General features: G+C 63.5%; 50 protein-coding genes and 5 pseudogenes (1 of these 55 only partly in view). 25 read left to right on the top strand and 30 right to left on the bottom strand.

Translation table 11 applies throughout. The features are described from left to right. Window positions 1-127: 127 nt before the first annotated feature. Together istA and istB are read left to right on the top strand one after the other, a co-directional pair. A complete protein-coding gene (gene istA, locus QK291_RS13720) occupies window positions 128-1,372 on the top strand; it encodes an IS21 family transposase (RefSeq protein ID WP_282382804.1) in 1,245 nt (414 codons plus the stop codon). Beyond that, window positions 1,369-2,127: an IS21-like element helper ATPase IstB gene (istB, locus tag QK291_RS13715; protein WP_282382802.1), complete on the top strand. Its 759-nt coding sequence runs from the start codon at window positions 1,369-1,371 to the stop codon at window positions 2,125-2,127. Before istA ends, istB begins: the two co-directional genes overlap by 4 nt. A 34-nt stretch (window positions 2,128-2,161) precedes the next feature. Here istB and QK291_RS13710 read toward each other — a convergent pair whose 3' ends face one another. Then, window positions 2,162-2,677 (bottom strand): transposase family protein, encoded by a 516-nt coding sequence (locus tag QK291_RS13710; RefSeq protein WP_282382799.1) that lies wholly within the window; start codon window positions 2,675-2,677, stop codon window positions 2,162-2,164. Between the two features lie 150 nt (window positions 2,678-2,827). On the opposite strand from QK291_RS13710, the pseudogene QK291_RS13705 reads away from it, so the two are divergent. Further along, window positions 2,828-2,995 (top strand): annotated as a pseudogene (locus QK291_RS13705) (IS30 family transposase); the annotation flags it as partial. Window positions 2,996-3,147: 152 nt separating this feature from the next. On the opposite strand, the gene QK291_RS13700 reads toward QK291_RS13705, so the two are convergent. From QK291_RS13700 to QK291_RS13675, 6 genes are read right to left on the bottom strand one after another with little or no spacing between them, the layout of a single operon-like run. Beyond that, window positions 3,148-4,437, bottom strand: a complete 1,290-nt coding sequence (locus QK291_RS13700; protein WP_282382796.1) for an O-antigen ligase family protein — start codon at window positions 4,435-4,437, stop codon at window positions 3,148-3,150. Window positions 4,438-4,494: 57 nt separating this feature from the next. Then, on the bottom strand, window positions 4,495-5,379 hold the full coding sequence (locus QK291_RS13695) for a polysaccharide pyruvyl transferase family protein (RefSeq protein ID WP_282382794.1): 885 nt from the start codon (window positions 5,377-5,379) through the stop codon (window positions 4,495-4,497). Further along, window positions 5,379-6,863, bottom strand: a complete 1,485-nt coding sequence (locus QK291_RS13690; RefSeq protein ID WP_282382793.1) for a lipopolysaccharide biosynthesis protein — start codon at window positions 6,861-6,863, stop codon at window positions 5,379-5,381. Before QK291_RS13690 ends, QK291_RS13695 begins: the two co-directional genes overlap by 1 nt. A gap of 49 nt (window positions 6,864-6,912) precedes the next feature. Next, complete coding sequence (locus tag QK291_RS13685; RefSeq protein ID WP_282382791.1) at window positions 6,913-8,088, bottom strand: glycosyltransferase; 1,176 nt, start codon at window positions 8,086-8,088, stop codon at window positions 6,913-6,915. Further along, the gene (locus QK291_RS13680) at window positions 8,085-8,918 is read right to left on the bottom strand and encodes a glycosyltransferase family 2 protein (RefSeq protein ID WP_282382788.1); all 834 of its coding nucleotides are present in this window, start codon (window positions 8,916-8,918) and stop codon (window positions 8,085-8,087) included. Before QK291_RS13680 ends, QK291_RS13685 begins: the two co-directional genes overlap by 4 nt. 1 nt (window position 8,919) lies before the next feature. Then, on the bottom strand, window positions 8,920-10,134 hold the full coding sequence (locus QK291_RS13675; protein WP_282382785.1) for a glycosyltransferase family 4 protein: 1,215 nt from the start codon (window positions 10,132-10,134) through the stop codon (window positions 8,920-8,922). A gap of 240 nt (window positions 10,135-10,374) precedes the next feature. On the opposite strand from QK291_RS13675, the gene QK291_RS13670 reads away from it, so the two are divergent. The 4 genes from QK291_RS13670 to QK291_RS13655 all read left to right on the top strand — a co-directional run bounded on the left by QK291_RS13670 (window position 10,375) and on the right by QK291_RS13655 (window position 15,087). Beyond that, window positions 10,375-11,817: a sugar transferase gene (locus QK291_RS13670; RefSeq protein ID WP_282382782.1), complete on the top strand. Its 1,443-nt coding sequence runs from the start codon at window positions 10,375-10,377 to the stop codon at window positions 11,815-11,817. A 208-nt stretch (window positions 11,818-12,025) separates the two neighbouring features. Then, entirely contained in the window at window positions 12,026-13,792 is a 1,767-nt protein-coding gene (locus QK291_RS13665) for a DUF4012 domain-containing protein (RefSeq protein ID WP_282382780.1), read from the top strand. Window positions 13,793-13,968: 176 nt separating this feature from the next. Next, the gene (locus tag QK291_RS13660) at window positions 13,969-14,565 is read left to right on the top strand and encodes an LPXTG cell wall anchor domain-containing protein (RefSeq protein WP_282382777.1); all 597 of its coding nucleotides are present in this window, start codon (window positions 13,969-13,971) and stop codon (window positions 14,563-14,565) included. Between the two features lie 87 nt (window positions 14,566-14,652). Continuing rightward, complete coding sequence (locus QK291_RS13655) at window positions 14,653-15,087, top strand: VanZ family protein (RefSeq protein WP_282382774.1); 435 nt, start codon at window positions 14,653-14,655, stop codon at window positions 15,085-15,087. 72 nt (window positions 15,088-15,159) lie between these two features. On the opposite strand, the gene QK291_RS13650 is transcribed toward QK291_RS13655, so the two are convergent. After that, window positions 15,160-16,544, bottom strand: a protein-coding gene (locus tag QK291_RS13650) for an IS3 family transposase (RefSeq protein WP_282382771.1) whose coding sequence is annotated in 2 segments (ribosomal slippage) — window positions 15,160-16,226 and window positions 16,226-16,544 — 1,386 coding nt in all. Because the reading frame shifts where the segments join, the coding sequence is not laid out codon by codon here. A gap of 350 nt (window positions 16,545-16,894) precedes the next feature. Between QK291_RS13650 and QK291_RS13645 the strand changes: the two genes are divergently transcribed. Continuing rightward, window positions 16,895-18,124, top strand: a complete 1,230-nt coding sequence (locus QK291_RS13645; protein WP_282382769.1) for an IS110 family transposase — start codon at window positions 16,895-16,897, stop codon at window positions 18,122-18,124. A 14-nt stretch (window positions 18,125-18,138) separates the two neighbouring features. On the opposite strand, the pseudogene galU reads toward QK291_RS13645, so the two are convergent. From galU to paaA, 7 genes and pseudogenes are all read right to left on the bottom strand, one after another. Beyond that, window positions 18,139-18,990, bottom strand: a pseudogene (gene galU, locus QK291_RS13640) (UTP--glucose-1-phosphate uridylyltransferase GalU). Between the two features lie 22 nt (window positions 18,991-19,012). Continuing rightward, on the bottom strand, window positions 19,013-19,792 hold the full coding sequence (locus QK291_RS13635; protein ID WP_282382767.1) for an enoyl-CoA hydratase/isomerase family protein: 780 nt from the start codon (window positions 19,790-19,792) through the stop codon (window positions 19,013-19,015). A 39-nt stretch (window positions 19,793-19,831) separates the two neighbouring features. Then, entirely contained in the window at window positions 19,832-21,064 is a 1,233-nt protein-coding gene (gene paaE / locus QK291_RS13630; RefSeq protein WP_282382765.1) for a 1,2-phenylacetyl-CoA epoxidase subunit PaaE, read from the bottom strand. Window positions 21,065-21,079: 15 nt separating this feature from the next. Further along, complete coding sequence (gene paaD, locus QK291_RS13625; RefSeq protein WP_282382812.1) at window positions 21,080-21,631, bottom strand: 1,2-phenylacetyl-CoA epoxidase subunit PaaD; 552 nt, start codon at window positions 21,629-21,631, stop codon at window positions 21,080-21,082. A gap of 11 nt (window positions 21,632-21,642) precedes the next feature. Next, window positions 21,643-22,587 (bottom strand): 1,2-phenylacetyl-CoA epoxidase subunit PaaC, encoded by a 945-nt coding sequence (paaC, locus tag QK291_RS13620; protein WP_282382762.1) that lies wholly within the window; start codon window positions 22,585-22,587, stop codon window positions 21,643-21,645. After that, entirely contained in the window at window positions 22,584-22,889 is a 306-nt protein-coding gene (gene paaB / locus QK291_RS13615) for a 1,2-phenylacetyl-CoA epoxidase subunit PaaB (RefSeq protein ID WP_024367847.1), read from the bottom strand. Before paaB ends, paaC begins: the two co-directional genes overlap by 4 nt. Continuing rightward, window positions 22,886-23,917 carry a 1,2-phenylacetyl-CoA epoxidase subunit PaaA gene (paaA, locus tag QK291_RS13610; protein ID WP_282382760.1) on the bottom strand — a complete coding sequence of 344 codons (1,032 nt, stop codon included), beginning with the start codon at window positions 23,915-23,917 and terminating at the stop codon, window positions 22,886-22,888. Before paaA ends, paaB begins: the two co-directional genes overlap by 4 nt. Before the next feature lie 131 nt (window positions 23,918-24,048). Here paaA and lepB point away from each other — a divergent pair, with 131 nt between their 5' ends. Continuing rightward, window positions 24,049-24,762, top strand: coding sequence for a signal peptidase I (gene lepB, locus QK291_RS13605; protein ID WP_282382758.1), 714 nt, complete (start codon window positions 24,049-24,051; stop codon window positions 24,760-24,762). 58 nt (window positions 24,763-24,820) lie between these two features. Here lepB and QK291_RS13600 read toward each other — a convergent pair whose 3' ends face one another. Beyond that, entirely contained in the window at window positions 24,821-26,287 is a 1,467-nt protein-coding gene (locus QK291_RS13600; RefSeq protein WP_282382756.1) for a polysaccharide biosynthesis tyrosine autokinase, read from the bottom strand. An 84-nt stretch (window positions 26,288-26,371) separates the two neighbouring features. Then, on the bottom strand, window positions 26,372-27,544 hold the full coding sequence (locus tag QK291_RS13595; RefSeq protein ID WP_282382753.1) for a hypothetical protein: 1,173 nt from the start codon (window positions 27,542-27,544) through the stop codon (window positions 26,372-26,374). Between the two features lie 983 nt (window positions 27,545-28,527). On the opposite strand from QK291_RS13595, the gene QK291_RS13590 reads away from it, so the two are divergent. The 3 genes from QK291_RS13590 (at window position 28,528) to QK291_RS13580 (ending at window position 32,551) form a co-directional block, all read left to right on the top strand. Next, complete coding sequence (locus tag QK291_RS13590; protein WP_282382750.1) at window positions 28,528-29,118, top strand: low molecular weight phosphatase family protein; 591 nt, start codon at window positions 28,528-28,530, stop codon at window positions 29,116-29,118. 59 nt (window positions 29,119-29,177) lie between these two features. Continuing rightward, on the top strand, window positions 29,178-30,260 hold the full coding sequence (locus QK291_RS13585) for an LCP family protein (protein ID WP_282382748.1): 1,083 nt from the start codon (window positions 29,178-29,180) through the stop codon (window positions 30,258-30,260). Window positions 30,261-30,334: 74 nt separating this feature from the next. Next, on the top strand, window positions 30,335-32,551 hold the full coding sequence (locus QK291_RS13580) for a S9 family peptidase (RefSeq protein WP_282382746.1): 2,217 nt from the start codon (window positions 30,335-30,337) through the stop codon (window positions 32,549-32,551). Window positions 32,552-32,673: 122 nt separating this feature from the next. On the opposite strand, the gene QK291_RS13575 is transcribed toward QK291_RS13580, so the two are convergent. Continuing rightward, window positions 32,674-32,820, bottom strand: a complete 147-nt coding sequence (locus QK291_RS13575) for a hypothetical protein (RefSeq protein WP_282382743.1) — start codon at window positions 32,818-32,820, stop codon at window positions 32,674-32,676. A gap of 97 nt (window positions 32,821-32,917) precedes the next feature. Between QK291_RS13575 and QK291_RS13570 the strand changes: the two genes are divergently transcribed. The 4 genes from QK291_RS13570 to QK291_RS13555 all read left to right on the top strand — a co-directional run bounded on the left by QK291_RS13570 (window position 32,918) and on the right by QK291_RS13555 (window position 34,742). Further along, window positions 32,918-33,184, top strand: coding sequence for a GlsB/YeaQ/YmgE family stress response membrane protein (locus QK291_RS13570; RefSeq protein ID WP_282382740.1), 267 nt, complete (start codon window positions 32,918-32,920; stop codon window positions 33,182-33,184). A 141-nt stretch (window positions 33,185-33,325) separates the two neighbouring features. Next, entirely contained in the window at window positions 33,326-33,586 is a 261-nt protein-coding gene (locus QK291_RS13565) for a hypothetical protein (protein ID WP_282382737.1), read from the top strand. Window positions 33,587-33,837: 251 nt separating this feature from the next. Further along, window positions 33,838-34,137: a hypothetical protein gene (locus QK291_RS13560; protein ID WP_348994577.1), complete on the top strand. Its 300-nt coding sequence runs from the start codon at window positions 33,838-33,840 to the stop codon at window positions 34,135-34,137. Then, on the top strand, window positions 34,113-34,742 hold the full coding sequence (locus tag QK291_RS13555; protein ID WP_282382735.1) for a hypothetical protein: 630 nt from the start codon (window positions 34,113-34,115) through the stop codon (window positions 34,740-34,742). The genes QK291_RS13560 and QK291_RS13555 overlap by 25 nt, the downstream gene beginning before the upstream one ends. A gap of 530 nt (window positions 34,743-35,272) precedes the next feature. On the opposite strand, the gene QK291_RS13550 is transcribed toward QK291_RS13555, so the two are convergent. Next, window positions 35,273-35,479: a hypothetical protein gene (locus QK291_RS13550; protein ID WP_282382732.1), complete on the bottom strand. Its 207-nt coding sequence runs from the start codon at window positions 35,477-35,479 to the stop codon at window positions 35,273-35,275. 501 nt (window positions 35,480-35,980) lie between these two features. On the opposite strand from QK291_RS13550, the gene QK291_RS13545 reads away from it, so the two are divergent. Further along, window positions 35,981-36,190 (top strand): hypothetical protein, encoded by a 210-nt coding sequence (locus QK291_RS13545; protein WP_282382729.1) that lies wholly within the window; start codon window positions 35,981-35,983, stop codon window positions 36,188-36,190. Between the two features lie 98 nt (window positions 36,191-36,288). Here QK291_RS13545 and QK291_RS13540 read toward each other — a convergent pair whose 3' ends face one another. The 5 genes and pseudogenes from QK291_RS13540 to QK291_RS13520 form a co-directional block, all read right to left on the bottom strand. Further along, complete coding sequence (locus tag QK291_RS13540; RefSeq protein ID WP_282382726.1) at window positions 36,289-36,879, bottom strand: sigma-70 family RNA polymerase sigma factor; 591 nt, start codon at window positions 36,877-36,879, stop codon at window positions 36,289-36,291. A 273-nt stretch (window positions 36,880-37,152) separates the two neighbouring features. Continuing rightward, on the bottom strand, window positions 37,153-37,404 hold the full coding sequence (locus QK291_RS13535; protein WP_282382724.1) for a hypothetical protein: 252 nt from the start codon (window positions 37,402-37,404) through the stop codon (window positions 37,153-37,155). Window positions 37,405-37,535: 131 nt separating this feature from the next. Beyond that, window positions 37,536-38,171 (bottom strand): TetR/AcrR family transcriptional regulator, encoded by a 636-nt coding sequence (locus QK291_RS13530; protein ID WP_282382721.1) that lies wholly within the window; start codon window positions 38,169-38,171, stop codon window positions 37,536-37,538. 1,244 nt (window positions 38,172-39,415) lie between these two features. Then, window positions 39,416-39,734, bottom strand: a pseudogene (locus tag QK291_RS13525) (DDE-type integrase/transposase/recombinase); the annotation flags it as partial. Window positions 39,735-39,799: 65 nt separating this feature from the next. Beyond that, window positions 39,800-42,160 carry an arylsulfatase gene (locus tag QK291_RS13520; protein WP_282382718.1) on the bottom strand — a complete coding sequence of 787 codons (2,361 nt, stop codon included), beginning with the start codon at window positions 42,158-42,160 and terminating at the stop codon, window positions 39,800-39,802. A gap of 270 nt (window positions 42,161-42,430) precedes the next feature. On the opposite strand from QK291_RS13520, the gene QK291_RS13515 reads away from it, so the two are divergent. Further along, window positions 42,431-43,420 carry a formylglycine-generating enzyme family protein gene (locus QK291_RS13515; RefSeq protein WP_282382716.1) on the top strand — a complete coding sequence of 330 codons (990 nt, stop codon included), beginning with the start codon at window positions 42,431-42,433 and terminating at the stop codon, window positions 43,418-43,420. Window positions 43,421-43,510: 90 nt separating this feature from the next. Here the strand turns inward: QK291_RS13515 and QK291_RS13510 are convergent, their stop codons facing one another. Continuing rightward, window positions 43,511-43,762 (bottom strand): helix-turn-helix domain-containing protein, encoded by a 252-nt coding sequence (locus QK291_RS13510; RefSeq protein ID WP_282382714.1) that lies wholly within the window; start codon window positions 43,760-43,762, stop codon window positions 43,511-43,513. Between the two features lie 218 nt (window positions 43,763-43,980). On the opposite strand from QK291_RS13510, the gene QK291_RS13505 reads away from it, so the two are divergent. From QK291_RS13505 to QK291_RS13485, 5 genes and pseudogenes are all read left to right on the top strand, one after another. Then, entirely contained in the window at window positions 43,981-44,211 is a 231-nt protein-coding gene (locus QK291_RS13505) for a PadR family transcriptional regulator (protein WP_282382712.1), read from the top strand. 150 nt (window positions 44,212-44,361) lie between these two features. Next, window positions 44,362-44,490 (top strand): annotated as a pseudogene (locus QK291_RS13500) (ATP-binding cassette domain-containing protein); the annotation flags it as partial. Window positions 44,491-44,579: 89 nt separating this feature from the next. Beyond that, on the top strand, window positions 44,580-45,350 hold the full coding sequence (locus QK291_RS13495; protein WP_282382709.1) for a hypothetical protein: 771 nt from the start codon (window positions 44,580-44,582) through the stop codon (window positions 45,348-45,350). Between the two features lie 253 nt (window positions 45,351-45,603). After that, window positions 45,604-46,257 (top strand): peptidoglycan-binding protein, encoded by a 654-nt coding sequence (locus QK291_RS13490; protein WP_282382707.1) that lies wholly within the window; start codon window positions 45,604-45,606, stop codon window positions 46,255-46,257. Window positions 46,258-46,403: 146 nt separating this feature from the next. Then, window positions 46,404-48,764: a hypothetical protein gene (locus QK291_RS13485; protein ID WP_348994576.1), complete on the top strand. Its 2,361-nt coding sequence runs from the start codon at window positions 46,404-46,406 to the stop codon at window positions 48,762-48,764. Window positions 48,765-48,938: 174 nt separating this feature from the next. On the opposite strand, the gene QK291_RS13480 is transcribed toward QK291_RS13485, so the two are convergent. From QK291_RS13480 to QK291_RS13465, 4 genes are all read right to left on the bottom strand, one after another. Then, entirely contained in the window at window positions 48,939-52,505 is a 3,567-nt protein-coding gene (locus tag QK291_RS13480) for a hypothetical protein (RefSeq protein ID WP_282382701.1), read from the bottom strand. 89 nt (window positions 52,506-52,594) lie between these two features. Beyond that, window positions 52,595-53,056, bottom strand: a complete 462-nt coding sequence (locus tag QK291_RS13475) for a hypothetical protein (protein ID WP_282382700.1) — start codon at window positions 53,054-53,056, stop codon at window positions 52,595-52,597. A 1,075-nt stretch (window positions 53,057-54,131) separates the two neighbouring features. After that, window positions 54,132-54,380 carry a CDGSH iron-sulfur domain-containing protein gene (locus QK291_RS13470; RefSeq protein ID WP_282382699.1) on the bottom strand — a complete coding sequence of 83 codons (249 nt, stop codon included), beginning with the start codon at window positions 54,378-54,380 and terminating at the stop codon, window positions 54,132-54,134. 41 nt (window positions 54,381-54,421) lie between these two features. Further along, window positions 54,422-55,492 (bottom strand): iron-containing redox enzyme family protein, encoded by a 1,071-nt coding sequence (locus tag QK291_RS13465; RefSeq protein ID WP_282382697.1) that lies wholly within the window; start codon window positions 55,490-55,492, stop codon window positions 54,422-54,424. Between the two features lie 335 nt (window positions 55,493-55,827). Here QK291_RS13465 and QK291_RS13460 point away from each other — a divergent pair, with 335 nt between their 5' ends. Continuing rightward, entirely contained in the window at window positions 55,828-56,031 is a 204-nt protein-coding gene (locus QK291_RS13460; RefSeq protein ID WP_282382696.1) for a hypothetical protein, read from the top strand. Continuing rightward, window positions 56,031-56,588 (top strand): DUF998 domain-containing protein, encoded by a 558-nt coding sequence (locus QK291_RS13455; protein WP_282382810.1) that lies wholly within the window; start codon window positions 56,031-56,033, stop codon window positions 56,586-56,588. Before QK291_RS13460 ends, QK291_RS13455 begins: the two co-directional genes overlap by 1 nt. Window positions 56,589-56,624: 36 nt before the next feature. Here QK291_RS13455 and QK291_RS13450 read toward each other — a convergent pair. After that, window positions 56,625-56,720, bottom strand: a pseudogene (locus QK291_RS13450) (hypothetical protein) (it continues 1,590 nt past the right edge of the window).

The following is a 56,720-nucleotide window of genomic DNA, read 5'->3' as shown; positions in this document are numbered from 1 at the left end:
ATGGTTGTCATCCACGGCTCGTACCGGGTCCAGGCCTTCGTGCCGGGGTCTTGGAAGAATGTTAACGCCAACCGAAAATAGGGCCAGGAACGCCAACTGAAAACAGGGCCACCGACCATTATGGAAGGTGATCAATTTGGATGATTGGGCGGAGATACGCCACCTGTTTTCGACGGGCAAGCACTCGAAGCGTGAGATCGGCAGGATCGTGGGGGTTTCCCGCGGAACGGTTGACCGGGCGCTGGAGTCGGACCGGGCGCCGAAGTATCAGCGGGCGGCCGGAGTGTCGAGTTTTGATGCGTTTGCTCCCAGGGTGCGGGAGCTGTTGGTAAAGACGCCGACGATGCCGGCCGCAACGCTCGCGGAGCGGGTGGGCTGGTCCGGTTCCGCGTCGCTGTTCCGGGCGAAGGTCGCCGCGATCCGGCCTGAATATGCGCCGCCGGACCCGGCTGACCGTCTGGTCCACGAGCCGGGGTTCCAGGTCCAGTGCGATCTCTGGTTCCCGCACGAGCCGCTGCCCGTCGGTGCAGGCCAGAACGACACGCCACCGGTGCTGGTGATGACTTCGGCGTTCTCGGGATTCATCCAGGCACGGATGCTGCCCTCAAGGACGACGCCGGACCTTTTGGGCGGGATGTGGACTCTGCTCCAGGACGCGCAGGCGGTTCCGTCGCGGCTGTTGTGGGACAACGAGTCCGGCATCGGCAGGCGCCGGCCCACCCAGCCGGTGGCCGCGTTCGCCGGGTCCCTCGGGTTGGAGATCAAGCTGCTGCCGCCGCGGGATCCGGAGTCCAAGGGCATGGTCGAGCGGATGAACAGGTTCTTCCGGCAACGCTTCATGCCGGGCCGGGAGTTCCGCTCACCAGCGGATTTCAACGGCCAGCTGGAGGACTGGCTGCCCAAGGCCAATCACCGGTACTCGCGGTCCCGTCACGGCCGTCCTGACGAGCTGATCGTGCTGGACCGGGAGAGGATGCGGGAACTGCCGCCGGTGAGCCCGGAGACCATGTTCCGCAACGCGGTGCGGCTGCCGCGGGATTACTACGTGCGGGTGTTCTCCAACGACTATTCCGTGGACCCGTCGTTCATTGGGCGGATCGTGGATGTCGTCGCTGATCTGGACACTGTCTGGGTCACCCATGACGGCGTCATCATCGCCACCCACGACCGGGCCTGGGCCCGGCATCTGGTGGTGACCGATCCGGCCCACGTGGCCCGCGCGGCGGTGATGCGCCGGGACTTCCGGACCCAGCGGGTGCGCCGTCCCGAACCGCCAGAATCTGTGGAGGTGCGGGATCTGGCCGCCTATGACGAGATCTTCGGCATCGACCTCGGCCAGCAGCCGAACCTGGTCCTGGAGACGGCGTCATGACCGGGACACCGTCACAGATCGAGTACTACGCCCGGGCTCTTCGCGCACCACGGATCAGCGACGGGTTCCGCCGTCTCGGGGACCAGGCCCGGGACGCCGGCTGGTCGCACGAGGAGTACCTGGCCGCCGTGCTCTCCCGTGAAGTCTCCGAACGCGAAGCCTCCGGAGCGGCGACCCGGATCAAGGCCGCGAGGTTCCCGGCGCACAAGGACCTCGAGGAGTTCAACTTCGACCACCAACCCTCCGCAGACCGGAACCTCATCGCCCACCTGGGCACCGGCGTGTTCCTCTCCGAAGCCAAGAACGTGGTCCTGCTCGGGCCTCCCGGCACCGGCAAAACCCATCTCGCGGTCGGCATCGGCATCAAGGCAGCCAAGGCCGGCCACAGGGTCCTCTTCGATTCCGCCACCGGCTGGGTCGCCCGTCTGCAGGAGGCTCATTCCCGCGGGAAACTCGCCCAGGAACTGGTGAAACTACGCCGCTACGGGCTCCTCATAATTGACGAAGTAGGCTATATCCCGTTTGACCAGGACGCCGCGAACCTGTTCTTCCAGCTGGTCTCCAGCCGCTACGAACACGCGTCCATGATTCTGACGTCCAACCTCCCCTTCGCCCGCTGGGGCGACGTCTTCGGGGACCTGACCATCGCCTCGGCCATGATCGACCGGATCGTCCACCACGCCGACGTCATCAGCCTCAAAGGCAACAGCTACCGACTCAAAAAACACCAACCCACCGCCGGTACGGCACAATAGAACGAACAACAAGTGGCCCTGTTTTCAAATGGCACTAATGGCCCTGTTTTGGGTTGGCGTTAACAAAGAACCGCACGGACCGGTAGCGGTGCTCATCGATGCCCAGCATTCTGGGTGCGAGGAGGTCAACGTCGGGCAGGCGGAGAGCGGCCTGGCTGATGACCTGCTGGACCAGCCACCACGAGACCCCGAACGCCACGGCAGTCTCGGACACGGCCCGCCCCGAGGTGATGACCGCGTCCAGCACAGTCTCGCGGAGCCGCCGGGTCGATCGGGCCCGGCGCGGGACCTGCGGCGTGGCCTCATAGAACGATTTCCGCTCGCACAGGTACTCGTCACAGAACCAGCGGCGCTTGTCCCAGAGAAGCACCACCGCGCCGGCGACCGGGATGTCACGCAGCTGCTGGCAACGACGTTCCTTCACCCGGGAAGCGATCACCCCGCAACTCGGGCACCCCGGCGGAAACATGGACTCCACCGTGACATAGCGTGCCCCATCCGGGAGCTGGACGGTGGCGGTGACACGGTAATCAGGCAGGTTGAAGATCAAGCTGGCAGCATCTTCGGCCGCCACAGTAGGCTCTAACAAGGCTCGTGGTTCCTGTTCAGGTTGAATGCGTAGTAACACTCATCCCAGCAGGACCACGAGTCCTCTGCTAGCTACAACACGAACCTATTTCCCCGGGAACCTTGAAGAGCCACCAATGGGCTCATCCGCGAGTACCTCCCCAAGGGCACAGAGCTGACCAGTCACCAGCCCTACCTGGACTCCATCGCCGACGAACTCAACGACCGCCCACGAAAAGTTCTAGGCTTCTACACACCCCGGGAAGCATTCAACAAGCTACTCAACGACAACGTTGCTTAGACGAGTTGACACCGCCCCTCTTTTGACGAGTGCCGACACCGACAAGCGATCTTGCTCGGAAGACACCGAACTGGGCATCGGCCACCGCCAAAGCGAGTGATCCTGGCCTAAGACTCAAAAATTGCTTCGAGGGCCCCTGAGGAAGCACAAACTTATGCAGCGATGGGCGAAAGGGCCTCGACATTTGATCTTTGTGACGACCACGCATGCAGGAGTCCAAATACAAGTGCAAAAAGAGGCAGTACATAGCCGCCCAAGATCCCCCACCCAGTCGTCCCCACGAGATACAAACCCGGGAGGGCTGCAAGGTAGACGCGCGACGCCTCACCACCATCGGAATTGAGGCGAAAGCGCCTTAGCGCGACAAGCGTGCCAATCACGACCGGCAATAGGAGGCTCGCGGCGCCGACGATTCCGATCTCTGCAAGGGCAAGCAGGAATGCGTTATGCACAGGCACTCCGGAAGCCGTGAGTGCGTCATAACTCCCTACGACATCCACATAGGAATTCGGGCCAACTCCAAGCCACGGAGAGGACGAAATCTGCGCCCATGCAACATCCGTCAGAGTAGAACGAGCGCCCCCTTCAGGATCCTCGTCGAATCTGGACAACAGAACTCCCGACAAGAAGGCGGCGGCCGTGAGCGCCACACCGACGAACGCTGCCTTCCGGCCCCGCTTCGCGGCCCTGGCCGGAGAAAGAAGCGCCCAAATCAATAACATGCACACAGCCGCAGCCGAGACGGCACGTCCACCCGTCATGGCGAGTACGACAAGACCCGCACCAACGGCGTAACGCCAGAGGACCGCGTCGGCTCCCCCAACTCTTCGACCAAACGGAAGCATTGCAGCTAGAAGGAGAAAAATAACCTTACCCAAATCATTGGGGTGCCCTAGCGTGCCGTTGAAACGTGAGCCCAAGAGGGCTTCCTGGTTGGCTTCGAGTGGGTTTACGTCGAGGCCGAGCCATTGGAGAATGCACACGGCAAGTTGTAGAAATATAACGGATGAGATCAGCCTAACTAAAAATCTTCCATTGTCGGCCGCTAGGCCAGAAGATATATTCATACCAATAACCCATGCTGCAGGCGCAAGAAGCAACTGGAGGATACCCGACTGCTGGACCTCACCACCCGTCCAGACTAAAGCCGCCCCGGCGGCAAGCCATGCAATTAGTGGGATCCAAACCATAAGACCAAGCCGGTATCGCGGCCGAAACAATGCGAAAAGAAGAAGTGCGCCGACGGCAACAATATAGGTGGTGAGCTCTGGACTTGCTGGGCCTATTCCAACATGCCTGTAGACAGATTGATGAGTCAAGTTACGAGGCAGAACTGCTGCACAAAAGAGAATCAACAGAATTGAAAATTTCGGAAATCCCCAAAGGTGAATTGCGATCCCAAGACCGATGAAGGCCAGTAGTGCAACCAGTAATTCAATCATCTAGTTTCATTCCAGTTCGGTATTGACTGCCATTAAAGCTACTTGAGGCAAGAAATTTTAAAACCCTTCGATGGCTTTCACAAGGTGCTCAGCCAGTGTGGACGTTTTCTTCTCGAGTACTTTCACCAACCCTTCACAGTTTTGGTGAATCTCATTTATTTTCGACTCTTCCAGTGCAAGCTGGATCGGAAGTCTAGATACCTCGTGCCCCACGCTCGAGAAATAGTCTGCATATTTGAAGTCTGGTTCCTGGTCCGCCTCGCCGTCCCAGGAAACCAATTGTGTTGGTACCCCCAAGGAATGGCCCAGAATGAGGCCGTGAAGGCTAGATGTGAGTACAAGGCTTGAATTAGAAATGCGTTCGATCATGGCCCTGGGATGTAACGTCGGCTCGGCAATGTCTATATCAACCTTCGTCAGCTGCTTAACAGTCTCGCGACCCGATCTGCTTGACCAAGCCCGAAAGTGCGGGATCGCCAGTACACCCTTCTTCCGCAGAGTCGATCGAGACGCAAACATCGGCGCCAACATGCCCGCATCACCGAGCGCCGTCGAAGAGGGCAAGCCCAAGGCATCTCTCGTGTGGTTTCCGCGGACAGCGAGTATTGGCCCCAGACGCCCCTTGAGCAACTCTGCTTCGCCCGGACTAATTGGCTCCCTAATTCCGGTTCCCCAGACAGCAGCTCCGCTGCCCATAGCTGCATAAAGACCGAGGACCGAGCCTATTGCCACAAGCTCAGCCGACCGAGGTTCCGCCCACTGAACCTGTCGACGCGTGACGGCTTCGACAACATGGCTGGAAAGTTCGTCGCCGAAGTTGGTGGCTATTCTTCCTGTACGAAGTCCGAGTCGAATCCAGACACCGGGGTTGGTTTTCGCCTCTGGCCAGGCCAGCCGAAGGTTCCTACCGGGGGCCCACCAAAATAGCCTCAAGGGAGTCACTATGTTCTATCTCCTACACTTCTCTTGGCCGCCACTCGCGGAGCGACGACTAGTTTGGCCGTAGCAACTATGGCCGCCATGTCTTTGCGATACGGTCGCACAATCACTGACAAAAGTCCTATGACAACTAAAGATGTCAACGTGACGATTAAGACCACCGCAATATCTGCTTGATTACCAGCCGCGCGGGCCACTGCGGTAGAGACGCCGGCACACGTAAGGCCAAGGATGATTGCCCGGATTCCGCCGTACGCCAGAGGGCCTATGTTCAAATCGGCCGCGCGCCGCAACCATAGCAGGGCCAGGGGCCAGTTCAGCACTGTTCCCAGACTGTAGGCCGCTGCGATGCCTACCGGACCCCAATTGCTGCCACACACAATGGCCGCGAGCAGGATGGAGCGCGAAATCAATGAGAATCTTAAGTGCGAACCGGTCAGCCCCTTTGACAGGAATACCCAGTAACCAATATACCCAACAGCCTGAAAAGCGCCGGCGATGGCCAAGACTTGAAAGATTGCGGCACTGGGTAGCCATTGCTCCCCAAAAACGATGCGAATAAGAGGTTGGGCGCACGCAGCCATCATGCTGAACAATATAACTGCCGGGTAGGCCACCATTAATTGGGCACGCTGGAGATAAGAATTGAAGCGGCCAGATTCATCTTTCAACTGAGACAGTACGGGCAGCGCCACTGATGTCAACGGCGTAAGAATCTGATTCAGCGGCATCATTAAGATTTGAAAGCCCCGATTATAGAAACCTAACTGCTCGGCCCCGAATTTTGAACCCACGAGCAATGAATCGACATTACTCGTGACGTAAACAAGACTCTGAGTAAGAACTAGACTCTGACCATATTTCAAAAAAGAACGAATGCTGGCATTTCGGACTGGAAGTCCTGGCGTCCATCCTGCGACAATAATCCTGAAAATCAAAAGGGATGCTGACTGCGCGACGAGCTGAACAACAATTGCCCAATAGCCGAAACCTGCAATGGCTGCACCTACACCGAGGCCTAATCCTACGATCTGCGCAAATACATCCGTCAGAGATAGTGCGACAAACTTCATTTCACGCGCGAGTCCAGCCTGAAATTGGGTTTGGAACCCATTGAAGACAAATGTTAGAGACAAAACCAGTGTTATCTCAATGAGTCGATTATCCTGATAAATTAAGGAAATGAACTGAGAAGCGAGACAACAAAGTAGGGCTACTAGAATGCCGAGCCCTGCTCCAAACCAAAATAGGTTCGTTCGCTGTCCCTTGGACATACTGCTCGATTGAATGGCGGCGGGGACCAATCCGAATTCGCGGATAATATCCCCAATGCCGATAATCGCAGTGACCATGGCAACGAGCCCAAAATCTGCGGGTGCAAGCAACCGGCCCAAAACTACTAGTCCTGAGAACTGAATGATGAAGCGCGTGGCCTGAAGACCGATCGTGACCACGCCCCCGCGAGCGGCGGCTGACCCCAGGTTCAACTCTCCACCCTAAGTCTCTGACTGCTGGCCGTCAGGTCTGGCGCCAGTCTCACTGGGCCATGTTCCTTTGTTGATCAGGCATACGGAGCTCGGCAAGGGCTAGGTCCAGAGAAGCTCCAATTGCCTCAGGAGAATAGGTGCTGCTCGCCCATCGAGCAGCTTCCTTAGCGAGCGCAAGTCCCTTCTGACTGTCTAGGAGTACTTCCACGACGCTGCTCACCCATTCATCAGCAGTGTCAGCGACCATACAATGAGCCTCCGTAACACCAGCTCCCTGCACAACTATCGGGGTTGCCACGACGGGAGCCCCCAGCGCCATAGACTCTATGAGTTTCATCTGCACGCCGGTTGCCATCCGAATGGGGATTATCGATACGGAAGCCGTGGAGTAGTATCCGGTTAGACTCTCCACTCGACCAGTCACGGAAATCTGCGGGCCAGCCATCTGCATAATCGAACGAGAAGGTGCATCGCCGACAATTGTCAAGTGAGCACCCGGGATATGCTCCACGACTCGTGGGAAAACTTGTCGGACGAACCAACTGACCGCCTCGGAATTTGCGCGATAGCTTTGTCGCCCAACAAAGATGATTGAGCCAGCGATTCGCGCTTCAGGAGTTGGTGGGGAAACGCCGCTGAGCGCATGCGGGCTCCGTACAAGACTGACATTGTAGTGACCATCGACCAGGTCGTTCGGCGAAGAAACAAGGATTCCATCGAACGCTTCGAGGACTTTCACCTCGGCTCGGCGCATTCTTCGAGCCTCAATCTTGGCAATCATTCTCCAGACCGGATTCCTGCTGGTTATCGACAGAAGATCATAGTAGGCGCTTCGGAACTCATCAAGATCGATGACAGTCGGAACATTCTCAAATTCATTGACAAACTGGGCGGTTCTTATCACGTTCAAATATCCCAGGTCCGGCTGGAACGCAGCTAGCTCACGCCGAATTACACGCCGAAATTTATTTGCATCAACATATGATTGTTGAAGTGAACGCCCAAGCACCAGGCCCAGAATGCATCTAAAATAGGCCGATATCTTCCGCAGTCTCACCGGCACGACGCGGCTGACCGGAAGTTCTAAAAGTTCTTCGATCTCAGTCTCGCTCCAACCGGCGCCAACTACAACCACTTCGTTATTTTCGGCCAAGTGCTTTATAAGTCCCAAGCTTCTCGGACGTGTCACACTTGGAGCCCAAGGAACGACCACCAATATCTTCACTTTAGCAATCCTAACGATTTCGCCATCAATATTTGGCGGCTCGTGCCATGTTTTCGTAAATACACCGAGTATCCGGCATAGTAGTGGCTCGACTTGCCTGCAGCCGTCGTACTCGTGCTCTCCAGATGCAATGCGGAGGTGTTTCTCGCGAGTATGACGTTATATCCCTGGGCGCGCGCCCGCCGGCATATATCGACATCTTCAAAGTACAAAAAGTAGTCCTCATCGAACCCGCGCAGAGTCTCCATCAGGTCGACTCTGAGCATCATGCAGAATCCAGATACCCAGTCGACGGTTATTGGATGTCCGGGAATCAATGAATCTGCTATGGACATTCCGTTCTGGCTGGAACGGAACAAACCGAGGAGACGGCGCTTCAGTTTCTGAGGCATAAATCTATCTACTTGAAACTTAGCGAGAACTTCTTTCAGTAGGCTGGGGAATGGCCCACCGGCAATCCCAGACTCGCCGTTCCTATATTTCATGAGGGGCGCAGCGACTCCAGCCATGGGATCGGTGAAGACGGACGTGAGGCAGTCCACCACCTCTGTCGTAACAAAGCAGTCGGGGTTAATGAGGAGTAATAATTCGCCTTCGACACCCTCTTGCAGGACTCGGTTGATCCCGCCACCGAAGCCATGATTGGTCCCGTCTGAAAGCACTACTAGGCGCTTATCCTGAACCGCGGTCAAAGCCTCAATACTTTTTCCGCTGGACGAATTCTCCCAGACGTAGAGACTGGAGATACCAGATGCCAACGCAGCTTCCACGCACTCTACGATGAGGTCTTCCGAATTATACGCAACGATTATTCCACTTACGTGAGGCACTCTATCCACCTATCCCTGAAGTCATGATCTGGCCATAGCGCCTCCACGAGAACTCCGTTCTTACGAAGCCGCGACCGCTGGCAGCCAGTTCTTCCGCCATCTGGGGGTCCCTCGATATCTGAATCATTTTCTCAGCAAAGGACTCTGGTGTATCTCGAATGTAACAATGCACGTCATCGGTCACTTCAAGCGGATCGGCTGCTGCGGAATTCAGGATGAGGGGCGAACCGCAAGCCAAGGCACGCAGAGCCTTCAAGAGCACGCCGGCGTCAACGAGAGTCGGAGCCAGTACAGCAACCGCCCCTAGGTACTCCGATTCAATACTGGGAACTAGACCAACGATCTGGATTCTGGGGTCTTGTCCGAGTTCCACGACTACAGGTGACGGTCGCGCGCCGACGATCCTCAAGACGGCTTTTGGGAGCGTCTTCCAAACGAGGGGCATCACCTCGTGGGCCAGGTAGACCGCCACAGCGGAGTTGGAATCCCGCCACATGGCCCCTGCGAACACAAAAACACTTGAATCACAGTCACCGGCGGACCAGGGCTCCTCCGAGATTTCTATCCCGATCTTCACATGCGTTACCGATCGGTCCGGTGACTTGCTCCTGACCCACGACGCATCCCGGGAAGACAGTGTGAAGATGCGGTTCGCTTTCCGCACTACAGCCTTCTCCAAGTGGAGAGCACGCAAGTGCTCTATCCATCGATACGGTCTCTCGACCCCTTTTGATCGAGCAGCGCGCTGTGCGAATACGCGGGAGGTTATGTCATGCAAGGTCAGCGACCAAGGCAGCGAAGTCTGGCGCCGGAGTGCCTCCACCGGCTGCAAATACTCTACGTGAACGAGGTCTGGACCAACCCGGTCCAGTACTGCCATAGCTTCGCGCGTGTTGTCGCGTGACCAGTCCTTCCGCAGCCCAGCAGGAAAGACACCGAGATGCCTTGAGAACGAAGGACGTGGTGCGCTTCCCGCGTGATAGGTGATGAGGCCGCCGGCTACCGTCGAGCTGGAGGACTCTACTTGGTCGGGTGCATAAACGTGGAGGTCGAATTCCTCCGACAAGGTCTCTACAAGGTGTTTACCCAAGTCGTCCGCTGCGTGCCCGTGCAACGTCTTCGGCGAATACGGCGTGAGGATAAGTAGCCTCCTTCGGGGCTTAACGCCATTGAGCGATCCTTGTACAACGGCTCCTGGAGCCTGTGGGTCGGGCACGGTCGAGCCTCCAAAACTGAAAAAGGATGGGGCGCCGATATATGGGCCATGCCGGTATCAGCAGTTCCCTTAGAAAGTGCGGCGCCGGCGCTGCATGAACCCAGACTAACAGGACAAGTTGAGCTGTTCCGGTTGCGAGTCGTCTCACTGATATCTTGCGGATGACACCTGCTCCGGCGGGCCCCAGCAACATCTATGATTGGGCTGGCACAATGTCGGCAGCTAAAAATCGGGGGACGTATGAAGGTCACAACTAGAGCGTGGCAGGTCACTTATGCCCGTCGACTTCTGGTCGTCGATGCCACTGTTGTGATTTGGGCAACAGCGGGCGCGTACTTCGTTAGATTCGGGAATAGCGCTACCCCGATTGTCGATGCTAGCGATGTGAGCTATCAAACATTTGCCATTTTCCTCGGCTTGGCCTGGTGGATCATGCTGGGAATCTGGGGCAGTCGTGACAGCCGGATGCTGGGATCCGGGTCAGAAGAATACAAACGAGTGCTGGCATCTTCGGCATGGCTATTCGGTTTCGTGGCGGTAGTCTCGTACGCACTTCGGATGGACACAGCCAGAGGTTTTGTCGGTCTCGCATTTCCCGCGGGAGTCATTGGCTTGCTTGCCGCCCGTTGGTTGCTCCGTCAACATCTGAGCCTCGACAGAAGACTTGGGCGGAGCAATTCGCGGGTTTTGATAATTGGCGGACCCGATTCCGCGGACCATCTGGTTCGATCGCTGCAGCGCGAACCGGCTGCTGGCTACTTTCCCGTGGCCGCGCATTTGCCCGGCGCCAGCCTGGAGTCTGCCGCCCGATCGAACTTGTCGGTTCCCGTGACCGGTGTGGCAACGGACTTCACAGCCATCATGGCAGCCATTGAGCTTGCGAATGTTGACGCTGTCGCTGTGTCGGCAGGGGCTTTGCTGACACCGCACGACCTGAGAAGACTCGGATGGGAGCTGGCCGCGCGAGATGTTGGAATGATTCTAGCGCCGGCGCTCACTGACATCGCTGGTCCACGAATTCATACGCAGCCAGTTGCCGGACTGCCCCTAATCCACGTTTCGACCCCAAAACTTACCGGGGGGAAAAAGGTCGCCAAGCGTACGTTCGACGTAATTGGTGCCGGTCTTTTACTCGTGCTGCTGGCCCCGGTTTTCCTAGCGGTAGCCGGATTAGTCAAGCTAACCAGCCCCGGACCAATCTTCTACAAACAGGAACGCATCGGACTCCGCGGAACCACTTTCAGTATGCTGAAGTTTCGATCCATGACTGCCGATGCCGACGTTGGTCTGCAGGCGCTTTTAGACGCTCAGGGCAAAGGGGATGAGCCTCTGTTCAAAGTGGAAAACGACCCCCGAATTACCCGACTAGGGGGAGTCCTCCGAAAGTTTTCGCTTGACGAACTCCCGCAACTGGTGAACGTTTTTGTAGGCAGCATGAGCCTAGTCGGACCCCGCCCCCAGCGTGCCGGTGAAGTCGCGCTCTACGATGATGCTGCCCACCGGCGGCTCTATGTTAGTCCTGGCATGAGCGGTCTATGGCAGGTTAGCGGACGTTCGAACCTCAGTTGGGAAGAGAGTATTCGGCTGGATCTGTACTACGTAGAGAATTGGTCGCTCATGGGCGACATCATCATACTGTTGAAGACGTTCCGCGCCGTGATGACAAGCGCTGGGGCGGTCTGAAACACCCGTGGTCAGTCCGAGGGTAAGGCAACAAGAAAATGGACAGAACGTTACTAAAGGAACTTGGACAAAACCACAAGTTACCTCCACCAATGCATGACGAACGGCAGCCGTGAAAAGTGAATCGAGACGTGAAGCTAGTCCGGGGGGCCGCCTGCGACATGTTGTGGCCCACCGCAACCAATACCCGAAGCGACGGCGAATGCTCGTGACTTGGGCTGTTGCCGGCACGTGCATCGTACTCGGCACAATCTCCTGGCTAGGCATCAAGGCTTCGGAGTTCAAAGCGGAAATGGATGCTGTGGCGGGACTCATCCCCCAGCTCAAGGCCGACTTCTTGGGGGATGATCCCCTCGCCGCAACGACAACAGTGGATCAACTAAAAGTGCATACATCCGCTGCACGGCGGGTCACCAAGGACCCATTATGGATTGCAGCCACCGCCGTTCCTTGGCTCGGAGCAAACTTCCAGGCAGCTAGTGAAGTTGCCATGTCTGCAGAGGACGTTATCGGCCTCGGGGTGGCGCCTCTGGTGACCACATATCAATCATTGGATTGGAAGTCACTGCTCCCCAGCGATGCTGGTGTAGACCTCATGGGGATGGCGTCAGCGGGGGCGCAACTCAACTCTACAGCGCATGCACTACGCACCTCTTCGGAACGTCTGAATAACATTGACGAAACTGGCCTGCTGCCTCAGGTATCCGGTCCATTAGTTCTGGCCCGCGAACAGCTCTCGTCCGCGACCGACACCCTAGGTACAGTAGCCAATACAGCCAATTTGGTGCCAGACATGATGGGCGCGGATAGCCCACGCCGGTACCTGCTTCTGATTCAGAATAATGCAGAGGCCCGAACCACTGGCGGCATACCGGGAGCTCTCGCTGTTTTGACTGTAGACAAAGGCAAGTTGTCGCTCGACAAGCAAACATCCGCAACTGAAATGGGCATTTTTTCGCCGGGAATGCCCGTTGATTCGGAGCAGGAGCAGGTTTACACGCGCAGGCTTGGCAAGTACATGCAGGATGTCAATCTGACACCCGACTTTCCAACATCGGCTAGCACCGCTGAGAGCATGTGGGCTACTAGGACGGATGAACATGTGGATGGGGTTATTTCCATTGATCCGGTGGCGCTTAGTTACATCCTTGAAGCGACGGGGCCGGTAAGCCTGCCTGCCCTTGACACTCGACCTCGCCGGGTCGGCCTCCCGACAGAGCTTACGGCAACCAACGTAGTTCCAACTTTGCTTTCAGATGTTTACGCCGAGATCGCAGAGCCTCATCTGCAGGATGCTTACTTCTCCCTCGTTGCCCAAGAAATCTTCAGCGCCGTATCGGCAGGGAAGGGCGGCACCAAGGACCTCCTCGATGGCCTCATTAGGGGCGTTGACGAGCACCGGATACTCCTTTGGTCAGCTAAAAGTGACGAACAATCACTCATAGCCCTCTACCCAGTCAGCGGTTCGATCGCAGGTCCGAGTGTGCCGCCCGCACAATTTGGCGTTTACTTCAACGATGGCACGGGCGCCAAGATGGATTACTACGTCAAACGCACAGTCCAGCTGGTGGGGTCATGCACCGGAGATGACTATTCTGAAGTAAAGGTAAAGGTCACCAGCACGAATGTAGCCCCGCTGGATGCTGCCTCCGCATTGCCGGCTTACGTCACAGGCGGTGGAGTTCACGGCGTACCGGCAGGTTCTGTCCAGACCAACGTCATCGCTTATGGCCCGGTCCAGGCCAACGTGGAAACAGCGCATGTAAATGGGCAAAAGTCAGACTTCGCAGCCCAACGACATGCCAATAGGCCTGTGGGAACTGTGACCGTCACGCTGGCACCGGGCCAGAGCAGTACAGTGGAGCTGACTTTCGGCAAGATCGTTCAGCACGCGGAACCTAACTTGGTTGTCACGCCATCCGTCCAGCCTGTCAAAGACGTCGTCTTGGCCACCGAGAATGCAGCCTGCAATTAGTGAAAGTAAACGCCAAGTTAACGGTATGTAAAACAACTTAAGTCACTTTGGTCACTCGCGTTATCAGTGCTATCGTCAGCAGGGACTTAACTAATGAGATTTCAGCTGGCGGCCGCTGGGGGGCCAGAAATCTCCACATCGCGTGACACTCGTATATAAAGGTCTCAGGGGGACACATGAAGAAAACACTTGCGGCGCTCACACTCGCCGGCTCCATCGCACTCATCGGCGCAGTTCCGGCCATGGCAACCACCGCTCCGTATCCGGCTCCGCCCGCAAACTCTGCCGTTTCTGACGGCACGGTTGGCCCGGGCGAGCAGTTCGTCTTCCGCGGCAACGGCTTCCGGGCCGGCGAAGGTCTCTCCATCACCGTTACGCCCGGCGGCCGGCCAGCATCAACCGGCGCCAGCGTCAACGGCCGTGGCATGAGCGTCTCCGGCAAGATCACGCTGCCGTTGGCACCACAGGAATTCTCCTCCAAGGCAGACGCCCAGGGCGCCTTCACCTTTCCGGTCACCATCAGCGACACCGGCGTCTACTCCCTCACCGCGACGGGTCTGGAGTCGGGAATTACCGCCACCTCCACCGTCACTGTGCAAGGCGCCGCAGTAGGTGCAAGCCTCCCGAACAAGGCTAACGGAGCCGCACTTGCCAACACCGGTGCAGATGCCAACCTTATGATCTGGTCGCTGGTCGGCGCAGGCGCGCTGGCTGCCGGCGTTACCTCCGTTGTGGTGGTTCGCCGCCGCGCGAAGGCCGACGTCACCGTCTAGCAACAGCTAAGACGCACCAAAAGGGTGGTGGTCTCCGGGATACTGGAGACCACCACCCTTTTGCGTTGACAGCTTCTTTAGGAGCACATGAAAGCCACGGCAACACCCACGACTTGGCGCGGTGTCCTGACTGGCTTCCTGGCCGTCCTGGCCCTGGTTGGCTTCTGGCCCAGTCCAGTGGACCAGCCGGTGCAGGGACAATTGGCTGTATTTCTGTTCTTGATCCACGCTCTTGGTGTTCCGCCATGGATTGGCTACGGATTCGTTGAAGCCACTGCCAATGTGGCCCTCTTTGTGCCCCTCGGCTTCCTGGCGGCATTAGCCTTCCCGACGAAGCCCTGGTGGCAGATCGGCGGCTTCGGGCTGCTGGTCTCAGGCTTCATGGAGCTCGGCCAGCTGCTCTTTCTTCACAGCCGGTACCCCAGCGCACTGGACCTCGCCACCAACACTGCCGGCTGCCTGCTGGGGTTCAGCCTGGTGGCCTTCGTCCGTCGCCCCCGGATCGCCGCAGCCGCTACCTGACGAAGGCCTTCATCCAGGCCTTCAGCTCCTCGCCGAACCGGAATTTTTCAAGCTGGACGGTACCAACGGGAGTTAGGCGGCTGACTTTTCGGTGGTCTCCTTGGGCTGGTTGATCCACGCGGGTCCGGGGAGCGCGAGGATTCTGGGGTCGGTGCTGGTGGTGAAGCGTTCGGGGTGTCTCGCGCGGGCGGCAGCGAGGGTTGCCGAGCGTTCTTTGGCCACGGCGGCGGCGTGGCCGTAGTGGACGTTCGCGGGCGTGTGGAAGCCGAGCCCGGAGTGGTGGTGGTGATGGTTGTACCAGTCCACGAAGCCACTGATGAATGCACGGGCGTCGTGGACGGAGGCGAACCGTTCAGGGAATTCCGGCCCGTATTTCAGGGTCTTGAACAGCGCTTCACTGTAGGGATTGTCATTGCTCACCCGGGGCCTGGGGTGGGACCGGGTGACCTCCAGATCCGAGAGGAGCGCCGCCACTGTCTTGGACGTCATGGACGTTCCCCGGTCCGCGTGAACAACCCGCGGGATGCCATGGATCCCGAAGATTCCCTTCATCATCTCCACCGCCAGCGTCCCGGATTCGGTGGCGTGGACGTGCGCGCCGACAATAAATCTGGAATGGATATCGACCATCATGTAGCAGTCGAAATACTTGCCCTTGACCGGGCCCGCGAGCTTTGTAATATCCCACGTGAACACCTGTCCCGGGGCGGTGGCGACGAGTTCAGGAACCGCCCGGGGCGGATGCTTGGCCAGCCGTCGGCGTTCCTTGACCTGTTTGTTCTCCTCCAACACCCGGTAAAACGTTGACAACGACCCCAGGTAGATTCCCTGATCCAGGAGCTTCGCATAGACCTGCATGGGTGCCAGATCCACGAACTCCGGGGCGTTCAACGCCGCCAGAATCCCGGCGCGTTCGGCGGCGCTGAGCTTGTTCTGCGGCGCCGTCGGTGTCTGGTCCCGCGGCGGGGCCGGTTTCCGGTAAACCGTGGTGCGTGAGACCCGGGTCAGGGAGGCCGCCCGCCGGGTGGGGACCTGTTGTTGGCGCAGGCTTTGGTAGGCGGCCATCAGCTCTTCTTGGACTTCGGCTCGTCCGGTGATTCCTGAATAGCGTTCTCTAAGAACGCCGAGAGTTTTTCCATGATTCCCAGGGCTGCCTCGGATCTTTTCAACCGGCTCTCACTCACCCCCAGCTGGCGGCGCAAACGCGCGATCTCAGCCTGGTCCGCCGACAGTTTCCCGATTGACTCCCCGGGCTTCTTGCCCGCCAGGACGCCGGCGTCACGGAGCCGGCGCCATTCAGTCATCTGGGAGGAATACAGGCCCTCGCGGCGCAGGAACGCGCCGCCTTCATTGGACTCGATGGCGGCCTCGTACGAGGCCAAATAGTCAAGCTTCTGCACTGGGGTGAACGACCGGCGAGGGGTCGGCCCACCAGATCGCGGTCCGGGACTGTTCATAGGACCATTTTGGCCTACGGCACTCAAAACTGGACTGGACATGATTACTGGATTCCTGGTTCTCGCCCCACGCGATTAAACGGACTTGCTATGAGCCCTTGGCACCGTTCCAGCCTGACGGCAATGATGATAATGGTCTTGAAGCGGTGTGACCCCCCGCCTGACTGACGCCCCAAGGGGCTGTCTACTACGTGATCTGTCCACCGGTTCAAGACTGCAGGAAGTGCGCTGACCAGGCGGACATGACTTTATAGGAGCCTGAAGCTAACAGTCCCATTGCCGTCTTGTCTGCCCACCTGGCCAACGTGCCCGTCAATTACGCATGCGATGCAAAGGCAGGCAATTTCATCATGGCAAACGATCCATTGAAAGTCATCGCCGGCGTCGATACTCACGCCGATACCCATCACGTCGCCATTATCAGCGAGCACGGCAAGCACATTGCCGACCAGGAGTTCCTCGCGGTCGGATCCGGCTACCGGAAGATCTGTGACTTCATCACGCAATTCGGGCCAGTAATCGGCGTCGGGGTCGAGGGAACCGGCAGCTACGGCGCTGAGCTGGGCCGGGTTCTGGCCAACGAGGGATTGACGGTGCAGGAAATCAACCGGCCCAACCGGCAGGCCCGCCGGCTGCGCGGCAAATCCGACCCGCTCGACGCCTACCAGGCCGCGGAATCAGTACTGGCCGGCCGGGGAACGTCCACCCCGAAAGGCAAAAACGGACCCGTCGAATGCCTCAGAGTACTGCGGGCTGCCAGAGTCTCGGCGATGAAAGCCCGCACCATTGCGGTCAACCAGATCAAGGGCATTCTGGTCTCGGCCCCGGAACCGGTCCGCAGCAAATACCGCGGGATGAGCACCACGCAGCTCGTCCCTGCTTTGGAACACTCACGCCCGGCAGGAACCCTCACGGACCCGGAATACGCCACCGCCATGGTGTTGAAGAACCTGGCAACCCGCTATCGGAGTCTGGACCGCGAAATCACCCAGGCCGATGACCAGCTGGCCGAAATACTGGCACTCCACGCCCCCATGCTCTGCGACCTTCCCGGCGTCGGAACCGAGGTCGCCAGCCAACTCCTGGTCACCATGGGAGACAACCCGGAACGCATCGGCAACGAAGCCCAGTTCGCTGCTCTGACCGGCACCGCCCCCATCCCCGCCTCTTCAGGGAAGACCACCCGGCACCGGCTCAGCCACGGCGGCGACAGAGCAGCCAAAGCCGCAATCCACCACGTGGTCGTTTCCCGCATGGCCAGCGACCAGCGCACAAAGGACTATATTGCCCGGCGAACCGAAGAAGGCAAGACCAAGAAAGAGATCATGCGCTGCCTCAAACGCTACGTCTCCCGGGAAATCTACAACCAGCTGACAAACCCCCGGCCCGCGCCGGTCATCACCGACTTACGCCCCACGCGACAGCAGCTTGGAATCACCCTCCAAACCGCCAGTGGTCACTTCGGCACCTGGCCGGGCACCCTTTCCCGCATCGAACGAGGACTCAGCCGCGATGACGCCCTCGCCCACGAATACAGGACCTGGCTGGCCGAACAAAACCCTGTCAAAGATATGAGTTGACAACTATAGGAGCATCACGTAGGGAACTCCACCCGTTCCGACGCGATGGAGATAACAGCCTTCAAATAATTCAGCTTGTCTCCCGTGTCATAGCGGCGGCCCTTGAACACCACGCCATACACGCCGCCGCCCTCGCAATCAGAGGTGGCGAGGGTCTGCAGGGCATCGGTGAGCTGGATTTCGCCGCCGCGGCCCGGCTCTGTTTCCTCCAGGACGTCGAAGACCGCGGGGTTGAGTACGTACCGTCCGATGACGGCCAGGTTCGAGGGGGCGTCGGCGATCGACGGTTTTTCCACGAGCCGGTTGACGCGCACGTGGCCCTCGCAGTCGACGGCTGAAACATCGGCGCAGCCGTAGGCGCTGATCTCGGCAGGATCCACCTCGATCAGGGCGATGACGGAGCCGCCCGTCCGGGCCTGCACCTCGATCATGGTGCTGAGGAGCTCGTCGCGCTCGTCGATCAGGTCATCGCCCAGCAGTACGGCGAAGGGCTCGTTGCCAACGTGCTGGCGGGCGCACAGGACAGCATGGCCCAGTCACTTCGGGTCCCCCTGGCGCACGTAGTGGAGAGGCCCCAGGGAGGAAGCGTGCTGGACGGCTTCGAGGCGGTCCACGTCGCCTTTGTCCTCAAGGGTGCGCTCCAGATTCGGTGCGCGGTCGAAGTGGTCCTCCAGGGCACGCTTCTGGCGGCCCGTGATCATCAGCAGGTCGGTCAGGCCTGCCTTGACGGCCTCCTCCACCACGTACTCGATGGCCGGCTGCTCCACCACCGGCAGCATTTCCTTCGGCATTGCCTTGGTGGCGGGCAGGAACCGTGTTCCCAGTCCGGCAGCAGGAATGACGGCCTTTTTGATGGTTTTCCCCAAAGTCGTGAGGGGATTCTAGCGGCTAACCCTTGAAAATAGGCCGGCGCTTTTGCTGGAACGCCAGAAACCCCTCCGCGTAATCCTCGGTCTTGCAGAGGCGGGCCTGCTCGGCGTTCTCCTCTTCCATGGACTCCCAGAGGCCCAGCCGCTGGTCCCGGATGTGCGCCACGAGTTCCTTGCTGGCGTTGAACGCGCCGGTGGCGCCGGTGGCCGCCTTGGCCACGATGGCGCGGGTGGTCTCCAGCAGTTCAGCGGCGGGCATGGCCCGGCTGAACATTCCCTGCGCCACGGCCTCCGCGCCGCTCATGAGCTCGGCGGTGTAGATCAGGTCCAGGGTCCGGTGCATGCCGAGGCGCTCGGTGAAGTACCAGTGGCCGCCGGAATCGAGGGTGGCTCCCAGGTTAGCGAAGGGGGAGCCGAACTTGGCGTTCTCCGCCACGTACACCACGTCCGTGGCCAGCAGCAGCCCCAGCCCTACGCCGAGGCAGGCCCCCTGGGCCGCCGCGAACGTGGGGGCAGGGAAAGCCGTCATCTTCTTCAGCAGCGGCTGCAGGAGCCCGCCCAGGTACCCCTGGACATCGTCCGTTTCCGGCGTGACGCCGGCGATGTCCCGTCCCGCGCAGAACGCGCGGCCCTCCCCCCGGAGCAGCAGCGCCCGCACCTCGCCGCGGGAGACGGCGGCAGCGGCGTCGTCGTACGCCTTCGACAGATCCCGGAGGGCCTGCTCGTCGAGGGAGTTGAGCTTGTAGGGGGCGTCGAGGACGATCTCAGCGACGCCGCCGGCGATGGAGAGGGAAATCATGGGGCTCCTCGTTGGAGTGGGTACCGGGCGGTGGACGGTTTAGACGTCGAAGTCGACGGTGACTTCAGGCGTGGTGGGGTGGGACTGGCAGGTGAGCACGTAGCCCTTGTCCAGTTCGTCCTGTTCCAGCGCGTAGTTCTCGTCCATGGTGACGGCACCGGTGACCACCTTGGCGCGGCAGGTGCCGCAGACGCCGCCGGCGCACGCGAACGGCACGTCCGGGCGGACCCGGAGGGCCGCGTTGAGGATCGATTCGCGGGCGTGCGTGGGGCTGGCCACCTCGCCCTGGAGGCCGTCCAGCTTGAAGGTGATCTTGTACGTGGCCTGGGACTCGTCCACCATCACCGGGCGCCCGGCGTTGCCCTCGGGGCGGTCCGGCTTGCCGGTGGTGAACAGTTCGAAGCGGACGTGGTCCGGGTTGACTCCGCGCTCGGCCAGGGTGTCCCGGCAGAGCTGGACGAGTTCGAACGGGCCGCACAGGAACCACTCGTCGACGTCGTCGGCGTGGATGGCGGTCCCCAGCAGGGCCTGCAGCTTCTCCGCGTCGATCCGGCCGCTGAGCAGCGGGGCGATCCGCTGCTCGCGGGAGAGCACGTGGTGCAGGGCAAGCCGGGCCGGGTACTTGTCCTTCAGGTCGGCGAGTTCCTCGAGGAACATCACGTCCATGGCGGCCTTGTTGGCGTAGACCAGGTCGAAGCGGGTTTCCGGGTGCGCCGCGAGCAGGGTGCGGGCAATCGCGATCACCGGGGTGATGCCGGAGCCGGCGGCGATCGCGACGAAGGAGCCGGGCTCCCCCGCGAGTTCGCTGGCCATGGCCTCCGGGTGGTTCATCGAGTTCATCAGGTTTTGCTCTTTGCCGTCGCGGCCGTGCTTGGACACGAACGCGCCCATGGGGCTCATGACGTCCATGACGTCGCCGGCCTTGAGCTCGGCGTTGGCCCAGGTGGAGAACAGCCCGCCCAGGTCCTGCTTGATCGCGACCCGGATCTCGCTGCTGCCGTCCGCGAAGCTCCGCGGTTCGGCGCAGATCGAGTAGCTGCGCCGGATTTCCTTCGGCTCGCCGTTCTCATCCGGCAGGGTGGTGCGCAGCGCGACGTACTGGCCCGGAAGGTAATCGAACTGCCCGGCGAGTTCGGCGGGAACGCCGAAGGTCACCTCGATCGCGTCGTCGGTGAGCCGGCGGACCTCGTCCACGGTCAGCGGGTGGAAGGACGCGCGGCGGCGGCCGGTGGCTGCAGCCGTTTCAGCGGCGGTCTGGCGGACAACAGTCATGGGTGCACCTGTTCCTTACAAAACTTTGAAGTAGTCGAACGGTTCCTTGCAGTCCTGGCAGACGTACAGCGCCTTGCAGGAGGTGGAACCGAAGCGGGTGAGTTCCTTGGTGTTCAGCGATGAACACTGCGGGCACTTGACGGCAAGGGACAGGCGGACCGGCCCGGCGTGGCGCACGGCCGCCGAGTGGCCGGAGGGCGGCGCGATGCCGTACTCCTGCAGCTTGGCCTTGGCGGCCTCGCTCATCCAGTCGGTGGTCCACGCCGGGGAGAGAACCATTTCCACGTTGACGCTGGGGTAGCCCTCGTGGTGGAAGGCCGCCGTGAGGTCATCGCGGATGGCGTCCATGGCCGGGCAGCCAGAGTACGTCGGCGTGATGGTGACCTGCACTGCGGGGACCATGCCGCCGTCGTCGTAAAGCTGGACGTTGCGCAGGATCCCCAGGTCCTCGATGGTGAGGACCGGGATTTCCGGGTCGCAGACGGTGGCAGCGAGCTCCCAGGCCTTCTGCTCGGGGGTCCTTGTGTCTTCGCGGCTGGTGGCCGCGGTGGGGTGGCTGACGTACATGTCCATGGTGCTTACCAGCTGGCTCCGGGGTACTCGCGGGCGAGCACCTGCATTTCGGCGAGGAGGTAGCCGAGGTGTTCGGAGTGCAGTCCGCGGCGTCCGCCGCCGGGGGCGGGCTGGACCTTGGGAATCTCCAGTTCAGCGGCGGCGAGGACCTCGCCGGCGAGGCGGTCGAAGTCGGCGCGCAGGCTGGAGGGCTCGACGGCGGCGCCGGCCGCGCTGAGGCGGGCGGTGAGTTCGTCGTCGCGGAACAGCTCGTCGACGTAGGGCCAGATGACCTTGAATGCGTGAATCATCTTCGCGCGGGACTCGTCCGTGCCCTGGGCCAGGCGCAGCACCCACTGGGCGCTGTGGTCCCGGTGATAGTCCACTTCCTTGACGGCCTTGGCGGCGATGCCGGCCAGGGTGGCGTCGGTGGACTGCGTCAGCCGGCGGTACAGCTCGAACTGGTAGTAGCTGACGACGAACTGCCGGGCGATGGTGACGGCAAAGTCGCCGTTCGGGAGTTCGAAGATCTCCACGGAACGGAACTCGGGCTCGCGGCGGAAGTACGCGAGGTCATCCTCGCTCCGGCCGTCGAGTCCGCCGGCGTAGCTGAGGAAGGACCGGGCGTGGCCCAGCTGGTCCAGGGCGATGTTGCCCAAGGCAATGTCCTCCTCGAGCTCCGGGGCGCGGGAGATCCAGTGGCCCAGGCGCTGGGCGAGCACGAGGGCGTCATCGCCCAGGCGCAGGGCGAACTCGGCGGCGTCCGCGCTTGGCTTGGCGGTGCCGCGGGACACGGCCAGGGCGATGTCCTCGGGCCGGAGGGCGTTGCCGGGGGTGATGCGGGTGGCGCTGGCCGTGGCCTCGCCGCTGTTGCCGGAGCCCTTGACGCCGACGGAGATGTCGCCGTGGCCGCCGGATTCTTCTGTTTCGGCGGGGGCCGCAGCGGCCGCAGTTTCAGGTGAGGTGCTCACAGGTGCTTCACGCCCTCGCTCTTGGTGTAGTACGTTGCGTGCCGGTAGTCCTTGCCCTGGGGCGACTCGAAGAACGAGCCCTTGGCGTCCGGATCGCTGGAAGCTATGGCGTCCGCCGGGACGACCCAGATGGACACGCCTTCGTTGCGGCGCGTGTAAAGGTCGCGGGCATTGCGCAGGGCCATGGCGGCGTCCGGCGCGTGCAGGGAGCCGGCGTGGACGTGGGAGAGGCCGCGGCTGGAGCGGACGAAGACTTCCCAGATGGGCCAGACGTTGCCTGCGTGCGGTTCGGGGGTGGTCATGCTGCGGATTCCTTCTCTGCTTGCTTGCGGCTCTGTTTGTCCGCGTAGGCGGCGGCGGCTTCGCGGACCCAGGTGCCGTCGTTGTGGGCTTCGCGGCGCCGTTCCAGGCGCTGGGCGTTGCAGGGGCCGCGGCCGGCGAGGACTTCGTGGAATTCATCCCAGTCCAGCGGGCCGTGCTCCCATTTCTTGGTGTCTTCGTTGAAGCGGATGTCCTTGTCCGGGAGGGTGAGCTCCAGGACCTTGACCTGCTCCATCATCATCCCGACGAAGCGGTTGCGCAGTTCGTCGTTGCTGAAGCGCTTGATGTTCCAGGCCATGGACTGCTTGGAGTTGGGCGAGTCGTCATCCGGCGGGCCGAACATCATCAGGGCCGGGGCGTACCAGCGGTTCACGGCCTCCTGGGCCATCTGCTTCTGCTCGGGGGTGCCGTGGGAGAGTTCGAGCAGGATCTCGAAGCCCTGGCGCTGGTGGAAGGATTCTTCCTTGCAGACCCGGACCATGGCGCGGCCGTAGGGGCCGAAGGAGGCGCGGCAGAGCGGCACCTGGTTGGCGATCGCGGCGCCGTCGACCATCCAGCCGATGGCACCCATGTCAGCCCAGGTGCGGGCGGGGTAGTTGAAGATGGAGGAATATTTGGCCTTGCCGTCCATCAGGTCCTGCATCATCTGATCGCGCGGCTGGCCGAGGGTCTCGGCGGCGGAGTACAGGTACAGCCCGTGGCCGGCCTCGTCCTGGACCTTGGCCATCAGGATGGCCTTGCGCTTGAGGCTGGGGGCGCGGGAGATCCAGTTGGCTTCCGGCTGCATGCCGATGATCTCCGAGTGCGCGTGCTGGGAGATCTGGCGCAGCAGGGTCTTGCGGTATGCCGGAGGCATCCAGTCGCGGGGTTCGATCCGCGAATCTTCCGCCATGACTTTGTCGAAGTATGCCTGGCCTTCGGCCTCACGCCGGGCCACATCTTCAAGGCTCTGTTCGTGCCGTGCCGCTGTTGGCTCTCCGGGCACTGACTGCAGGGTCTGCGATGCCATGGTTGCTCCTATGCATTTCCGATAAATAATTACCGACCGTTCGTTCAGGATATGCGGAAGGCGGGAGATGCGTCAAGCACCGGGGCTGTTTGCGGCACTCGGGCGCGGATCGCCGGTGATAGCTTGAACTCGTGAAGATCAGCGCCGGCAAGAAGCTCCCCCTCTGGGCCTCCGTGCTCCGCAACATGCTGATCGCCCTGGTGGCCGTCTCCCTCGTGCAGGGGTTCCTGGTGAAGGCCTACCGGATCCCGTCCGGATCGATGGAGCCGACGCTGCAGGGTTCCGCGGACGGCGGCGACAGAATCCTGGTCAACCGGCTTGCCTATTTTGGTTCAGGGCCGGGCACCGGAGACATCGTGGTGTTCACGCGGCCGGACAGCTGGCGGGCCGAATCTGCGGTGGCCCGCAGCGGCGGGGTCGCGGGGCTTGTCCGTTCCTTTGGTGACGTGACCGGGATCGGACCCTCGAACGAACAATTCCTGGTGAAGCGGGTAATTGCGACCGGCGGCCAGACCATCAGCTGCTGCGGCGATGACGGCAAACTGCGCATCGACGGCCAGCCGCTTGACGAGCCCTACATTTACGAGGACCTGCCGTTTGAGGCGGGCAGCCTCGACTGCCAGACCCCCGTCCGGTCACCCAGGTGCTTCCCCCCGTTTACCGTTCCCGAGGGCGAACTGGTGGCGCTGGGTGACCACCGTTCCAACTCGGTGGATTCCGCCATCGCCTGCCGGACGCCCTCGGTTGAACCGGTCGAATGCATCAGGACGATTCCGTCCTCGGCCGTCGTCGGCCAAGTGGCGGGCAGATTCTGGCCGCTGAACCGCGCTGGCGGAGTGGGCTAACTTTTCGGGCAAATGAAAATCCCCTTGGAGCTGTTGCTCCAAGGGGATACTTTCATTGCTACCGCACGGGCTGCGGCTCCGGCTCGTGGGACTGGTACTCGGTGTAGTACCGGTATGCGCCGGCGCCGGTAGTGGGCACACGGTTGAGGATGGTGCCGAGGACGTTGCCGTTCACCCGGTTGAGGTTGCCGAGGGACTTGCCCAGCTCCTCATCGGTGGTCTTGCCGGCCCTGATGACCACAATTGCTCCGTCGGCAATGCGCGTGAGGACGGCGGCGTCCGTGACGGGGAGCAGGGGCGGGGCGTCGACCAGCACGATGGCGTCCTGGGCGAGGGTTTTGAGCAGCGTCTTCATGGCTTGCGATCCCAAGAGCTCGCTGGGGTTCGGCGGGATCCGGCCGGATCCGAGCACCCGCAGGTTTGGCATGGCGCTCCATTCCTGCAGCACGTCCTCCAGTTCGGCGTGGCCACTCAGGACGTCCGTGACACCGACGCCGGGGACCAGGTTGAAGACATCGACCAGGGTGGGGCGGCGCAGATCGCCATCGACGACCACAACGTTCTCGCCGGCGGCGGCCATGGTGACGGCCAGGTTGGCCGTCACCGTCGACTTGCCCTCCGCCGGGACGGAACTCGTCACCACAATGATCCGCGGGGGATTATCGACGTCAACGTACTGAAGATTAGTCCGCAGCTCCCGCAGCGCCTCAGTGATGGCATGCGAGCCTTCACCTGCCGCGATAGGGCTGAACCCGTCGTCCAGAACTTTACTCTTCCCGTCCAGGCGGTGGTCCACCGGGAGCGTCCCCAGCACGGGCACCCCGAAGCGGCGTTCGATCGCGGTGGCACTGCGGAGCCGGCGGTCCAGGCGGTGGCGAATGGAGGCGTAGGCGAGTCCGAGCACCAATCCGGCCAGAGCCCCGATGCCCAGCGACAACTTCACGTTGGGAGAGGTCGGAGCGGTCGGCAGGACGGCTTGACCCAACGGCACCACCCGAATGACCGGAACAGGGACGACGCCTGAGCCTTCCACCGCTTGGATGCTTTCCAATTCCCGAACTTGCTCGGCGAGGCCCTTGACCCAGGCGTCCGCGACGCGCTGGGCCATTGCGGGGTCCGTGGACGTTGCGTTGACAGCGAGCTGGGCGCTTTCCTTCGGCACGGCCACAGTGACCGATCCAAGCAGGGCGTCCGGTGATGTCGTGAGGCCAAGCGAAGTGACGACGCGCTCGGCCACAAGCCGGGACTTGGCCACGGACTCGTACTTGGCGGCCTTGGTCTGGGCCAAATTCTCGCTCATGAGCGACAGGCTGAGGTTGTCCGAGCCGCCGGCCACCACGATCCCTGTGGACTGTGCAGAGTAGATCTTCGGCTGCAGAAGGGTCCAGCAGAAGGCGAGCACGGTCAGGGCGAGGGTGAAGGCAAGGATGCCCTTCCAGCGGGCCCGGGCGATGCGCAGGTAGTCCTCCAGCGCGAGCCCCGCCGGTGTCTGCCCGTTGTTGTCGGCCGTTTCGAAACCAGTCACGCTTAGGTCCTCTCCCCCGTGCCTGGCCCCAGCGACCCACACGAAAATTTACTGTACGGTACAGCGACCGCGTTGTTGTGCATATTAACCCCGCAGGAGCAGTCCCTGGCTGACCAGCCCGTCAACGGCCGCATCGAGCAGCGCTTCATAGCCCTCGGTCAGTCCATGCAGGGCTTCGATCCTGCCCACCAAAGTCTCCATTGAGACGGGACCCTGGGCCGTCTGCCAGATGATGGGTCCGATGCCGCTGAGCCTGGTGAGTTCGGTTTCCGTTAGGACCAGGAGGTCCCCGCCGATCTCCACCGCGTCAACGGCGTCGGTCCTCTGCAACCAGCCCGCGGGGATTGAATCGAGTGGTTCTGCGCCGGCAGGGTCAGTGGGTTGCTCCGCTCCCGGAGCCCCCATAGCAGGCGACCACTCCCGGCCGGCCTCCGGTAACTCGACCGACGCCGCGAGGAAAAGCGGCGCCAGGCTGTCCGTCAGGTCGGCCGCTTCCGAATAGCTGACCCTGAACACTCCGCCCACGCTGTCGATCAGCCTGCAGAGCGACTGAAGCGGCTGGACCACTTCGGCCTGGGAGGACGTGTCCGGAATTAGCGCCAGCACTGCCTCCACCAATGGGACCGGTTCGATGACGGGCCATTGGTGGTTACCGCCTGAAACCCTGTCTAGCAGCGCGATGGCCGCAATGCGGGGATTGTCCGGCGCAACTCGCAGGCCCAACTCGTCCGGGCCTACCTGCAATTTGGCGGCACCCGGCGTTGTCTGTTTAACGGACAGCGGCTTCGGGTACGGCACGACCGACCCATCGGGTCGGATAGCTACTGTTTCGTCTGTTATATAGCCGAAGGTTCGCGCAAGCTGGGAAGAGGCCGTAGTCTTACCCGTCCCGGACTTGGCGACCAATGCAACAACAGCGCCGTCGGAGTCCGCAACGCCGCATGCATGGAGCATGGTCAGTTCGCCGGCGCGTTCCAGGATGGCAGCAACCGTAACCTCCGATGTCACGGCTTCGGCCAAGCCCTCGAATGTGTCCGAGCCAAGGTGCAGCACGCCACCGTTAGGGATTCTTGACCTGAAGAAAACGGATGCCGTGAAGTGCATGCTAAAGGGGTGATGCGTCGTTTCCCACATCAGGGAGCCTTGCTTGTCTGTGAGGCACCGGCGCCAGGCCTGTGCCATTGACTCCTGCTGATCAGGCGTCACGGCTGAAGCCCAACGAACAACAAAATGCGTTTCCAGCACGTCAATGTTCAAGTCCCTTGACACCTTCAACCCGCTCCCCCATGATCCGGCGCACGTACGGACGATCGGCGACGTCCGCCCTGTGCCCGCCAGCCACGAGGCGCGATACGAAAATGGCTCTTCCAAAGATATCCGACGCAAGGACACATTAGATCACTGCTTAAACCCACTGCCCCCGAGCTTGGCGGCTTGAGAGTTTTATGCCAGCCTGAGGCCCGCAGTGGAGGAAGCACTCGCACTGTTGCTAGGGAAACCAATGGTCACGGTCATGGTGTAAGTGCCACCGGGACCATTGGTTGCATCGTGCGAATAGGACCCGAAAGTAAAGCTCTGGGTTGCCCCACCGGCAACCGAGACGGGGACGTTGTAAGTGATTGTACGGACATTTTGTTTGTACGATCCGGCGCCCGCCACAGATCCTTCGTTGATTCCGAATCCGATGCCGGGCGTGGAACTTGACGAGCGAGCGATCGTAATTGTCACGACATAGTTGCCGCTGATAGCACCAGGGGTGTTATGGATCGTGAAGCCAGTCGGAGCAGTTCCGCTCCTCACTGTGCCTGCAGTTTTTGTTGGTGCGTATTGTACCGTCGAGCCGTCCCCATCAAGGGTGATTGTCGCGGTCCGCGCCGACGCCGCCGCGGCCGGCGCTGCAATAGCGGCCGCGATAACCGGCACGCTCCATGCGGCGCCCTTAACAACAGCCCGGCGGTCGAAAGTGGCTCTCGGTGCGGCCAGGCTCTTTGTCTCCGACATCGTTTTACCCCAAGTTCTTGTGCGGCGAACCCCCCCATGGGGCCAGCTCCTGCCGAGCGTGTCGGCAACCTCTGACGACTGTACGCAGAAAAGCGTGAATCTTCAATATCAAGATGCTTTATTTTCAAGAACGACAGAAAGCAGCCCTATCTCCCTAAAGGGACCCGTAGCGCCCGCCCCGGCTAGACTCGAAAGCCACGCCACAGCCACGAGTCTCGCTACCGGAAGTTGGGAAAACCTTGGAAGCGCCCCACCCCGTCCGCATCCTGACGGTCTGCACCGGCAACATCTGCCGCTCACCGGTCGCCGAGCGCCTGCTGCAGACCGGCCTGGACCAGGTCCAGCCCGGCGCCTTTGTTGTGAGCAGCGCCGGAACCCGGGCCATGGTGGGAGATCCGATCCAGCCGCCCTCGGCCGAGATCATCAGGACCTACGGCGGGACCCCGGATGATTTTGCGGCCCGGCTGCTGACGCCCAAAATCCTCCGGGAGTCTGACCTGGTGCTGGCGATGACCGCCAAACACCGCGGTGCTGTGATGCAGATGGATGCGTCCCTGCTGAAGCGCACCTTCACCATCCGCGAGTTTGCCCGGATGCTGCAGGTCCTCGAACAGCGCGACGCGCCGTCCGCCGTCGTCGACCTTCCCGCGTTCTGGCGGGAACTCCCGGCCCGGGCAGCGTCCGTGCGGCACCTGTCGCTGGCGCCGGAGGCCGCCGACAACGACGTGGTGGACCCCTACCGGCGCGGCCAGGAGTTCTACAACCAGATGGAGGACGAGCTGGCCCCGGCCATCCTCACCATCCTGCGGTTCGCCCGCCAGCACGGCTGACCGAATCTGCCTCTGCGCCGCCAGCACTATTTGACGCAGCGCGGTGGTAATGTCCGGCCATGGGAACGTCGCCGGAACCAGCAGAAGCAGCCGCAGGCCCCGCCGCGGCACCGGGCGGATTGCACCGCCGCCGCACCATTGCCATCGCCATCATTGCCGGGCTGGTGGTCCTCGCCGCCGCCGTCGCCGCGTTCCTGCTGAACCAGCCGCGCACCGAAACCGCGTCCCCGGCGCAGACCTCCGCCCCGGCACCGGGGCCAACCACGCCCGAACCCGCCCCGGAACCCACCCCGACCCCGACCCCGGATCCGCCGCCCACCGCGCTTAACATCCTGCTGGTGGGCAGCGACAGCCGGGTCAATGCCCGGGCCGCCGCGGCGTCCGGCGCCACGTCGGACCAGCGCGGGGACGCCCTGGTCCTCCTCCATCTCCCGGCGGACCGACAGAGCATCTACGGCATCTCCATCATGCGCGACGTCTGGGTGGACGTCCCCGGCTACGGCGCGGCCAAGGTCAACGCCGGGCTGGAGCTCGGCGGACTGCCGCTCATGACGCGGACCGTGGAGGCCCTGCTGGGCCAGCCCATCACCCACACCGTGATGCTGGACTTCGAGGGCTTCGCCGCCCTGACCGATGCGCTCGGCGGGGTGGACGTCAATATCCCACGAGGCTTTCAGGGGACCGTCGACGACTTTGTGTATTTCCCGCCGGGGGTGAACCGGCTCAACGGGCTGCAGGCGCTGGCCTTTGTCCGCGAGCGCCACGCCTTCTCCGACGGGGACTACCAGCGGGTCCGGAACCAGCAGACCTTCCTCAAGGCCGTGATGGCCAAGATGGCCGCCGAGGGCGGGCTGTCGGACCGGGGCACCGTGAAGCAGCTGGTGCAGACCGTCCTCCCCCATGTCACGGTGTCCCCGGCGCTCACGGTGGAGACGCTGGAACAGCTGGCGTTCAGCCTGCGCGGCACGTCCCCGGGCAACGCCGTGTTCTTCACCCTCCCCACCGCCGGCACGGGATTCAGCCGGGACGGGCAGTCCATCATCCTGCAGAACCCCGCCGCGACCGCCGCCGTGGCCGCCGCGCTGGCCTCCGGCACCCTGGCCGAGTACGTCGCCGCGAACGGGCTGCAGAACGGGAACTGAGACGCTGCGCGGGCCGCGGCCGGGTGGCCCCGGCTGGTGGCGGACTCCCCCTCCCCGGGCGGTAGATTGGGTCCATGACCCAGACTCCCGTGCAGCCGTCCCCGCAGCCCCCGGTTGCCAAGAAGATCCCCGCCCTCCGCACGCACCACGGTGATGCCTTCGAGGACAACTACGAGTGGCTGCGGGACAAGGAATCCGCCGAGGTCGTGGAACTCCTCAAGGCCGAGAACGACTACCAGGAGGCCGTGACCGCCCACCAGGAGCCGCTGCGCGAGGCCATCTTCGGCGAGATCAAGGGCCGCACCCAGGAGACGGACCTCTCCGTACCCAACCGCAAGGACGGCTGGTGGTACTACACCCGCTCGGTGGAAGGCAAGGAATACGGCATCCAGTGCCGCGTCCGGGCCCGGGACACCGGGGACCGCGTCGCCGACTGGACGCCACCCGCCGTCGAGGTCGGCGTCGAGGTTCCGGGCGAGGAGATCCTGCTGGACTGCAACGTCGAGGCCGAGGGCAAGCCGTTCTTCGCCGTCGGCGGGGCCGCCGTGACCATCGACGGGAACCTCTACGCCTACGCCGTGGACAACGCCGGGGACGAGCGATTCACGCTGCGGATCAAGGACCTGCGGACCGGGGAACTCCTGCCCGACGTGATCGAGAACATCTTCTACGGCATCTCCTTCTCCCCCGACGGCACCCGGATCTTCTACACCGTGGTGGACGACGCCTGGCGGCCCTACCAGGTGAAGTCCCACGTGCTCGGCACGCCCGTCGAGGGGGACGAGGTCATCTACCAGGAGGACGACGTCGCCATGTGGCTGGGCTTCGAGCTCTCCGCCGACCGGCGCCACCTGGTGCTGGGCATCGGGTGTTCCGAGTTCAGCGAGACCCGGCTGCTGCGCTTCGACGCGCCCGACGCCGGGCTGGCCACCGTGATCTCCCGGGACGAGCGCATCCTTTACGAGGCAGAGCCGTTCCTGCTCACCGACGCCGCCGGGACGCAGGCCGAGGCGATCGTGCTGACCCACAACAGGGACGCCATCAACTCCATGGTCTCGCTGCTGGACCCGGCCGAGCTCAAAAAGCCGCTCGCCGAGCAGCACTGGACCACCGTCGTCGAGCACTCCGACCAGGTGCGGGTCAACGGCGCCGGCGTCACCTCCACGCATCTGGTGGTCTCGGTCCGCAAGGACACGATCGAGCGGGTGCAGGTCCTGCCGCTGGCCGGGCTGGGCACGCCGGAGCAGGGCGCGCCGGTGGAGCCGGCCTTCGAGGAGGAGCTCTACACCGCGGGCGTGGCCGGGTCCGACTACGCGGCCCCCGTGATCCGGATGGGCTACACCTCCTACTTCACCCCGTCCCGGGTCTATGACTTTGTGCTGCCCACCGCGGAACAACCCGCCGGGGAGCTGCTGCTGCGCAAGGAAAGCCCGGTGCTGGGCGGTTACTCCGCCGCGGACTACGTCGCCACCCGCGAGTGGGCGGAGGCATCCGACGGGACCCGCATCCCGCTCTCCGTGCTGCGGCACGCCTCGGTGGTCCGGGACTCGACGGCGGCGGGGCTGGTGTACGGCTACGGCTCCTACGAGATGAGCATGGACCCCAGCTTCGGGATCCCGCGGCTGTCCCTGCTGGACCGGGGCATCGTGTTTGTGATCGCGCACATCCGCGGCGGCGGGGAACTGGGCCGGCACTGGTACGACACCGGCAAGAAGCTGCAGAAGAAGAACACCTTCACGGACTTCATCGCCGCCACCGACTGGCTGGCGCAGTCCGGCTGGGTGGACCCGGCCCGGATCGCGGCCATGGGCGGCTCGGCCGGCGGCCTGCTGATGGGCGCCGTCGCCAACCAGGCGCCGGAGAAGTACGCGGCCATTGTGGCCGCCGTCCCGTTCGTGGACGCCCTGACCACCATCCTGGATCCCGAGCTGCCGCTCTCCGCGCTGGAGTGGGAGGAATGGGGCAACCCGATCACCGACCGCGCCGTGTACGAGTACATGAAGTCCTACACCCCGTACGAGAACGTCCGCGCGGTGGCCTACCCCAAGATCGCGGCGGTCACCTCGTTCAATGACACGCGGGTGCTCTACGTGGAGCCCGCCAAGTGGGTGCAGCGGCTGCGCGAACTGAACACCGGCAGCGAGCCGATCGTGATGAAGATCGAGATGGAGGGCGGCCACGGCGGCGCCTCGGGCCGCTACGTGCAGTGGAAGGAACGCGCCTGGGACTACGCCTTCGTCGCCGACTCCCTGGGCGCGACGGAGCCGCTGCCGGGCGCCGGGGTTAAGTAGGGCGCCCCCTCCTCCCCCATCGGTTGCTCCGTAACCGCCCTTTTGAGGCTTCAGAAGGGCCGTTGCGGAGCAGCGGATGGTCTTGGAGCTGGGTTGGCGTTCACCTTCCGAAACACGGCACCCTAGCGCGCTACGAGCAGGGCCTGCGGGGCGGCCTGCTTCATCCGGGTCTGCAGCCAGCGCAACTGGACGGCGGGTTCCCCGTCACACCGGGACACGAGGTCGAGGAGCTCGCGGTCCCGGAGGGCCGAACCGGCTTGTTTGACCACGCACCAGTGGCAGGTATTGCGGAATCGTAAGCATGCTGATTAAATCATTGATACGGCCGCTGACTCGCGACGGCCCCAAACCAAAGGAAGTGCAGTCATGGGCATTCTCGGATTTCTTCTGCTGGGGCTCATCGCAGGTGCGATCGCTAAGGCCATCCTTCCAGGCCGCCAAGGCGGCGGGTGGGTGATCACTCTGGTTCTGGGCGTCGTGGGAGCAATCCTGGGCGGCTGGATTGGTTCGTTGATCTTCGGCGGAGGTCTCGCCGACTTCTTCGACCTGCGGACCTGGCTCCTCGCCATCCTCGGCGCCATCATCGTGTTGCTGGTCTACGGAGCCGTCGCCGGACGCCGGAGCAGGGTGTAACGCTCGGTTATCGGCCGGTGGGAGTCTCAAGGGCAACCTAGAAGACCCTTTGCCCGGCACCCCCTCGAGCCGGCCGGGGAGAGAAATAGGAAACAGCGCAGGCAATCTCATGACAATCAAGGTCAAAGGGATGATGCCCATATGAGCGAGAAACACGACGAGCCGGCGCAGGACCGTGGGCCGCACCAGCATTCCCATGCAGTGCCGACGACGCAGCAGATACGCACTGTCGGGCAGCGTCGGCGGCAGGCGGAGGAAAAGCTGGAGCATCACTTGGAGGAAGCGCGCCACAAGAACGAACACCACTCCAATAGCGCCTTCCGGATATCCGAAAGCGAAACCGCTGCCGAGGAAACAGTGGGTGGAGGCGATTCTGCCGCCACCCACCAGGATGACGGCTGACCGCTGTAGACCGCGTCGACATGGGCCGCCAGCGTTATGAGCGGTACAGGCCACCAAACCATCCCGGCAGAGGTGCGACGGCCACGGCCGGAGTCCGACACCGGAAATCCACTGGTGCGGTGGCTGCTGAAGCATCGTCTCCAGCCGGTGGTCGGTCCGGAGAGCCCGGAAGACCACGCTGTTCCGCAGGCCTGGTGGAAGGTCATGTGCCTGACCGGCGTCGACTACTTCTCCACCCTGGAAAGATCTTTGTGCTGATCCTTCTCGGATTTGTCGCCACGTCCTGGATCATCACCATCACGCTCTCCTCGGCGGACGCCACGGTGCACATGCTGGAGAATCCCTACATCCCCGAGTTCATGCACGGCCAGGCCGTACTCATCACGGTGGTGCTGTTGCTCATCGTGGGCGGCGTTTTCCTGCTCGGATTCAGCGAAGCCGTGGTGGTGGCGGTATTCCTGGTCCTGAATGCCGCCACCACCACGGCTTCGCCGGCATCGTCGAGGTCATCAACAACCCAGCCGCAATGGCCGCCTGGACCGGGGACCTGACTTCGCGTGGCGGCCTCGGGGATATCGTCGGGCCCGCCCTGATTGCGTTTCCGCTCACCCGCCGGCTGCTGACGACGGCCGCGGCCATCATGAGCGTCTATCTGCTGGGCAGCAGGTGGCTGAGAACGTCATCGAGAAACCCGACGGACTGGCCATCTCTGGGGTTCTTCATCCTGGGCATCATTGCGATCTCGCTGGTCTCCCGGATCGCACGGACCACGGAACTGCGCGCGGACATCATCAGGTTCGACGACACCGCCCGCCGCTTCATCGCCGACTCACTGGACCACGACGGGGCACTGAACCTGATTGCCCACCGCCGCCAGGCCGACGACCCCGCGGAATACGCAGAGAAAGAGGTGGACCAGCGCGGCCAGAACGCTGTCCCCGGGACCGCTGACGTCATCTTCCTCGAAATCGACATCATCGACCCGTCCAACTTCGAGGGGACCCTCGACGTTCACGGCGTCGACGTCGACGGCCACCGCATCCTCCGGGTGGAAAGTCCCGCAGCCCCCAACGCCATCGCCGCGATTCTGCTGGCACTCAGGGACACCACCGGCGTCATTGGGAATGGTCTGAAGGGAACCCCCTCGCCCACCTGATGCGGTACCTTCTCCTGGGACGCGGGGACACCCCTCCCGTCGTGCGGGAGATCATCCGGCAGCACGAGACGGATCCCGCCCGACGCCCGCGTCCACGTGGGGTGATGCGTTCAAGGATCCCGACGTCAGAATGGACCCTGGCGGCCGACGAACGCCACCCCCGGTCCCGCTCGATGCTTCCCGCCACCGGGCACGGTCCCTACAGCACTTGTCGCTACGGTTCCGGGGTGGCGACGCGCAACGGGCCCAGCGCGCTCGCATGCCCGTAGCGCTGTGCCGTCCCCGCGTCACGGTGTCAGATTCAGAAGTCGTCTGCACGGAATGTCAGAAGTCGTCCGCACGGGACCAAGACGGGACCACGCCGTTGTGTGCGAATCAGCCCTCATTCGCTGAAGAATTTATCCGCTGGGCCGAGAAGACGGTCCAGCCACTACCGTCTCCTGCCGCCCCGGCCACCAGAGATGCTGACTGCCGGGAACCAGCAGAACGCCTGAGGGATCGGCTCCAGGGCCTGTGGTGGTGCCGATCCCTCAGGCGTGGTGAAATTCCTCGAGCGTCCAGGCCAAAACGAGTATGTCGGAACCGGACAGAGTCTTCAGGCCGTAAATGAAAGCGTCCAGGTCCCATGCCTCGGCGTGGCCTCCGTTTGCCCAGAACCCTAGCGAGAGATCCAGCAGGGTGAAGTTTCCGTCGTCCAGGCCGTTCCTGACCACTCGGCGTAGAACGTCGACGTCCATTGATTTCCTCCCGTACCAGGGGTCCTTCCCGGTACCGCGAGCCCCTACGATGGCGAAGGCCGCTTGAGCCAACCGGCTTGCCCTGGCTTCGCGCTGGTGGGTTCGAGCTTCCTCTCGGAGTCCCGGTGGCGCTGGCCCGTGGTGCTCGTATCCTGCCGGGACGGTTTTCCGGGATGATCTCCAGGCGGGGTCGGCACGTATTGTTCCTCGCCGCCAAGAGAAGAAGCGCCTTATCAGCGCTGTGCGTTCTCGCTCCTGTCCCTATGGTCCCACCGTGACGCGCCGGAGACTAGGGCAGTTTTCCCTATGACTCCAGGCGTCTGAGTCTCTGAGTCAGTACTCATGGGTCCATAAATGTCAGGGAGCTCTGACAAAAACCACAGCATCGCGTGCCGCCGCTCAATACTTTCGGGGACTGCCTATGGCGTCGACTTCGGTGAGATCGTCCGGGGGTAGCAACAGTGTCTTGTGGTGAGGCTGACGCCTTTCTAGCATTGGGATATGGACGCCCGATCCCGGGCCCGAGACCTCGTCGCAACCAGCGAGATGTCTTTAGACGAAATTTGGCTCAGCTATTTTAGCGTCGGCGGTAACGCCGGGCCCTTTGAACTGGAAGCCTTCATCTACGGTCTTGACGAGCTTGGTCAGATCGACCTGATGCTGCTTGAACGCGCACTGACTGCTGCGCTCCCGCCTGACGTCGCTGTCTAACTCAAGGGACGTTTCGACGAAATTCCGCACGGGCAAGGCCCCCGCTGGGCACGCTGGCGGGCCAGATTATCCATGGGGTTAGTCGCTCCAGGCGTCGCCTAGCCGACAGATTCGAGTTGCGTCCTGAGCCTTTGGAGGCCATCCCTGATTCTTGATTTGATCGTGGGCAGCGGCACACAGAGCTTCACGGAGATTTCCCGGTAGGTCAAAGAACCGAAATAGGCAAGGACAATGGATTCGCGCTGCAGAGCCGATAGGCATGCCAACGAAGCGATGAGGTTCCGGGCGTCCATCTTGTCTGCCACGGCATCGAGGACGCCGTCGTGGGCGTTTGGCGCGGTCGCTGCCCATCGATGGTCACGGTTCCGGCTACTTTGGTTTGACCGGACTTTGTCGACTGCCCGTCGGTGGGCGATGGTCATCAGCCAGGCCGTCGGAGTCCCGGTGGTCGGCTGGTATTTCGCTGCGTCCTGCCAGACGACGATGTATATTTCCTGAACGGCTTCCTCGCTGAGCTCCCGGTCGATGATGACGCGCTGGACCAATCCTGTGACCTGGCGGGATGTGCGGAGGTAGAACTCACTGAATGCCTGATGATCGCCCTGTGCCGTGCGCAGCAGCAGACCGGCAAGAAAGTCCCGGGCCTGGTCGGTCGGAGGTGGAACATTCTGCTCAGCGAAAAGGGTCATGGCGCGCCTTCAGATAGGGGAACGGACAACCACGGGTTGGCTGCGCGGACAGGGCGGCCAGATGCTCTGCTGTGGTGTCCAGCACCCGGGAGCTGCGGCAATTGGAACAGAGGACGGCCACCGCGAGAGTGCCTGCCTGCCGACCCGGAACGGTCGGTGAATCAACCTCGAGGTGCAGGTCGGTGTCACACACTGGGCACCAGGGGCGTTTTCCCCGTGGCTGATGCGCGTCCCGAGGTATGTAACTGCTTGACGCTGTGGTCATGGCGGGGTTCACACCACGGCCCGGTAGCTGGTCAGGATGTAGTCCGCAGCCGCCGGTCCCTTCATCCGCAGGCACTGTCCGGGCCCGACGCGATGTCTCATCGCGGCCCAGAAGGTGTGCTCCGTCCGAGGGGTGTAGCGGGACACGCTGCACCAGCTGGTGTAGAGGCCAAAAAAGGAGTCCGCGTCAAGAGTCGAGTCTGACTCCTGTTCACGATAGGTGGCTTCCTGGAGGAACTGGTCGAACTCTGCATACGCCACGATGGCTCTTTTCAATGAGGTGCGGTGGTCCGCCGTTCGGCTACGGCGGCCTCAAAACTCGGTGCCCTGGACAGGGACGCTAAGCGGAACTGCCGGATCATCGTCCGGCGGAGATACAGAGGTGAGGCGAATCAGCTACTTCCCGGCGCGGGCGCCGGACGAGCGTGTGTCAGGGCGTGGTTGTTGTGGATTCCGTTGCTGGTCTTCGCCAGCCCGCTACCGGCTGGAGCGGTGAGGCCCCCGTGGCTGGAGATGAGGGAAACGGCCATCCGCTTGGCCCACACGGCTGCCTCTCTATCTCCTTCGACAGCTGAGATAATGGAGCCCTTCGTCAGGATGTGGCAGGACCGGGCAAAAACGTCCGGCTGATCGAGACCCGCCTCCTCGGCGAGAGTTCGCATAAAGGCCCTTACCTGGGCCAGATAGCTGACGGATGCCTCTCCCAAGGGATGGGTGGGGCCCATTTCCAGCATGGTGCTCACGAAAGCGCAGGCCTGGAAGTCATCCCGGCGAAACCACCCGTCCAGAACATCGAAAATAGCCAGTAACTGGGCTGTTGGGTCGGTGGATCTTTTCCTGCATTCAGCGATGATCTGCTCGACAGTAAGATCCTGATGGCAACGTTCCAGGAAGGCCAGGACCAACTCATCCTTGGAGGTGAAGTGTCCATAGAACGTGGCCTTGGCAACCCCGGCCCGCGAAATCAGCTCAGCTATGCCGACATCGCGGATGGCACGCTGTGCGAACAACTCGTAGGAGGCAGCCAATATGCGCTCCCGTGCGCCAACGCGAGACGGCCGTGAAGGGGCAGAAGTGCCAGTTGGGTCAGCTAATAAGCTCTGAGAGTGTTCCATCACCAGCAGACACTACACGCAACCAGACAGACCGGTCAGTACGGTTCAAGTCCGGTTACGAAAACCGTGTCGCATCCGACCTGAACTGCCGTCGCTGGGCTGCGCTCCGCGTCTGAGCGGCAACTTCACCAACTGGCGAACCCGACCGGATCTGCAGCTACATGAAACCCGCCGCTGAGTTCCACCGCCTTGATCAAAAAAGCCCGGTCTACATAGTCGAAAACGACCCTTTGTGCCTGGGCAGACGACTTCGGCAAAACGACGCCTCATGTCAGTTTCAGTAGTCGTCTGCACTGGATTCCGCGGAAGAACGGGGCTGGTGCAGACGACTTCTGAAACTGACACGCGGGCTATTTTGCGCAGCGGGACTAGTCGAGGAAAGGGTTTTGGACGAGGTATCGCGTGGAGGGGACGCCGTTCCCACGTGTAGCCCTCGTACGCCGGAGCGGTACCGAACGTCAGCCGACCGCTCTGGGCGAAGCGATATACAACGCCGTAGAAATCCACGGCTCTCCCGGCAGGTCTCCCAGGCGTACAAGCCGCTCGCCATAGTAGGCCGGCCAGGCGCCGTCGGCGTCCTATTCAGGGGACCGGACGGGACCGGACCGCGACCAATCGGCGTAAGCCATCAACTGAGGTCTACTGACCTAGTCAAGGACCTTCCGGTGGATGAAGTCGGCCATCCCTGGAACTGTAAAGGCTACGAAGCCCCTGTCGGGAGCGTAAATGTGACCGTTCTTGATCAATACACGTCGTGAGACGGATAGGTCGCTAGTGCGCGATTTGCCAGTGCGCGTGACGAAATCCTGAATTGCCGAGGGACCTCCGCCGTCCTCGGCCATCGCCTTCATGACTTCACGCTGTGCCGGCGTCGCCCTCTCAGCGTGACTGGTACAACCCGCGGTCGACCTCCTGGCGTGCTTTGGCTGCGCCAATTTCTGCGTCCTCGATCGCGATGCGGCCGTTCTCGGTACGCACATCCCAGCATGTTTGCCGCAGGCCTGGACGAAATATGGGTACCCGCCAGACATATGTACTATCAGCTCGAGGGCGGAAAGGTCCCAGTGAACATCCCGCTGCTCGGCCGGCTGCACGAGCGCATCCTTGGTCTCGTCGTCATTCAGCAGGTCCAAGGTCCGGTAGTCATACAACCGCTCGGGGCCCAGGGCGTCTCTGAAGGCGTGTGAGCGGTAGCAGGAGCCGTTATCGGTGAGTACGCGTTTCACGGTGATGCCGGCGGCCTTGAAGGCGTCGTTGGCGCGTTCCCAGAAGCCGGCGGCGGTCTCTTTCTTCTCGTCCTCGAGGATCTCGGTGTAGGCGAAGCGTGAGTGGTCGTCCACGGCGTTGTGCAGGTAGGCGTAGCCGGGGCGCCGGTTCGCCGCGGTCCCTGTCCAGCAGATACCCGATCCGGGCGGGTCCCCACCGCCGGTTCACGCGCAGGGCGATGATCCGCCGCTCCCGACGTTGCGGGGTTCGCGAGCTTGCCGGGTTTATCCGCCCAGCAACCCATAACGTGTTGGGAGCAAAGCTGCTTTTCCGCCTTACTGCTGCGCCATCAGTCGGGCTATATCGGCGTCGCTGTCGCGGATCAACTCGCCCGACACTTCGACTGTCACCGAGTGGATCGTGCCCGTGAACGTGAACGGCGGCTGATAGTTCTTGGTTGCCGGGGCACCAAAGTCGTAACCACAGCTGAGGCCCTCGAGCTCGAATACGTGCGGCGTGGTGTAGGGGAAGTCTGCGTTTCCAACGAGTTTGCCGTCGATGTAGAGCTGGGCGCGTCCGGGCGTTCCTTTGCCCACCTTGAAGTCAGGCGGACCGGTGGGCTCGAACTCGTACCGGACGGCATGCCGTCCCGGAGATAGCGGTTCGGACGAGGACACCTCGAACTGTTCGCGTCCGACGTAGTTGTACAGGTACCGCGGGCGTCCGTCTTCCACGAAGAAGGCGTAGCCGCCGGCATCTCCACCCTGCGCGAGGAGAACGCCACTTGCGCCGTCGGCCGGGATCTCGACGTCGGCCTCGATGGAGTGCGGCCGGTTGTGGATCGGTGGCGCCGCGAAGGCCGGGACCGAGGAGGTGTGCGGGCGATAGATGAAGCGGGTGCGGGGCCTCGATGTCTGCGGACGCTCCGTCGCCAGACGTGCCTGTAGCGAGCCGTCCAGCGGCAGAACTTTGTGCTTCCCGGCTTCCTCCCACCACAGGGCGATCAGCTCGCGCAGCCGGTCGGGGTGCTCGGCGGCGACGTTGGATGACTCCGTGGGATCCTCGTTGAGGTCGTAGAGCTCCCATCCGCTCGCGTCGAGCTGTTGGAGGACCTCCGGTGTGATCGGATCACCCTGTCGGCGGCCCATGGCTGCGGCCTCCGTGTAATTCGGCCCCGGCCAGGGACAGACCGCCCGCCACCCGTCGTGGTAGATGGCCCGATGACCGAACATCTCAAAGTACTGCGTCGTGTGGCCGGTCGGCGCGTCCGCCGCGTCGAAGGAACCGGCGAAACTGACCCCTTCGAGCGGCGCCTGGGCGACTCCGCGCACGGCGGCCGGCGGATCAACGCCAAGGGCGTCGAGAACGGTCGGCACCAGGTCGATCGCGTGCGCGTACTGGCTGCGGACTTCGCCGCGGGCCGCGATCCTCGCCGGCCAGGCGACGACGAACGGGTCGGTCGCCCCACCGCGGTACGTCTCGCCCTTCCAGCGCCTGAACGGCGTGTTGCCCGCCCAGGTCCAGCCCCACGGGTAGTGGTTGTACGTCCGCGGACCGCCCAGTTCGTCGATCATGGCAAGGTTGTCTTCGAAGTTCACGGGAACCTGATTGAAGAACAGCATCTCGTTGAAGGAGCCCTTCACGCCGCCTTCGGCCGAGGCGCCGTTGTCTGAGATGACCATGACCAGGGTGTTCTCGAGCTCGCCGATCTGCTCAAGCGTGTCCAGCACGCGTCCGAGGTGGTGGTCCGCGTGCGAGACGAATCCGGCGTAGACCTCCATCATGCGGGCATACAACCGACGCTCGTCGCCGCTCAGCGAACTCCACTTGGGAACGTCAGGGTCACGTGGCGATAGTTCGGCATCGGCCGGGAACAGGCCGGTCTTCTTTTGCCGGGCGAACACCGTTTCGCGGTAGGCGTCCCAACCTTCGTCGAACCTGCCGCGGTAGCGGTCCGCCCAGTCCTTCGGCACGTGGTGCGGGGCATGCCCCGCCCCGGTGGCGTAGTACAAAAAGAACGGCTTCTCCGGCGCGTTGGCCTCGCTGTCCAGGATCATCCTGATCGCCTGATCCGCCAGATCCTCGCTCAGGTGGTATCCGTCCTCCGGCAGCCGCGGCTGCCGGACCGGCGCGTTGTCCTGGATGAGGTCGGGATACCAGTGGTTGGTCTCGCCGCCTAGGAACCCGTAGTAGCGCTCGAATCCGCGCCCGAGAGGACGGCGGTGGAACGGTCCGGCCGGGGAGTTGTCCTCCGACGGCGACAGATGCCACTTGCCCACACAGAACGTGTTGTAGCCGTGGTCAATCAACATCTCGGGCAGCATGCCATTCTCGAACGGCATCCGGCCGTCGTAACCAGGGAAGCCGGTTGCCAACTCCATGACGGACGCGACTCCGTTGGAATGATGGTTGCGGCCGGTCAGGATGCACGACCGGCTCGGTGAACATAACGCAGGCGTGTGCATGTTCGCGTACCGCAGGCCGCTCGCCGCGACACGGTCGATGTTCGGTGTCTCGACCAGTCCGCCGAAGCAGGAGATCTGTCCGTAGCCCACGTCATCGAGCACGACGAGCAGCACGTTCGGTGCTCCTTCAGCAGCCCGTTGAGGAGCAGGCCAGGCCGCTTCCGACTCCTCGACCGTCCGCCCGGCCACGCCCGGGAACTTGTCACCTGGCTTGTACTCCGTAATGGACATGGGACTTCCCTCGTTGGTTGCTGGTGGCTCACCATTCACTCTGCTCGGCCCCGCCGACCTCCACCTCACCCCAAAGGAATGAACCTGTTGGCCGTGGGCGTCGGATCGATACGGCATGGCGTCTGAGGAACACCTGCCCAGTGGACATCTGATGCGTCTGGAACGATGGCGCGGCGGCAGGTAGCATCGGCTCAAGCCATGGCGCGACGCAACCGGGTCCCCACCTCCCGGAACAGCGGGCCCACGCGGACGGGAAGGACAACGCCCGGCATGCCAGTCACGACGACGATGCTGCGAATTCCAGCCGGCGAGTTCCTGATGGGATCGGACGCCTTCTACCCCGACGAGGGACCCGCGCACCGCGTCCGCGTACCGGCCTTCGAGCTCGATCAGCGTCCGGTCACCAACGCGGAATTCGCCCTCTTTGTTGCCGCCACGGGCTACCTGACAGTAGCCGAGCGGCCGCTGGACCCGGCGGACTTTCCCGACCTGTCACCCCAGGACCTGACCCCGGGCGCGCTGGTTTTCACGCCCTCACCCGGACCGGTGGACCTGAGCGACTGGAGACAATGGTGGCGCTGGGTCCCCGGCGCTTCCTGGCAGCAGCCACTTGGCCCCGGATCCTCAACCGCAGGCGGCGAGGACCACCCGGCCGTGCAGGTGTCCTACGCGGACGCCGGTGCTTACGCCGCCTGGGCCGGCAAACGGCTGCCGGACGAAGCCGAATGGGAATACGCGGCCAGGGGCGGACTATCCGACGCGTTCACCTACGCCTGGGGCAACGAGCCCCGCCCGGACGGCGTGCTCATGGCCAACACCTGGCAAGGGAGATTCCCGTACCTCCACACGGGCGCGAACGGATGGAAGGGAACGTCCCCGGCCGGCACGTTCCCCCCGAACGGGTACGGGCTCTCCGACATGATCGGAAACGTCTGGGAATGGACCAGCAGCTACTACTCGACCCGCCACGACACAGCAGCAGTAGCCGGGACTCACGACAGGGCAGGCGGGTGCGCATGCACGCCGCACCAGGATAAGGCCGCCGAAAGCGCTGAACCCGGGTCCGGCATCCCGCGCCGCGTACTCAAAGGAGGCTCACACCTGTGCGCTCCGGAGTACTGCCTGCGCTACCGCCCAGCCGCCCGCTCCCCACAAGCCGAGGACACGGCAACCTCGCATATAGGATTCCGGTGCGCACGTTCCCTTTACAACTCTGTACCGAAAGCGGACACACCGATAGCCGTGAACGACCGTTCATGAGACGGCGAAGATGTCAGTTTCAGGAGTCGTTTGCACCAGCCGTCGTTTTGTTCGAAGGCGCGTGCGCCAACCGCCATCGACGCTGGGCTCCTACGCATCCTGCTGGTCCTCAGCGGTCAGTGTTTCCGGTGGACGGGGCGGCAGATAACGGTAGAGGCTGGAGCGGGTGATACCCGTGGCTTTGACGATCTCGGAGATGGACTGATTTTCCTGGTCGCGAAGGTGTGCGGCGTAGGCGAGCTTCGCTGGGTCGATCAGGCTGGGTCGGCCGATCCGTTTGCCTTTAGCGACGGCGACGGCACGCGCGTGGGCTGCGCGTTCGATCGCGTAGGTTCGTTCCATTTGGCCGAAGAGGAGGATCCCCTGGCCTCGTAGTGCGTCAATCTGCCGGTCAAGGTCCTGTTTCGCGGTCGAGACACGGGTGTCAGTTTCAGAAGTCGTCTGCACCGAATGTCAGAAGTCGTCTGCACGCACCTATGCAACTCCGTCGCGTAATCCCTCGGACTTGCAGCCTGTCTTTTTCCTTGCGTCCGGGGCCGCGACACGGTGACGTGCATTGGATGCAAAGCTACTCTTACGACCGCTACTTCGGAGCCGGAAAAGCTTTGGCTTTCGGGAAGGTGTACTCCACCCTGGCTCGAATGGTCCGTGACGAACTGATCCGGGACCTGGGCGAAGAGTCCGGCGGCGGTCCGGACCGCAAGAAATACGAGATCACCGTCGCCGCCCAGGAAAGGGTGCGCGAGTGGCTGTTCACCCCCGACGTTCCGTCGGAGTCCCTGCAAAGCTAGCTCTTTGCCAAGACGGTGATCGCCTTGTTGCTCGACGACGACGACGCCGACCGGCTGCTCGATGTGCAGCGCAGCGAACACATGGCTCGGATGCGTGAACTGACCCGCCGGAAGAAGGACGCGGATTCGGACAGGCGGCGGCATTGCGGGGGCATCGACCTCGACGCCCACGCAGGGGAGGTCCTCGCCGTCATGGGCCCGTCCGGATCCGGCAAGTCCACGCTGCTGCACTGCCTGGCCGGTGTTCTTGTCCCCGCCGGCGGTTCGGTGACCTACCGTCCCGTTTGCGGGCCTCAGTACCTACCCCTTGTAGCCGCTGACACGTGGGCGTAACGTGCCCATCACAAAGCTCGCCCTTGGAGGCCTCCATGTCCTCGCTGCTACGCCGCGCTATAGCCTTGGCATCGATCTTTTCCGTCGGACTACTCGGGCCCGTAGGCCTCTCGGCTTGCACCGCCACCGAGGCACCGCCCCCCGCATCGACTACCGAGACGCCGCCCTCCGCGTCGACTACGGAGGCTCGCACGGTCCCACCGCTGCCCACGGTCCCACCGCTGCCGGACAGCGGCGACATCGACGCTGGTACATACCTCGTCACCAGCTTCGCAGAGAATTTCGAGATCACCGTCCCAGACGGCTGGTCGGCCGACGGCGATGGCCTGGGAAAGGACGACCCGGATCACCCGGATGATATGGCGGTTTTCGTGGGTTGGTGGCCCTCCGACCATGTGCCGACGGACGCATGCGCGTGGCAGGGCGCGCTCGTCGAGGTCAATCCGTCGGCTAAGGCCTTCGTCGACGCGATGACGGCCCAGACGTCAACGTCCAGCACCCCTCCCGTCGAGGTCGTGGTGGGCGATTACTCCGGTGTCGAGTTCGACCACTCCGTCGAGGGCGACGTGGACATCAAAGCCTGCGACAACGGTCAGTTTTGCGTTCACTCCGAATACTCGAACCTATGCACCCGCTGGTACTCGACCGCCGCTGAACGGGAAACCTACCGGGTGGTCGACCTGAACGGCCAGCGCGCCATGTTCTGGGTGGTCCAATTCCACGAATCGATCAATCCAGAGCTGACCAGAGAAGCACGCACCGTCTTCGACTCGATCGTGTTCAAGGTCCGACAGGTGACCAGCTGATGCGATAGGCGATCCCGCCTGCGGGGCGCCGACCCCGCCTCCGAACCAACCCGAGTGCTTCGTTGCGTGCTGTCAGATTCAGCGCAGACGACTTCTGAAAATGCGGAGCAACGGATGAACCTGGGAGGGATTTTTCGGGAGCTGCCTATCGGATAAATGCTAATCGTGCTTACTATTGACTCGCATCAGGCACGTTTGGTCTGGAAACTGCTCACTGGGGGCAGCAGGAACCGTGCCGGGACTGGAGTTTTTCGTGAGCACCGAACAGGATCTGACCCCGCTGAGCGACGACGAGCTGATGGCCGAGGCAGGCACCGCGCTTCCGGACAAGGAAGTGGCCTCCATTCTGGACCTCAACGCGGACCTGGACCTCGGCATCAACGCCGCCGCACCGATTGACCTCGCCGTCGCGGCCAACGCCAACGTCGCCGCCCCAATCGACGCCGCGGCCTCGGCGAACATCCTGTCCTTCGGCTCGGACGCCCAGGCGCTCTCCGACCAGGGCGTCATCATCAACCAGGGAATCACGGCCGACGCCACTGCCGAATCCGCGCAGGACAGCACGATCGAACAGGAAACCGGCAGCACCGACGGCAGCGACACCGGCGCAACCGAGGTGACGGCGGAGGACGGCGCCCTGCCCACCGACGTCGCCGGCGCCCTGAACTCGAACCTGCTCAACGTGAACGTGGACCTGGACGCCTCCGCCGACATCGCCGCCCCGATCAACGGTGCCGTGGCCGCCAACGCCAACGTCGCTGCCCCGATCGACGCCGCGGTCGCCGCCAACATCGGCTCGATCGACAGCAACGCCTACGCCGTCTCACAGCAGGACGCAATCATCAACCAGAACATTGAGGGCGAAGCCACGGCCTCGGCCGACCAGCAGTCCGACCTCCGGCAGTAGTCCCCGGGATGAGTTCACCGCACGGCGGGCCGTCCAACACGGACGGCCCGCCGGCCTTTTCCGCGCCGGCTCCTTCTGCAGCGGCTGCGTCGGCGCCGGCTTCACCTGCGCCGGCTGTGTCCCCGGTGGCCGCGCCTGCTCCTTCTGTGCCCGCAGCCGCTACCGGCACCCTGCCGGTTCCTGTCCGGGCCGACGGCGTCCAGCTGCTCGGCGAAACCCAGGGCTCCGGCTACCGCGAGGCACCGTCCCTGGTCCGCCGTGCCGACGGCCAGACGCTGCAGCTCACCCGGCTGCTCTACCTGGTCCTTGAGGCGATCGACGGCGCCCGCGGCGCGGAGGAAATCGCCAGCCACGCCAGCGCCGGGTTCGGCCGGCTGGTCAGCGCCGACAACGTCCGGACGCTGATCGACTCCCAGCTGCTGCCCCTGGGCCTGCTGCGGCTCGCCGACGGCTCCCAGCCCGAGGTCCGCAAGGCGGACCCGCTGCTCGGGATGAAGTTCCGCTATACCGTCACCGACCCGGAGCGCACCCGCCGGATCACGGCCCCCTTCGCCGCGCTCTTCAACCCGCTGATCGTGGTCCTCGTGACCGGCGCCTTCCTCGCCGCCTGCTGGTGGGTGTTCATGGTCAAGGGCCTGGCCTCCGCCACGCACGAGGCCTTTGCCAACCCGGGCCTGGTGCTGCTGATCCTCGCCGTGACCGTGCTCTCCGCCGGGTTCCACGAGTTCGGGCACGCGGCGGCCGCGCGCCGCGGCGGCGCCACCCCGGGGGCCATGGGCACCGGCCTGTACCTGATCTGGCCCGCGTTCTTCACCGACGTCACCGATTCCTACCGGCTGGGCCGCGCCGGCCGCATCCGGACCGACCTCGGCGGGCTGTACTTCAACGCGATCGTCGCCGTCGCCATCATGGGCATCTGGTGGGCCACCGGTTTCGACGCGCTGCTGCTCGTCGTCACCCAGGTGCTGCAGATGGTCCGGCAGCTGCTGCCGCTGGTCCGCTTCGACGGGTACCACATCCTCGCCGACGCCACCGGAGTCCCGGACCTGTTCCAGAGGATCAAGCCCACCCTGCTGGGTCTGCTGCCGTGGCGCCGGAAGGACCCGGAGGCGCAGCTCCTCAAGCCGTGGGCCCGGGCCGTGGTCACCGCCTGGGTGCTCATCACCGTCCCGCTGCTGCTCTTCAGCCTGGTCCTGATGGTGCTGTCCCTCCCCCGGCTCCTCGGCACCGCGTGGGACAGCGGGCAGAAGCAGTACGCCATGTTCAACAGCGCCCTGGCCGGCGGGGACATCCTCGACGCCGCCGTGCGGATCCTGGCGATCGCCGCCGTCGCGCTTCCCGTCGTCGGGATCTTCTACATCCTGTTCCGGCTGGGAAAGCAACTGATCACCGCCCTGTGGCAGAAGACCCGCGGCAAGGCGCTTCAGCGCGGGACCTCCCTCGCCGTGATCGCCGCCGTGACGGCCGGCCTCGCCTGGGCCTGGTGGCCCGGCGGCGAAAGCTACCGGCCCGTCCAGTCCTACGAGCGAGGCACCCTGGCCGACGCCACCACCGCTATCTTCCCGCCCGGTGCCACCACCGGGCTGCGGGAGGGCCGAGCCGGCCGGACCGTGGCGCTCTGGCCCGCCGGTGCGGAGAAGCCCACCCGGGAGGACCCGCAGCTAAGCATGGTCCTGGTCCCGCGTGGTCCCGGCACCGCCGGAGCCACGGCTCCGGCCTGGGTGTTCCCCTTCGACCAGCCGGCCGCGCCGGAGGAGGACGGCAACCAGTCACTCGCGGTCAACACCACGGACGGATCCGTGGTTTATGACGTCGCCTTCGCGCTGGTCTGGGCCGACGACGGCGAGGACGTCACCACCCGCAACGAGGCCTACGCCTTCGCCAGCTGCGCGGACTGCGCCGCCGTCGCGGTCGGCTTCCAGGTGGTGCTGATCGTGGGCCAGACCGACGTGATCGTCCCGGAGAACCTCTCCGCGGCCGCGAACTACAACTGCGTACGGTGCCTGACCTACGCCCTGGCCAGCCAGCTGGTCCTGACCCTGGACGGGCCGCTGAGCGCCGACGGCATGACCCGGCTCAACGAGCTCTGGCAGCAGATCGCCGAATACGGCCGGACCCTGGAGGATGTGCCGCTCTCGGAGATCCAGGGGCGCCTTGACGCCTTTAAGGTCCAGATCATGGAGGTCATCAGGTCCGACCCCAGCGCCACGCCGCGGGGCTCATCCGGCCCGGCTCCCGCCACTCCGGGCAGTTCGCCGGGGGCGAGCACGAGTGCGAGCCCGGGCGCTAGCCCTTCGGCCACGCCGGGCACTCCGGGCGCCACACCGGGGGCGACTCCGGGCGCTCCCGGGACCGCGCCGGCGCCCGGCGGGACCGCCCCCACCGCGACTTCCACGGCTACAGCGCCCGCGGGAACCCAGCCCACGGAATCCGGGGGAACAGCCACCGCACCGGCTCCCGGCCCGACGTCGGCCGCTCCAACGGCCACCGCCCCGCCGGCGCCGTAGGCACCGAACGTAGTAAGAGGCAGTGCCGCGGAGGCCGCGGAGAACGCCCCTGCCATTCTCCCGTTCGCATCTCGCCCCGAATGTCGCCGGACGTCGTCAGCACTCTTCAGAAGAGCAGGCTGACAGCCAAATACCACTGCGTCTTCCGCGCCATTTAGCGCAGCGATCAACAGTTTAGGTGATGTTGAAGAGTGAGCTCACTGCGGCGGTGAGGGTGCCGGATGTTGCTGTCAGGGTGACTGTTCCCGGTTTGCTGATTTTGCAGCCGGTAAAGGCGGCCACACCCGAGGCGGCGGTTTTGGGGTTGGCTGTGCAGGTCAGGACGGGGCTTCCTTGCTGTTGGGTGATGGCCAGGGTGACGGTGGCCCCGCTGGTGGTGACGGTGTTTCCGCCGGCGTCCTGGACGGTTACCACGGGCTGGGTGGCGAACACACTGTTCGCTGCGGCGCCGGAAGGCTGCGTGGTGAAAACGAGTTTGGCGGCCGGGCCGGCGGTGATGGTGAAGCTGGAGCTGGCGGCTACGGTGAGGGTGCCGGAGGCCGCGGTCAAGGTGTAGGTGCCGGTTTTGTCGATATTGCATCCGGCGAACGAGGCCACTCCGGCGACCGCGGTTCTGGGGTTTGTTGTGCAGGTCAGGGTCGCGCCCGCGGGCGTGGTGATGCTCAGGGTAACGGATGCGGTGCTCGTGGTTGTATTGCCGCCGGCATCCTGGATAGTCACGAAGGGTTGGGTGCCGAAGGCGCTCCCGCCGGTGGAGCCCGATGGGCTGGTGCTGAAGGCGAGTTTGGTGGCCGGCCCGGCAGTGATGGTAAAGCTGGCACTCACGGCGGAGGTCAGCCCGCTGGAGGTTGCGGTCAGGGTGTAGGTGCCCGGCTTGTCGATACTGCAGCCGGCATAGACAGCTACGCCCGAGACGGCGGGTTTGGGGTTCGCCGTGCAGACCAGGACCGCTCCTGCGGGAGTGGTGATGCTGAGGGTGACGGCTGCGGTGCTGGTGGTGATGGTGTTGCCGCCGGCGTCCTGGACGGCCGCCACGGGTTGGGTGGCGAAGACAGTGTTGTACACGGTGTTGGACGAATTGGTGGTGAATCCGAGTTTGGACGCCGGGCCGATGGTGATGGTGAAGCTGGTGCTGACGGCGGCGGTGAGGGAGCCGGAGGTCGCGGTCAGGGTATAGGTGCCGGGTTTGTCGATGTTGCAGCCGGCAAAGGTGGCCACGCCGGAGACGGCGTTTTTGGGGTTCGCCGTGCAGCTCAGGACCGCGCCTGACGGGGAGCCTGTGATGCTCAGCGTGACGGATGCGGTGCTGGAGGTGGTGTTGCCGCCGGCGTCCTGGATGGTCACCACGGGCTGGGTGGGGAAAGAGACGCCACCGGTGGACCCGGACGGGCTGGTGGTAACGGCGAGCTTGGTGGCCGTGCCGCCGGTGATGGTGAAGCTGGCGCTGACGGCGGCGGTGAGGGTTCCGGAGGTTGCTGTCAGGGTCCGCGTTCCGGTCTTGCTGATCTTGCAGCCCGCGAAGCCGGCCACGCCCGAGACGGCATATTGGGGGTTGGTGGTGCAGGTCAGGTTCGCCCCGCCGGCGGGTGCCGTGATTTTCAAGGTGACCGGGGCGGTGCTGGCGGAGATGGTGTTGCCGCCGGCATCCTGGACGGCCACTACAGGCTGGGTAGCGAAGACCGCGTTGACGGCGGCGGCGGTAGGGGAAGTGGTGAAAGCGAGTTTGGCGGCCGGCCCGGTGCTGATAGTGATGCTGGTACTGACGGCGCCGGCAAGGGAGCCGGAGGTCGCGGTCAGGGTGTAGGTTCCGGGTTTGTTGATGCCGCAGCCGGAGAGCGCGGCCACACCCGAGATGGTTGTCAGGGGGTTAGTGGTGCAGGCCAGGGTCGCGCCGGCCGGGGTGGTGATGCTCAGGGTGATGGCCGCGGTGCTGGTGGTAATGGTGTTGCCGCCGGCGTCCTGGATGGCGACGACGGGCTGGGCGGGGAAGGGGATGCCGCCGGTGGAGTTGGTGGGGTTGGTGGTGAAGCCAAGTTTCGTGGGGGTTCCCAGCGAGACGGTGAAGTTCAGGCTGGCCGTCGTGTAACCGGCACCGGAGGCGGTCAGAGTATAAGTTCCGGCTTTGTTGATGCCGCAGCCGGAGAAAGCGGCGACACCGGCGGTCGCGGTGACGGGGTTGGCCGCGCAGGTCAGGACGGCCCCAGACGGGGAGCCGGTGATACTCAGGGTGAGGGCCGCGGTGCTGGTAGTGGTATTGCCGCCGGCGTCCTGGACGGCCACCACGGGTTGGGCCCCGAAAGGGACACCGGCTGTGGATGCGGACGGCTGTGTGGTGAAGCCGAGCTGGGTGGCGGCGCCGGCGGCGACGGTGGTGGTGCTGCTGATCGTGAAAATGAGGCCGGCTGACGTGGCGTTCAGGGTGTACGTGCCGGTCCTATTGATGCTGCAGCCGGCAAAGGCGGCAACACCGGCGACGGCGGCGACGGCAGTCGAGGCGCAGCTCAGCACGGCGCCGGAGGAGCCGGTGAGTGTCAGGTCAACGGTGGCCGTGGACATGGTGACGGTGTTACCGCCCGCATCCTGGATGCTGACGGACGGCTGGGTGCCGAACGGTACGCTGCCGGTTGAGCCGGACGGCTGCGTGGTGAATCCCAGTTTGGCGGCCGGTCCGGTGGTGATGGTGAAGCTGGTGCTGGTCGTGGTGAAACCGGCCCCGGCGGCGGTCAGGGTATAGGTACCGGTCTTGTTGATGCTGCAGCCGGTGAATGCCGCGTTCCCGGCCGAGGCCGGCAACGGGTTCGAGATGCACCCTAGGGTGGCGCCGGCCGGAGATCCGGTGATGCTCAGCGTGATGGGGCTGGTGTTGGTGGTCACGGTGCGTCTGGAGCTGTCCTGGACGGCCACGACCGGCTGGGTGGCGAAGGCGGTACCGCCGGTGGCGTTCGGCGGCGAGGTGGTGAAGGCGAGTTGGGCGGCGGGACCGGCGACGGTGAACGTCGTGCTGACGGCGATGGTCAGTGGCGCGGAAGCCGCCGTCAGCGTGTAGCTGCCGGCGCCGGTGACGGTACAGCCGGAGAAGGTGGCCACCCCATTCGAGGTCGTTGCGGACTGGCAACCGGTCAGGGTGCCTCCGGAGACGGTGAGGGTGACAGAAGTGGGTGGCTGTGCGGTGACGATACTGCCGTTGACGTCGGTGATTGCCACGACGGGCTGGGTCGGGAGTGCGACGCCGGTCGAGGAGTTGGCGGGCTGGGTGAGGAAGGCGAGCTTCGTTGCCGTGCCGGGCGGAGTCACCCCGACGGCGCTGCTCAGTGCGGTGGAAGCGGTCCAGGTGCGGTACACCGAGGTGGCGGTGTACCGGTAGGTGCCGGCAGGCACGGTGAGGTCATCGCAGGATGCACCGGCCGTCGTGGCCGTTTTGCTGGTGCCGCAGGCGGCGGCGGTCGCGCCGTCGCTGGTCCGGGTGCGGGTGATGAAGTAGCCGGTGGGCTTGGGTGTTCCGGTGGCCGCGGTCCAGCTCAGATGCACCGTTCCGGTGCTCGTTGCCGGGACCGTGAGGTTTGTGGGGGGCTGTACTGTGCCCAGGCTGGCGGAGCCTGCGCCGGAAACTGGGCCGGTGGAGTACGGCCATGCCGTACCGGCCCCTGGTGCCAGTAGGGCCGCGAGGGCAAGGGTGATGACCACCACGGCACGCTGTGCGCGGTGGAGCACTCCCGCGTCACCTGCGTCGACGAAAAGCACGACAGTCCTTCATTAGTTCCCGGCGGTCCTGACCTGCCGGGCGGCCGCCGGCGGACAGGTCCCATGGGACCTGTCCGCTGCGGAACCTGTTAGTTGGACGAGAGCGTCAGTGTGATCGTGGCGCCCTTGCAGGCGTCCTGGTTGATGGCGGTGTCGGTGAAGGTCAGCGTTCCGGTACCGGCGAGGGCAAAGGCCGTGGCCCCGGCCGGAACGGTCGTGTCGGACAGAACGTTGGCGATGGTGAAGTCCGCCGGCAGGCACAACGGGGCACTCGTGCTGACCACATGACTGATGGTCCCGACCCGCAGGCTCGAGGTTCCTGGGTTCGCCGCCGTGTAGGTCACCGCGGTACTGGCACCGGGGGTGAGCCCTGGTGCGAACGTGGCGGTCAGGACAACTGTTCCGTTGGACTGGGCGTTGGTCGAGGCGCCCGTTCCGGCGCCCGTGGTGCTCCAGAACGCGTACGCGCCGCCGCCAATGATCAGGAAGGCCGCTGTGAGGGCCGCCGTTGTTTTCTTGCTGAACTTCTTCTTTGCCACGATATTTGCCACGGTTTTCCCGTCAGGTTGAGACCCAGAGTGTGGGGCAAAAAGACGTCGAGAGCGCCGCTTTCAAGGTCGGTGGTCCTGATGGGCTTCTTGCCCGTTTCCCAAAGATTTTGGGGGGACACAAGGTGAAGATACCACTCTTTGTTTCAGAAGTGACCAACGGGTCAAATGTGAACGAAGTCCAGTCTCATCCACTTCCGCCCGGGGGGCATGACGGTAGCTCGTTCGACCTCCGCCGACGCGCCCAAGAACGGGAAGTAGCTGCGCGTCGACGTATCCTTTCATAGGAACTGAGACGCAGTGCCTCTCGATCAGAAGCCACTTTCGAGATTGCCGCTTCAGAGATTCTTCAAAGACTTAACACTGCAGCATCGAGCGATCACAGAACGCCCCCACGGAGCGCCGAACTCCGCAGCTATGAGAACCCTTGTAGCGGCCCCCTGCGTCATTGCGGCAGGCCGGCGGCGGCACCACGAGCCACGGCATCGCCGTCGAGCCCGGTTGCCTCATTACATATTCGTAATGACGCTGGAATGATTACGAAAAGGTAATCAGGCTGGTCCTATTACGAATAGCTCATCAGGAGGGTCCTTGCACGGGGTCATGAAATCTTCAACGACCAGTTCTTTGCGGTCATGGAGAAGCTCGGCATCGAGCTGAGCGTCCGGGACTGCGCCGACCGTGCTTGAATACTAGGACGTCCATCTCTACGGCACGGTCATCGGCCCCGCACGTCCACACCGGAGGCCGCAACCGCGTTCTTCGGCGGACTGCTGCCCGGGGGCTCCGGCCGGTCGCGACGGCGGCACCCACCCGTCCATTCACCAAAGTTGGCCGCTTTGCGACCTCTCATAGCGGCCAACTTTGCCCCCGGCGCCAAGAAACCCACCGGCAGCAGCGGCGACTGGCGCGTCCGCACCGGCGACTACCGGATCATCTAAGAGATCCGGGACGCACAGCTCATCGTCCTGGTCGTAGCCATGGGCCACCGTCGGGACGTCTACCAGCACTAGGGGGCACGGGATCCGCCCGGCCCGAACCATCCGCCGGGCAGCAGCGGTCAGCCGGGCAGCGCCGATTACGGAGCTACCTTGTTCCCAGGCTTGCCTGGTATTTCGGTCCGGAAGCCGATCAGCTTGTGGGTGCCGTCGCAGTAGGGTTTGATCGCGGAGGCACCGCAGCGGCACAGGGCGACGGTTTTGCGCTGCCGTGGCACCGGTTCCCCGGACGGCGTGACGATCTCGAAGTCGCCGCGCACCAGGATCGGTCCGTCGGGGCAGACGACGATGAAATTCTCGGTGGACGGTTCAGGTGGGTTCTGGTTCATCGGTGCTCAATGTCTGGGTTTGAAGGGCCGGGGTTTTTGGGTCACACCGCGGCGGGCACGGCCGCGCGCAGGGAGGACTCGCCGTCGTCCCAGGCCCCCATGATGTGCAAGGTGAGGCGGTCGTCGATGGCCATCACCGCCGTGGCGCCAAACAGGACGTCCGGGAAGAGCTCCGGCTCCGACTCCACGAGCCCGCCGGCAAGGTCCCTGCCCGCGATCTGTTCATGGACGGCGTCCGCCTCGACGTGCTCGTCGAAGTACGCGGTCACATCGGCGCCGAAGCCGAGGCGCCGGAATCCGTTGCCGTACAGCTGGTTGGGCCGGGATGAGGTCATCTCGTAGATCGCCAGGTGCCCGGCAACAGCCCCGCGGAGCCGGCGGTTCAGCCCGAAGAGGGACATCACGTTGACCGAGGCGAGGGAAACGGGCGGGACCGCGTCCGCGTAGGCGCCGTAGCGGTCGTCCAGCCCCAGCCCGCGCATGGTCCGGGCGAAGAGGGTGCTGTGCATACGGTCCGGGCGGCCGCCGCCGTACTCGTCGGCCTGGATTTCCACCAGCGCGGCCTTGGCCCGGCCGTGCAGCCGCGGGATCGCCCAGGTGTGCGGGTCGGCTTCCTTTAGCTGGTAGATCGACTTGTGGATCAGGAATTCGCGGAGCTGCTTAAGGGTCGCCTTTTTGGCGACGTGGCGGGACATGCCGGGTCCGCCGTCCTGGGCCGCGAGTCCGAACAGGATATCCGCCACCGCGTCACTGTCCAGGCCTGCGGCGGAATCGGGCTGGGCAGAATCCAGCTGGGCAGGGCCCTCGTACGGGAGTGCCGCATCCCGGAGCGTCCGCTCGAAGGGCTCCTCCAGCAGTTGCCGGAGCGCGATCAGGCCGGGGTTCCATTCCCAGCGGTCGGTCACGCCGTCGAGGCCTCCGTAATGCAGCTCGTACAGGCAGAAGAGCGTCAGCTGCACGTCGCCGTCCTCGATCACGTCTTCGATGTCTGGCAGCCGTGCCGCGGCGAGATCCTGCAAGGCGGCCTGCGCCGCGGGATCGTCTCCGGGGCTGCCGGCGAGAAGCCGGAAGAGCCCGGCACTGATGGGGCCGCGCACGTGAGGGATGGGCATACGTTGAGAAGTGGCCAAGGCTGGTTCGCTTCCTTGTGGTGCATTGTGTGCCGCCGCGTGGCTACAGCAGCCGGGCTTCGAAGCCGTGCACGCGGCATTGAAGCAGGATCCCGGGTGGCTGCGTCACCGCAGATCCGGGGATAGAGCGCTGCCGGAATGAAAATTCGGGGTTCCGAGGAAGCCCGCCCAAAGCAACTTGTCTACAATGTAGACTCTAAGCGTAGACTACGTGATAAGCAAACTGTCTTTAGTGCCGGTGCCCCTTGCCTCTAACCTCGTCCTGACGGCGGGAGTACGGTGACGTGGATGCGGTCCCGTTCGAAGGGCGGCAGGCCATGAATGTCTCCCGAGATCCCCGCCCGCTCACGGCTCGTGAGAACGCGGATGCTGCCGATACGGCCCTCCTGGCCGCCGGCATCCTCGCCGTTGCGATCTACGGCGTTGGGGACCTCGCCTCCGGCCTGCTGTACACCGGGTACAGCTTCAGGACCAGGCGATCAGCGAACTCAGCGCCTTCGGCTCACCCGTGCGGCCGCTGATGGTCACGGTCATCCTCGTTCACGCCCTGCTGATGACGGCCTTCGGTGCTGGGATCTGGCGAACGGCCGCCGATCGCAGGAGTCTCCGCTGGGCTGGCATATGTCTGGTTGCCACGGGCCTCATCGGGTTTCCGACTCATACGGTGTTCGCGATGAGCTCCCGGTGGCTCGCCAGCGGCTTCAACGATGTTATGCACATTGCGTTGACGTCGGTTTTCAGCTTCTTCGTCTCCGTGGCGATCGTGCTGTCCGCTGTCGCCTACCGGGGATGGTTCCGGTGGTATGCGATCGCCACGCTGCTGGTCATCGCAGGCTTCGGGGCCGCGGCATCGTCCGCCATCCAGGGCCTCGCCCAGAATGCGACGCCCTGGGCCGGCGGCTTCGAACGGATCAACGCCTACACATATTTCGCCTGGATTGTGGTGCTTGCCCTGGTCACAATGCGACGACCTTTTGCCGCTGCCCCAGGCCCGGCAGGTGCAGCCGGGCCCGGCGCACGGACCTTGGCTGACGCGCCGAACGCCCCCTCATCAGTCCCGCCCGGGAGCAGGTGTTGACGAAGGGGCGTTCCTCATCCGGTCAAACGATTAAGGTCATTTCTGTGCCGGCAGGACGTAGCGGCCGGTCTTGTCGGTGGCGAGGGCCAGCGACGAAATGTACTGCTTGGAACCATCAGCGGCGGGTTCGGC

It is taken from the genome of Arthrobacter sp. AL12 (assembly GCF_029960645.1).
Classification (GTDB): Bacteria; Actinomycetota; Actinomycetes; order Actinomycetales; family Micrococcaceae; genus Arthrobacter.
This window is presented reverse-complemented; position numbering and strand designations above follow the sequence as displayed.

Bases quoted from the DNA above. Each gene is read 5' to 3' on its own strand.
- QK291_RS13470 (WP_282382699.1), bottom strand. From the start codon at position 54,380: ATGAACCAGAACCCACCTGAACCGTCCACCGAGAATTTCATCGTCGTC.
- paaA (WP_282382760.1), bottom strand. From the start codon at position 23,917: ATGGCATCGCAGACCCTGCAGTCAGTGCCCGGAGAGCCAACAGCGGCA.
- QK291_RS13635 (WP_282382767.1), bottom strand. From the start codon at position 19,792: ATGATTTCCCTCTCCATCGCCGGCGGCGTCGCTGAGATCGTCCTCGAC.
- paaD (WP_282382812.1), bottom strand. From the start codon at position 21,631: ATGTACGTCAGCCACCCCACCGCGGCCACCAGCCGCGAAGACACAAGG.
- QK291_RS13520 (WP_282382718.1), bottom strand. From the start codon at position 42,160: ATGTCCATTACGGAGTACAAGCCAGGTGACAAGTTCCCGGGCGTGGCC.
- QK291_RS13565 (WP_282382737.1), top strand. From the start codon at position 33,326: ATGAGCGAGAAACACGACGAGCCGGCGCAGGACCGTGGGCCGCACCAG.
- istB (WP_282382802.1), top strand. From the start codon at position 1,369: ATGACCGGGACACCGTCACAGATCGAGTACTACGCCCGGGCTCTTCGC.
- QK291_RS13495 (WP_282382709.1), top strand. From the start codon at position 44,580: ATGTCCTCGCTGCTACGCCGCGCTATAGCCTTGGCATCGATCTTTTCC.
- QK291_RS13505 (WP_282382712.1), top strand. From the start codon at position 43,981: ATGCAAAGCTACTCTTACGACCGCTACTTCGGAGCCGGAAAAGCTTTG.
- QK291_RS13545 (WP_282382729.1), top strand. From the start codon at position 35,981: ATGGACGCCCGATCCCGGGCCCGAGACCTCGTCGCAACCAGCGAGATG.
- QK291_RS13660 (WP_282382777.1), top strand. From the start codon at position 13,969: ATGAAGAAAACACTTGCGGCGCTCACACTCGCCGGCTCCATCGCACTC.
- QK291_RS13555 (WP_282382735.1), top strand. From the start codon at position 34,113: ATGGCCGCCTGGACCGGGGACCTGACTTCGCGTGGCGGCCTCGGGGAT.
- QK291_RS13655 (WP_282382774.1), top strand. From the start codon at position 14,653: ATGAAAGCCACGGCAACACCCACGACTTGGCGCGGTGTCCTGACTGGC.
- QK291_RS13510 (WP_282382714.1), bottom strand. From the start codon at position 43,762: ATGGAACGAACCTACGCGATCGAACGCGCAGCCCACGCGCGTGCCGTC.
- QK291_RS13700 (WP_282382796.1), bottom strand. From the start codon at position 4,437: ATGATTGAATTACTGGTTGCACTACTGGCCTTCATCGGTCTTGGGATC.
- QK291_RS13585 (WP_282382748.1), top strand. From the start codon at position 29,178: ATGGGAACGTCGCCGGAACCAGCAGAAGCAGCCGCAGGCCCCGCCGCG.
- QK291_RS13515 (WP_282382716.1), top strand. From the start codon at position 42,431: ATGCCAGTCACGACGACGATGCTGCGAATTCCAGCCGGCGAGTTCCTG.
- QK291_RS13570 (WP_282382740.1), top strand. From the start codon at position 32,918: ATGGGCATTCTCGGATTTCTTCTGCTGGGGCTCATCGCAGGTGCGATC.
- paaE (WP_282382765.1), bottom strand. From the start codon at position 21,064: ATGACTGTTGTCCGCCAGACCGCCGCTGAAACGGCTGCAGCCACCGGC.
- QK291_RS13460 (WP_282382696.1), top strand. From the start codon at position 55,828: ATGAATGTCTCCCGAGATCCCCGCCCGCTCACGGCTCGTGAGAACGCG.
- QK291_RS13580 (WP_282382746.1), top strand. From the start codon at position 30,335: ATGACCCAGACTCCCGTGCAGCCGTCCCCGCAGCCCCCGGTTGCCAAG.
- QK291_RS13540 (WP_282382726.1), bottom strand. From the start codon at position 36,879: ATGACCCTTTTCGCTGAGCAGAATGTTCCACCTCCGACCGACCAGGCC.
- QK291_RS13550 (WP_282382732.1), bottom strand. From the start codon at position 35,479: ATGGACGTCGACGTTCTACGCCGAGTGGTCAGGAACGGCCTGGACGAC.
- QK291_RS13645 (WP_282382769.1), top strand. From the start codon at position 16,895: ATGGCAAACGATCCATTGAAAGTCATCGCCGGCGTCGATACTCACGCC.
- QK291_RS13670 (WP_282382782.1), top strand. From the start codon at position 10,375: ATGAAGGTCACAACTAGAGCGTGGCAGGTCACTTATGCCCGTCGACTT.
- paaB (WP_024367847.1), bottom strand. From the start codon at position 22,889: ATGACCACCCCCGAACCGCACGCAGGCAACGTCTGGCCCATCTGGGAA.
- QK291_RS13465 (WP_282382697.1), bottom strand. From the start codon at position 55,492: ATGCCCATCCCTCACGTGCGCGGCCCCATCAGTGCCGGGCTCTTCCGG.
- QK291_RS13455 (WP_282382810.1), top strand. From the start codon at position 56,031: ATGGTCACGGTCATCCTCGTTCACGCCCTGCTGATGACGGCCTTCGGT.